The organism is Xenorhabdus koppenhoeferi, assembly GCF_900116635.1.
Classification (GTDB): domain Bacteria; phylum Pseudomonadota; class Gammaproteobacteria; order Enterobacterales; family Enterobacteriaceae; genus Xenorhabdus; species Xenorhabdus koppenhoeferi.
Map to the genome: position 1 here is coordinate 57672 of NZ_FPBJ01000003.1, position 57671 is coordinate 115342.

General features: G+C 43.2%; 44 protein-coding genes, 1 tRNA gene and 2 pseudogenes (2 of these 47 cut by a window edge). 20 read left to right on the forward strand and 27 right to left on the reverse strand.

Annotation, left to right across the window (positions count from 1 at the left end):
• Together prs and BM329_RS01640 are read left to right on the forward strand one after the other, a co-directional pair.
• A protein-coding gene (gene prs, locus BM329_RS01635) for a ribose-phosphate diphosphokinase (protein WP_143101199.1) crosses the window boundary here: on the forward strand, positions 1-395 show its final stretch. Its footprint begins 553 nt before the window's first position; 395 of the gene's 948 nt are visible here — the last part of the coding sequence; its start codon lies off the left edge, out of view; it ends in the stop codon at positions 393-395.
• A gap of 944 nt (positions 396-1339) precedes the next feature.
• On the forward strand, positions 1340-3343 hold the full coding sequence (locus BM329_RS01640; RefSeq protein WP_092547946.1) for an autotransporter outer membrane beta-barrel domain-containing protein: 2004 nt from the start codon (positions 1340-1342) through the stop codon (positions 3341-3343).
• 436 nt (positions 3344-3779) lie between these two features.
• On the opposite strand, the gene ychH is transcribed toward BM329_RS01640, so the two are convergent.
• Positions 3780-4055, reverse strand: a complete 276-nt coding sequence (gene ychH, locus BM329_RS01645) for a stress-induced protein YchH (protein ID WP_092547949.1) — start codon at positions 4053-4055, stop codon at positions 3780-3782.
• Between the two features lie 478 nt (positions 4056-4533).
• Here ychH and pth point away from each other — a divergent pair, with 478 nt between their 5' ends.
• The 3 genes from pth (at position 4534) to BM329_RS14320 (ending at position 7047) form a co-directional block, all read left to right on the forward strand.
• Positions 4534-5124 carry an aminoacyl-tRNA hydrolase gene (pth, locus tag BM329_RS01650; RefSeq protein WP_092547952.1) on the forward strand — a complete coding sequence of 197 codons (591 nt, stop codon included), beginning with the start codon at positions 4534-4536 and terminating at the stop codon, positions 5122-5124.
• 112 nt (positions 5125-5236) lie between these two features.
• Positions 5237-6328 (forward strand): redox-regulated ATPase YchF, encoded by a 1092-nt coding sequence (ychF, locus tag BM329_RS01655; protein ID WP_092547955.1) that lies wholly within the window; start codon positions 5237-5239, stop codon positions 6326-6328.
• Positions 6329-6867: 539 nt separating this feature from the next.
• Complete coding sequence (locus BM329_RS14320) at positions 6868-7047, forward strand: hypothetical protein (RefSeq protein WP_143101197.1); 180 nt, start codon at positions 6868-6870, stop codon at positions 7045-7047.
• A gap of 432 nt (positions 7048-7479) precedes the next feature.
• Here BM329_RS14320 and BM329_RS01660 read toward each other — a convergent pair whose 3' ends face one another.
• From BM329_RS01660 to BM329_RS01705, 10 genes and pseudogenes are all read right to left on the reverse strand, one after another.
• Positions 7480-14691 (reverse strand): TcdA/TcdB pore-forming domain-containing protein, encoded by a 7212-nt coding sequence (locus BM329_RS01660; protein WP_092547958.1) that lies wholly within the window; start codon positions 14689-14691, stop codon positions 7480-7482.
• Between the two features lie 247 nt (positions 14692-14938).
• A complete protein-coding gene (locus BM329_RS01665; RefSeq protein ID WP_092547962.1) occupies positions 14939-16360 on the reverse strand; it encodes an aminotransferase-like domain-containing protein in 1422 nt (473 codons plus the stop codon).
• A 192-nt stretch (positions 16361-16552) separates the two neighbouring features.
• Positions 16553-17575, reverse strand: coding sequence for an endonuclease (locus BM329_RS01670; RefSeq protein ID WP_092547965.1), 1023 nt, complete (start codon positions 17573-17575; stop codon positions 16553-16555).
• A gap of 272 nt (positions 17576-17847) precedes the next feature.
• A complete protein-coding gene (locus BM329_RS01675) occupies positions 17848-18285 on the reverse strand; it encodes a universal stress protein (protein ID WP_092547968.1) in 438 nt (145 codons plus the stop codon).
• 106 nt (positions 18286-18391) lie between these two features.
• Entirely contained in the window at positions 18392-18820 is a 429-nt protein-coding gene (locus BM329_RS01680; protein WP_092547971.1) for a universal stress protein, read from the reverse strand.
• A gap of 256 nt (positions 18821-19076) precedes the next feature.
• Positions 19077-19700 (reverse strand): annotated as a pseudogene (locus tag BM329_RS01685) (nucleoside recognition domain-containing protein); the annotation flags it as partial.
• A gap of 133 nt (positions 19701-19833) precedes the next feature.
• Entirely contained in the window at positions 19834-21162 is a 1329-nt protein-coding gene (gene adiC / locus BM329_RS01690; RefSeq protein WP_092547973.1) for an arginine/agmatine antiporter, read from the reverse strand.
• A gap of 17 nt (positions 21163-21179) precedes the next feature.
• The gene (gene adiA, locus BM329_RS01695) at positions 21180-23453 is read right to left on the reverse strand and encodes an arginine decarboxylase (RefSeq protein WP_092547976.1); all 2274 of its coding nucleotides are present in this window, start codon (positions 23451-23453) and stop codon (positions 21180-21182) included.
• Positions 23454-24183: 730 nt separating this feature from the next.
• Positions 24184-25497, reverse strand: coding sequence for a sodium-dependent transporter (locus BM329_RS01700; RefSeq protein ID WP_092547979.1), 1314 nt, complete (start codon positions 25495-25497; stop codon positions 24184-24186).
• Between the two features lie 679 nt (positions 25498-26176).
• A pseudogene (locus BM329_RS01705) lies at positions 26177-26469 on the reverse strand (IS982 family transposase); the annotation flags it as partial.
• 110 nt (positions 26470-26579) lie between these two features.
• On the opposite strand from BM329_RS01705, the gene BM329_RS01710 reads away from it, so the two are divergent.
• The 4 genes from BM329_RS01710 to fghA all read left to right on the forward strand — a co-directional run bounded on the left by BM329_RS01710 (position 26580) and on the right by fghA (position 29624).
• On the forward strand, positions 26580-26912 hold the full coding sequence (locus tag BM329_RS01710; RefSeq protein ID WP_092547982.1) for a phage holin, lambda family: 333 nt from the start codon (positions 26580-26582) through the stop codon (positions 26910-26912).
• Positions 26893-27288 (forward strand): structural protein, encoded by a 396-nt coding sequence (locus BM329_RS01715; RefSeq protein ID WP_092547985.1) that lies wholly within the window; start codon positions 26893-26895, stop codon positions 27286-27288. The genes BM329_RS01710 and BM329_RS01715 overlap by 20 nt, the downstream gene beginning before the upstream one ends.
• Positions 27289-27581: 293 nt before the next feature.
• Positions 27582-28691 (forward strand): S-(hydroxymethyl)glutathione dehydrogenase/class III alcohol dehydrogenase, encoded by a 1110-nt coding sequence (locus tag BM329_RS01720; protein WP_092547988.1) that lies wholly within the window; start codon positions 27582-27584, stop codon positions 28689-28691.
• Positions 28692-28793: 102 nt separating this feature from the next.
• Complete coding sequence (gene fghA / locus BM329_RS01725) at positions 28794-29624, forward strand: S-formylglutathione hydrolase (protein ID WP_092547991.1); 831 nt, start codon at positions 28794-28796, stop codon at positions 29622-29624.
• A gap of 119 nt (positions 29625-29743) precedes the next feature.
• Here the strand turns inward: fghA and BM329_RS01730 are convergent, their stop codons facing one another.
• From BM329_RS01730 to anmK, 10 genes are all read right to left on the reverse strand, one after another.
• Positions 29744-31285 carry an NAD(P)/FAD-dependent oxidoreductase gene (locus BM329_RS01730; protein WP_092547994.1) on the reverse strand — a complete coding sequence of 514 codons (1542 nt, stop codon included), beginning with the start codon at positions 31283-31285 and terminating at the stop codon, positions 29744-29746.
• 25 nt (positions 31286-31310) lie between these two features.
• Complete coding sequence (locus BM329_RS01735) at positions 31311-31709, reverse strand: DUF805 domain-containing protein (RefSeq protein WP_092547997.1); 399 nt, start codon at positions 31707-31709, stop codon at positions 31311-31313.
• 200 nt (positions 31710-31909) lie between these two features.
• Positions 31910-33196: a 4-aminobutyrate--2-oxoglutarate transaminase gene (locus BM329_RS01740; RefSeq protein ID WP_092548000.1), complete on the reverse strand. Its 1287-nt coding sequence runs from the start codon at positions 33194-33196 to the stop codon at positions 31910-31912.
• A 36-nt stretch (positions 33197-33232) separates the two neighbouring features.
• Positions 33233-33985 carry a cache domain-containing protein gene (locus tag BM329_RS01745; protein ID WP_092548003.1) on the reverse strand — a complete coding sequence of 251 codons (753 nt, stop codon included), beginning with the start codon at positions 33983-33985 and terminating at the stop codon, positions 33233-33235.
• A gap of 38 nt (positions 33986-34023) precedes the next feature.
• Positions 34024-34779 carry a FadR/GntR family transcriptional regulator gene (locus BM329_RS01750; RefSeq protein WP_092548006.1) on the reverse strand — a complete coding sequence of 252 codons (756 nt, stop codon included), beginning with the start codon at positions 34777-34779 and terminating at the stop codon, positions 34024-34026.
• Between the two features lie 52 nt (positions 34780-34831).
• Complete coding sequence (locus tag BM329_RS01755; protein WP_245758986.1) at positions 34832-35575, reverse strand: nuclear transport factor 2 family protein; 744 nt, start codon at positions 35573-35575, stop codon at positions 34832-34834.
• Between the two features lie 45 nt (positions 35576-35620).
• Complete coding sequence (locus BM329_RS01760; RefSeq protein WP_092548013.1) at positions 35621-37051, reverse strand: gamma-aminobutyraldehyde dehydrogenase; 1431 nt, start codon at positions 37049-37051, stop codon at positions 35621-35623.
• A 452-nt stretch (positions 37052-37503) separates the two neighbouring features.
• Entirely contained in the window at positions 37504-38775 is a 1272-nt protein-coding gene (tyrS, locus tag BM329_RS01765) for a tyrosine--tRNA ligase (RefSeq protein WP_092548016.1), read from the reverse strand.
• Positions 38776-39041: 266 nt separating this feature from the next.
• Positions 39042-39695, reverse strand: coding sequence for a pyridoxamine 5'-phosphate oxidase (gene pdxH / locus BM329_RS01770; RefSeq protein ID WP_092548019.1), 654 nt, complete (start codon positions 39693-39695; stop codon positions 39042-39044).
• Positions 39696-39768: 73 nt separating this feature from the next.
• Positions 39769-40878, reverse strand: coding sequence for an anhydro-N-acetylmuramic acid kinase (gene anmK / locus BM329_RS01775; protein WP_092548022.1), 1110 nt, complete (start codon positions 40876-40878; stop codon positions 39769-39771).
• Between the two features lie 479 nt (positions 40879-41357).
• Between anmK and BM329_RS01780 the strand changes: the two genes are divergently transcribed.
• Positions 41358-41831: an outer membrane lipoprotein gene (locus BM329_RS01780; protein ID WP_092548025.1), complete on the forward strand. Its 474-nt coding sequence runs from the start codon at positions 41358-41360 to the stop codon at positions 41829-41831.
• Between the two features lie 160 nt (positions 41832-41991).
• On the opposite strand, the gene slyA is transcribed toward BM329_RS01780, so the two are convergent.
• Together slyA and BM329_RS01790 are read right to left on the reverse strand one after the other, a co-directional pair.
• Positions 41992-42429, reverse strand: coding sequence for a transcriptional regulator SlyA (slyA, locus tag BM329_RS01785; protein ID WP_092548028.1), 438 nt, complete (start codon positions 42427-42429; stop codon positions 41992-41994).
• A 689-nt stretch (positions 42430-43118) separates the two neighbouring features.
• Positions 43119-43358, reverse strand: a complete 240-nt coding sequence (locus BM329_RS01790) for a DUF1289 domain-containing protein (RefSeq protein WP_092548031.1) — start codon at positions 43356-43358, stop codon at positions 43119-43121.
• Positions 43359-43597: 239 nt separating this feature from the next.
• Between BM329_RS01790 and gloA the strand changes: the two genes are divergently transcribed.
• Positions 43598-44005, forward strand: coding sequence for a lactoylglutathione lyase (gloA, locus tag BM329_RS01795; RefSeq protein WP_092548034.1), 408 nt, complete (start codon positions 43598-43600; stop codon positions 44003-44005).
• Between the two features lie 192 nt (positions 44006-44197).
• Positions 44198-44857, forward strand: a complete 660-nt coding sequence (gene rnt, locus BM329_RS01800; RefSeq protein ID WP_092548037.1) for a ribonuclease T — start codon at positions 44198-44200, stop codon at positions 44855-44857.
• Positions 44858-44930: 73 nt separating this feature from the next.
• Here rnt and BM329_RS01805 read toward each other — a convergent pair whose 3' ends face one another.
• Complete coding sequence (locus BM329_RS01805) at positions 44931-45296, reverse strand: Grx4 family monothiol glutaredoxin (protein ID WP_177216162.1); 366 nt, start codon at positions 45294-45296, stop codon at positions 44931-44933.
• A gap of 376 nt (positions 45297-45672) precedes the next feature.
• Here BM329_RS01805 and sodB point away from each other — a divergent pair, with 376 nt between their 5' ends.
• Both sodB and purR read left to right on the forward strand, forming a co-directional pair.
• Complete coding sequence (gene sodB, locus BM329_RS01810; RefSeq protein ID WP_092548043.1) at positions 45673-46251, forward strand: superoxide dismutase [Fe]; 579 nt, start codon at positions 45673-45675, stop codon at positions 46249-46251.
• 574 nt (positions 46252-46825) lie between these two features.
• On the forward strand, positions 46826-47851 hold the full coding sequence (gene purR, locus BM329_RS01815; RefSeq protein ID WP_092548046.1) for an HTH-type transcriptional repressor PurR: 1026 nt from the start codon (positions 46826-46828) through the stop codon (positions 47849-47851).
• 3 nt (positions 47852-47854) lie between these two features.
• On the opposite strand, the gene punR is transcribed toward purR, so the two are convergent.
• Entirely contained in the window at positions 47855-48763 is a 909-nt protein-coding gene (gene punR / locus BM329_RS01820; protein WP_092548049.1) for a DNA-binding transcriptional activator PunR, read from the reverse strand.
• 122 nt (positions 48764-48885) lie between these two features.
• On the opposite strand from punR, the gene punC reads away from it, so the two are divergent.
• The gene (punC, locus tag BM329_RS01825; RefSeq protein ID WP_092548052.1) at positions 48886-50067 is read left to right on the forward strand and encodes a purine nucleoside transporter PunC; all 1182 of its coding nucleotides are present in this window, start codon (positions 48886-48888) and stop codon (positions 50065-50067) included.
• A 542-nt stretch (positions 50068-50609) separates the two neighbouring features.
• Positions 50610-51761, forward strand: coding sequence for a cyclopropane fatty acyl phospholipid synthase (gene cfa, locus BM329_RS01830; RefSeq protein ID WP_092548056.1), 1152 nt, complete (start codon positions 50610-50612; stop codon positions 51759-51761).
• Positions 51762-51885: 124 nt separating this feature from the next.
• Here the strand turns inward: cfa and BM329_RS01835 are convergent, their stop codons facing one another.
• A complete protein-coding gene (locus BM329_RS01835; protein ID WP_092548059.1) occupies positions 51886-52530 on the reverse strand; it encodes a riboflavin synthase subunit alpha in 645 nt (214 codons plus the stop codon).
• Positions 52531-52793: 263 nt separating this feature from the next.
• On the opposite strand from BM329_RS01835, the gene BM329_RS01840 reads away from it, so the two are divergent.
• From BM329_RS01840 to BM329_RS01860, 4 genes are all read left to right on the forward strand, one after another.
• Complete coding sequence (locus BM329_RS01840) at positions 52794-54167, forward strand: MATE family efflux transporter (protein ID WP_092548062.1); 1374 nt, start codon at positions 52794-52796, stop codon at positions 54165-54167.
• A 158-nt stretch (positions 54168-54325) separates the two neighbouring features.
• Positions 54326-54402 (forward strand) — tRNA-Val (locus BM329_RS01845).
• Positions 54403-54914: 512 nt separating this feature from the next.
• Positions 54915-56324, forward strand: coding sequence for a pyruvate kinase PykF (pykF, locus tag BM329_RS01855; protein ID WP_092548068.1), 1410 nt, complete (start codon positions 54915-54917; stop codon positions 56322-56324).
• Positions 56325-56685: 361 nt separating this feature from the next.
• Positions 56686-56922, forward strand: coding sequence for a major outer membrane lipoprotein (locus tag BM329_RS01860; protein ID WP_092548071.1), 237 nt, complete (start codon positions 56686-56688; stop codon positions 56920-56922).
• Positions 56923-57026: 104 nt separating this feature from the next.
• Here the strand turns inward: BM329_RS01860 and BM329_RS01865 are convergent, their stop codons facing one another.
• On the reverse strand, positions 57027-57671 hold the 3' portion of the coding sequence (locus BM329_RS01865) for a L,D-transpeptidase family protein (RefSeq protein WP_092548074.1). It continues 420 nt past the right edge of the window; only the last 645 of its 1065 coding nucleotides appear in the window; the start codon falls outside the window, past its right edge; the stop codon is at positions 57027-57029.

Sequence of the window (57671 nt, forward strand, 5' to 3'; positions counted from 1 at the left end):
ACGATACAGATATGGCTATCATCGATAAACGTCGCCCACGCGCAAACGTTTCTCAGGTTATGCATATCATTGGTGACGTTGCTGGCCGTGATTGCGTTCTGGTTGATGACATGATCGACACTGGTGGTACTCTGTGCAAAGCCGCTGAAGCATTAAAAGAGCGTGGGGCTAAGCGAGTGTTTGCTTATGCAACTCACCCTATTTTCTCTGGTAACGCAGTAGAAAACATCAAGAATTCAGTGATCGATGAATTTATCGTCTGTGACACAATTCCTCTGTCTGACGAAATCAAGGCGCTGAACAAAGTTCGTACTCTGACACTATCTGGCATGCTTGCTGAAGCTATTCGCCGTATCAGCAATGAAGAGTCAATCTCTGCCATGTTTGAACACTAATGCTTGAGAGTCTTAGTGCAAATATTAAGCACAAACTTATTCAAGTGATTAAATAAATCATTGTCTGAAAAACCCCGTTGATACATCCGCACAGCGGGGTTTTTCAGTTTATTTAACAAACACCATTAATAATTTCGTAAAAAATAAATAACATTTTTTAATATTTTTCTTATATACACAATGGATTTCAAGTTGCATCGCGACGGCAAGAGAGCAAATCCCCGGGAGCATAGATAACTATGTGAACGGGGTGAGCGAGCGCAGCCAACAAAGAGGCAGTTTGAAAGACGAAGTGTATAAAATAATTATTAATATCAATTTGTTAAATCAGTTTATGTGAATTATTTCCACTCAGATACTCTGCTTTATTTATAAACAAATAAAAATTCATATTCTATAAGAATAATATTTCATTTGGTCCGTCCAGTATCACAATTCTCTGACAATACTGGTGTCAGTACTGGCATCATTGAAAGGTTGCTGCTAACCTGTGGTGCAATTAATGACGGTAGGTTTTTATTTTCTTATGTCATAGTGCAGCATAGTGCAGTATGGATAAATAAGTATTATTTCCAACCTGAAAAAATAAACTTTACTAATAAATAAGCTATCGCTACCTAAATTTAAGGCGGGCTTTTTCTGGCCTAAATTTAGCCAGGGCCGTATCTTATCAGATTATTTCAAGGGGAACTTTTAAAAATGAACATACTAACATCACATTGTATATAAAAAATTCAAATCAGTATGGAAGAACGCCGACAGGAAACCATACTTAATCGACAGCAGTAATTATTAATAAGTTAGCAGTCTGATATAAATTTATTTCGAATATTCAATACATCAGCACCACCCCATTTTATCAATGGAGGCACCGCCGGATGCTGTTTATGCAAAAGCAATATGCTGATCAAAATTAAGAAAAATTATTTTTAAGGAGATTGCCAATGAAAAAAGCATTTTTATTCACACCTGCACTATTAGCTCTGTCGATCAATGCCATTTCTACCGCTAACGCCTATGACAAAGTTTATGTCTTTGGAGATAGTTTGAGTGATGGCGGGAATAAAGGAAGATTTACCACAGATGGCGCGACAAGCCAGTTATATAACGAATACCTTGCGCAACGCATGACTCGCAGCGATTTAACACCTTCTGGTAAGGGTGGCACTAATTATGCTGAAGGTGGTGCAGCTGCATTAGCGCAATATAGTCAATTTGGCTTTAGTACACAAAAGCAGGTAAATGATTATCTGAGTTCCCGTAACAACCGTGCAAATTCTAATGGCGTGTATATTCATTGGGTCGGCGGTAACGACCTTGCCACAGCTTTAATGGCTGGCGCAAAAAAAACAGCAGAAACTAAAAATCCAGAAAAAGGTAAAGAAGTTGCCTATGGTATTGCTCAAGACAGCGCTACCGCAGCTTCTGATCAAATAAACTCACTTGTCAAAGCAGGTGCAGGATTAATTATTGCACCGACTGTTCCTGACGTGAGCACGACTCCCAGGTTGCTAGAAACACTACTCAAAACAGGATTGGAAGGTAAAAAAGTCCCTAAATCTACAATCGATAATATTTTAAAACAAGTCCACCAAGGACTAAACAAGAATGAAATTTCTAACACTCAAGCTCGCGATTTTGCTCTCAAAAAAGTTTTTCATGACTTAGCCATGAAAGCTGAAGCATTGCTCCCTGGAGTATCAGCTAAAGAAATTGAAAAAGAGCTTACAGAGAGCTATGAAAAAGAAAGTCAAAGTGCTTCAAACCTCACCGATCTCTATAACGACTTAGTCGATAAAAAAATCAGCGAAAGTGGTGGCAATATCTTGCGTGCTGATATTAATGGTCTGCTAAAAGAAGCTATGGAAGACTCAACCAGATATGGTATTGATAATACACTGGGTTATGCCTGCCCATATGGTATGAGCGCAGCTGAATGCACCGACAAAAAACCTGGATTCACCGGAGACAAAGAATTCTTATTCTCCGATAATTTTCACCCAACCCCATTGGAGCATAAAATTATCGGCCAATACATTGACTCTATCTATAATGCCCCATTACAGGTAATGGCACTGAACCAAGTCAACCGCGCACCCGTGAAAAGTGCTCTCTCCTCCCTTGATGGTCACTTGCAGCAACTGCGCAATGGCGGCAATGGACAAGGTAAATTTGGTGTTTTCGGTGGCTACACTGGCAGCCAGAATAAAACCTTCACATTGGGAGGGGATTATCAATTGATAGATAATTTGTTGTTGGGTGCAATGTACTCTAACTATAAAGACGAACGTACTCCAGTGGCTAACTTCTCTTATGAAGGACGCGGTCATGTGTTTACAGCGTATGCGCTGTGGAATTATTACAACAACGGCTGGCTGAGTGGCGATGTTCACTATTCACACACCAATTATGACAGTCTGACCCGTAGCATTCAGCTTGGTGAATACACTCGCAGAGAAACCGGCTCTACCACAGGTAAACAACGGGGAGCGCGTATTACCGCAGGTTGGGATATCCCTGTCACGAATTACCTGACCACCAGCCCAATCGTTCAATATGCCTGGGATAAAGGTGATGTCGATGGTTACCGTGAATCCGGTAATAACAGCTCCTCCATGCACTTTGGTAATCAAAATTACAGCTCCAAGGTTGGAACTCTGGGATGGCGGGTAGACACTAAACTGGGTCGCTTCAATCCTTACGCCTCTGTCCAGTTTAACCATCAATTTGATGACACACACTATAAATTGAGCGGCGCGATTAATAGCTCCAGAACCTCTTTTGTGCAGGAAAGTGGAAAACAGAACACCAATTGGCGCCAGTATACTGTTGGTGTGAACGCAAACCTGATCAATAACGTGCGAGGCTTTGCATCCGTGACCCGTAATGACGGCAATGCTCAAGATCCTAACTACAATTTCAGTTTAGGGATCAACGCCAGCTTTTAATTCTGTATAAATATACTACCTAAAAACAGAAATAGAACTATTAATCGAAATGTAAGGCATGACTATTAATGCCTTGCATTTTTTTGTCTCTTCTCTACTCAATATTCAAATGAGCACATTAACACCACGTTGAGTCCTCATATATATAGCCTAACGATTTCGCGCGTAACTATAATTTTAATTTCGGTTTGAATGTCAAATTTTGATAAGATCAATTCAAGATAAAAATTAGAAAATGTACAAAAAGAAAAGCAATTAAGGCGGTAATTTTTTTATCACCTTAATTAAATTAGTTGCTTTTTATACCCATTGGATTTCAAGATGCAGCGCGACGGCGAGGAACGAATCCCCTGGAGCATAGCTAACTATGTAACTGGGGTGAGTGAGCGCAGCCAACAAAGCTGCAACTTGAAAGACGACAGGTATAATATATTAATCATGGGAGTCTATGTTTTTTGCGACGATAACGTTCATCGTAATTTTTTAACCACCAATACTTATCAGCCACTTGTTCCCGTCCACCAATACTGGCTCCTGCCAACCAAATTAATGCCCCCACAAACAGCCCCATTAATGCAACGCCCGTCAATATTTCAGACAACTCCAAATTAAAGACATGACCGAGCAATACATAGGCCAAACTAATAAACATTGCAGCCATTCCCAACCCCATGAGAATGTTACCAAAGATAAAAGCCTTTTTACGTTTCATAAACAACCTCCAATACTTTTTGCGAACGCAATTTGCAAACCCAACGAACTAAAAAGCACGAAAGTAGATAGCTTTCTTTGTATTAATTATAGACTTAATTTTTCAAAGGTTATTGAGGTGACGATCACAATCCGTACAAACTTTAACCTAATTTTTTACATTATGTCGGAATAATATTTATTAATAGTTTGTATTTATCCAAGTAACGGTAGCATGATGAGTATACACTTCGTCTTTCAAACTGCCTCTTTGTTGGCGGCGCTCGCTCACCCTGGTCACATAGTTATCTATGCTCCCGGGGATTTGCTCTCTTGCCGTCGCGATGCAACTTGAAATCCATTGGGTATATATCCTTCAAATTATGCCTTTGTTTTCTGCCTCTAAAAAAATAAAACACATAATGAGTTTTGTACTCAGGCCTTGAGATAGGTAAACTAAGGCCCTTTTTTGTTTTATTGCCAATAAGCGAACCAAAACTGTGAGTAACATAAAATTAATCGTTGGCTTGGCAAACCCTGGAGCTGAATATGTACAGACCAGACATAACGCCGGGGCATGGTTTGTTGATTCATTAGCACAACGCTATAACCAATCTCTAAAAGAAGAAAGTAAATTTTTTGGCTATACCGCCCGTATCAATATAAATGGGCAAGACATCCGCCTGCTGATACCAGCCACTTTCATGAATCTCAGTGGTAAATCTGTCCTTGCCCTTGCCGGGTTCTATCGCATCCAACCGGACGAGATTCTGGTAGCACACGATGAATTGGATCTACCGCCTGGTGTGGCAAAAATGAAGTTAGGCGGCAGCAATGGCGGTCATAACGGCCTGAAAGACATTCAGAACAAATTCAGCAATAACCCTAACTTTCATCGCCTGCGCATTGGTATTGGCCATCCGGGTGATAAAAATAAAGTTGTGGGATTCGTACTCGGCAAGCCACCTGCCAGTGAGCAAAATCTGATTGACGATGCCATTGATGAAGCATTGCGCTGCACTGATATTCTGGTTAAAGATGGCATGAGCAAGGCAATTAATCGTTTACACGCATTTAAAGCCAGCGCCTGACTGGGAGTACGTGGCGCAGCGAGTTATTGCATGTATAATAGCGCCAATTTTGTGTAACTCACCAACAAGCCTATTGCTCGTTGGTTTATAAGTGATTTAAGGTGATAAATATATGGGATTCAAATGCGGTATCGTTGGCCTGCCTAACGTTGGGAAATCTACATTATTCAATGCGCTGACCAAAGCAGGTATCGAAGCAGCAAACTTCCCGTTCTGCACTATCGAGCCAAACACTGGTGTTGTGCCGATGCCAGACTCACGTCTTGACCAATTGGCTGAAATCGTCAAGCCACAACGTATACTGCCGACTACAATGGAGTTTGTGGATATTGCTGGTCTGGTAAAAGGCGCTTCAAAAGGTGAAGGCTTGGGTAACCAATTCCTGACCAACATCCGTGAAACAGAAGCAATCGGCCATGTTGTGCGTTGCTTTGAAAACGACAACATCATCCATGTTTCAGGTCAGGTTGACCCTGCTGCTGATATTGACATTATCAATACTGAGCTGGCTCTGTCGGATCTGGATACCTGCGAACGCGCTATTCAGCGTGTACAGAAAAAAGCCAAAGGTGGTGATAAAGATGCTAAAGCAGAACTGGAAGCTTTAGAAAAATGCCTTCCCCACCTCGAACAAGCGGGTATGCTGCGTGCTTTAAACCTGAGTGCAGAAGAAAAAGCAGTTATTCGCTACCTGAGTTTCCTGACGCTGAAACCAACCATGTACATTGCTAACGTCAATGAAGGTGGTTTCGAGAATAACCCATACCTTGACACTGTTCGTGCCATCGCAGAAAAAGAAGGTTCTGTCGTTGTTCCTGTTTGCGCTGCGATTGAAGCCGATATTGCAGAACTGGAAGATGCCGACCGCGAAGAATTCATGGCTGAACTGGGTCTGGAAGAACCGGGGTTGAATCGTGTTATTCGTGCGGGCTATGAGCTGCTGAACCTGCAAACTTACTTCACCGCCGGTGTAAAAGAAGTGCGTGCCTGGACAATCCCTGTAGGCGCTACGGCTCCGCAAGCAGCGGGTAAAATTCATACTGACTTTGAAAAAGGCTTTATCCGTGCCCAAACCATCGCGTTTGAAGATTTCATCACTTACAAAGGTGAACAAGGTGCGAAAGAAGCAGGTAAAATGCGTGCAGAAGGGAAAGATTATATCGTCAAAGATGGCGATGTGATGAACTTCTTATTTAACGTCTGACTTTTATACCCAATGGATTTCAAGATGCAGCGCGACGGCAAGGGAATGAATCCCCAAGAGCATAGCTAACTATGTAACTGGGGTGAGTGAGCGCAGCCAACAAAGCTGCAACTTGAAAGACGACGGGTATATGTCTCAGGCATCTAACGATGCCTTATAATTAGCAGAAAATTCATTAAAATCCACGTAATTCAACGTGGATTTTAACTTTCAGTAGCTTTTTTATATAAAAACCTCAGAGATACATCATTGTTATTTTATAAACAAATCATAAATGCATTGGACAAATAGATAGCCAAAATATAGAACACTTGCAAGAATAATCACGTTCAATTCTGATATTGAACATGTTGTAAACGTCGATATATTTATCCATTATGAATAAATGAAATATTGAAACATGAATAGAAAATCAGTTGCTTTTATATTGTCATGAATCTATCACTGTTAACATCACAGAGTGAATTTCATGAATGCAGCCAACAAGGCTGGAAAACGACAAGTACTTTTATTTACACACATAAAGAAGGTATGAAATTATGAACAAAAAATTAGTTGCTTGTATATTAACCTTTATTATCGGAACAACTGTTACTGCTAATGCCTCAGCTTTTGCTTGTAATATCTTTGGTCCCTCAGCCAAACAAATCTGCTTAGGGGGCTGCGATTTGCTATCAGATAAGGGTTTCTTAGGTTTCCTCAAAAAAGCCTGTATATAATCAACATCCAGTGTATTTAAAATATAAATTCTGTTTCATCAATGATTGTATAAAATAAATCTGCATATCAGGCACGTAACCATGAAAATCGCTTTTAATAGTCTTAATGTAACAATCATTGGTGAACTGTTTGTGTTTAATGCTTATTTATGATTATTGATTTATAATTTAAACTGGATTCTTAAAGTAAAGAGTTTTAAACTAAATTATGATTAATGGTTTAGTTTATTAAATTATAATAGCGGGAGTTTTTACTGCGTTACTGTCCAAGCATGTAATCAAAACTCCCACTATTATTTATTATTATCTGTTCGCATTTATTGTGTTTTTTTTACCAACTAAATTGAATACTTTATCCTTCCAAAGATTTGGATAAATTAACCCTTAAATCAAATTCGAGAGGCATTTAGCCTCTCCTGTCGTTTCCTATACTTAGCTTATGACAAATCTGGAATCAGGTAACAAAAGCGGCTGTTCAACCTTGGCAGATTGAAGACTTTGCAGCGGGTTCCCCTGAACACTACCAGAATCACGAAATGAAGCCATTGCTTCAATCAGATTTGCCGGGTTAAGGCCTTCCGTCTCTGAGACAGTAGTGACTGTATGAGCCTCAATGGCTGGTTGCCTGCTGGCCCAGGATAAATCCATCAGTACGCTATTAGTGTCCCCCTGTTTGCTAATGCTCTCGACTAGGCTCTCCACGTCAAGCATCGGAGAACCCTTCCCCAGATTGATATTCAGATGATTATGGACTTTGGCCTGACTACCAAATACCTGACGCACCACTAATGCCGTTCCGTTGCCAGAGTCGGTCAACATCAGATCATTATCGTGCCGGCTCACCAGAATGCTCTCCGGATTGGTTATCGGTAAGATCAGACGATCCAAAGCCCAATTCTGATCGTTATTATCGATAATCACCGTACGATAGTGGTCCCACATCTCCTTACTGAGTTGATAAGTGTCGTTATTGGCTCCACCATACAGTACCAGACTATCAACACCGTCAAGGATTGGTGGCGTAAGAATGTCATTGTCCTCTCCTCCCTGAAGCAACAAAGATGAATTAATTCGCTTCACCCCATTAATTTTATTGAGTATCTCACCTCTGTCATTATTGAGCTGGTACAGTTGCTGAGTTGCCTGGTCATACACATACGCCACCTTATTTTTTGCATTGATTCCGACAAAACTAAGATGGTCCGAGGCTGGAATTCCATTGCCTGCAAATATCTGACCGCTGTCAACATCAAACCAACTTGGTATACTGCTACTCTGCAAGGTCAGCACCCCTTCGACATGCCACTGATCGGCAAGTTTAGTGAGTGCCTGTTGCCGGCCGGTCACGTTGTTCTGCTGCCATTCTTTGTCAACACCCACTAACTGTAACTTGCCATTATTGGACCGCAACAAAATCTCGCCCTTGGTTGTGATCAGGCGCATGCCAACATCAACCAGCTGTACTTCTTTGAGAGACAACTCAGGGGTCAATTCACTGGCAACAGGAAGTTGTGCCGAGGTGTCAAGCACATGGTCGGAGCCAAAGGTGGCAACCAACGCATTCGCAGGAATCGCGGGCTGGAGATATAATTTACCGCTTTCAGGCTCAAAGAGCCGTGCGGAAGTGCCGCCCGTTTCGAACCCCAGAAACTGTAATGACTTACCCTGTAATGCCGCTGAAGCCACTACCACCTGTCCGTTGTGATACCATACCGGCAGTTGGCTATTGCCATCAGAGCCTTTAACTCCAAACACTGCCAAGGTAGCCCCGCTGCCAGTAACGCTGGCCAGATCCTGCCACCAGTGAGCACGTCCCTTGAGCCAATGCTCATTAACTGCTTCATAGTTAAGCTGTCCCAGAGCATTGAGTTGAGCCACACGCCCATCCTTAGTGATGGCAAGCAAGCTACCATTCAGGTTGACCACGTTGGCCAATGGTGGAGTACTGACGCACAATGCGGTGGGATGGCTGGCGTCAAGAACAGTCTGCCCGGGGCCTTCCTGACGGAAAAGAACCTTATGTTTATTACTGTAGAAGAAGAACACTTCTTTACCAGAGAGGTCGGAAATACTGCCCGCTAACACCAGATCGGCCGGCATCTGCCAGGCGGGGCCGGTTTCTTTATATGCTTCGGAGTACAAGGTATGATCTGCTGGCGGCTCCAGATTCGGCTTGATCAACGTCCCATCGTTGGTACGTATCCAGTAGCGGTGCGCCACACCAGCCGTATCCATACCAAACACCGTGATCAGGTCCGCACTAGTCGGTTGAATCTGTCGTGCATCCAAGGTATACATTGATGTCCCATTCTGGATGCTATTGTTCTCGTAGCCCTGGAGTATCGCCCCAAGCACATCACCCTGTCGGTCGGTGTTTGCCAAATGCTGGAGCAACTCATCATCACCCACCGCACTGACTAATTCCATTCGGTTATCAATGATCCGATAACCCAGCTCAGCTTCTCGCGCTTTCAGCCGATAATTGCGCGCCAGATAAACAGCATCCCCTTCTTGCCATAGTCGACTGATCTTGCCCGCATTATGGTTGAACCACGGCATAAACTGCGCATCAACCTGCCCGGTGGCGATGTCTACCCGCCACGCCGCCGCGTTATCGGCGTCGTAGAAATAGGCGTGGTCGTCCATCACTGCACCCAGTTGGGCGTGTTTAGCCTGTTCGAGGGGAGTATCGGTGAATATCATCCGCTCCCAGGCAACGTCGTAAAAGGCTTGACCAACATTGCGCCCGTTGTAGTTGTAGTTCTCCACCACCACATATTGCCCGTGCAACTGGTGCGCTTTGGCCAGATCTTTCAAATGTTGCTCGATTTGCTGACCGGATACTTGCCACTTGCTCGCATCCTCTTTCACCACATCAGCTGTCAGTTTGGAGAAGTTGATTTCGCGCATCTCGTTTTTGCTGTTGACCACCAGCACCTGTCCGTTCTGGGATGGGTCTAGTTCCACCACGACCCCACCGATTTCCACTACCATTACACCGCTTTTCGGTGGTTTTTTTGGGAAGTTGATAGTGCCGTTATCGAGTGAGCTGCTATCAATGATCCAGCGTGATGGTTTATTGCCACTGCCGTCCGGTTTGAGAACGTCGCTCATGAGCTTCACGCTGGTGCCTTCGTTCAACCCGATCAGATACTCGCCACCTGCGCCTTTGATCTCGTAATGCAGGTAGCCGTGCAGCTCCTTAGGTAGTTCTGGCACTATCAGTTTCCTGCTGCTCTGGTCAAGTATGACTTCAATAGGTGTTGCGACATACTCTTGATGAATCCTGCGGATCGTAACCTCGCCCGGAAAAATGTAAAAATCATAGTCGAAGCCCTTACTCTCTTCGAGCCTGCGGATTACATCGAAACCGGTATCATGGCGTGTAGTTGCGCCCGGTAACTGCATATATTCGTATTTAATAAAGGACTTGGGTGTGCCCGGCAAAATCAGCACGTTGCTGTCACTGTACTCGAGATCACGGGAAGCCTTTTCATAACCGATCCCGCTGCGTACCTCAATTGCCTGGCTGCGATCGTGCACCATCCTTGGAAAATCGCCGATCCAGAAGAAATAATTGATTTTCCCTGAGCCTGTAGAGCCAGAATGGGTACGATAGATGTACTGACTATCGAAGTCGATCTGATGATTACGCAGATCAAGAGTTTTGATCACCGCACCCGGCAGGGGCACCAGCACCTTATTCTCGTTGTCATACTTATAGCCATTACCCTTGTAGGCATTGTCGAGCATGTCAAAATAGAGGCCCACATTCTTGGCATTATTAGCGACCGCACTAAAGGCTTGAGCCAATGCGGTAAAGCCCACGGCCAATCCGCCGAGGAGTACCCCAGCACCACCGAGGACTGCCGCGGCCGTTGAGGCACCGACCAATCCGGCACCTGCCCCGGCAGCACCGGTAACAAAGCTGGCCGAATCAAACGCCAGTTGAGTCCCGAATACCGCTTTCTGTGTGTCAGTTTCGGCATGGGCGAGTTCATAGACGTCCAACCCAATAGAGGCTACACCAAAAAGCAAGCCTATGCCTTCGTTGGCGGTATGGGCCAGCGCTGAAGAAAACTCCTTGAGTGAAGTTTCGGCAGCCACCATTTCGCCGCGCAATGCTGTACGCACCAGCTCGGTAACTTTAACCACATCGTTTACGCTACTGTGTGCCATTTGAGCGTAGTTGAGGTAACTGTGGATCTTGAGTGCAGCGGCCAGGTCAGGTGAAGAAATCCCATGTGCCGCATCGTTGCGGTTTTTGTTGGCAAACCACTGGATCAGTGTCTGTACCGCAAACCCAGCGTTGAGCCCATCAACCGGCGCTGCTTCGCCGACACCACCATTGTGCCGTATCTGGCCACGTTCAAGGGTGAAGTGCTGATTCAGGGTGTGCATATGCTCATCAATAAAATGGCGAAATTTGACAAAGGTGTCATCCTTGCTACTTATCCACTTATCCTCAAGGGTATCGCGATTGATGAACTGGACGCGGTAGTCGCCTTCACTCTGTTCCTTAATATTGTCAAACACCGGTATCCAACGCTGGTCAAGCTTGTTTTCCCGGGCAAGATCTGTAATGGCTTTGTCAAATCTTGCTCCCCACTGCTCAGCATCAAGGGTAGCCAAGGCAGTGCGTGTCTGAGCATCCCCGGCAATCTTCTCTTGGGCATTGACTGTTTTCTTGACCCACTGCCGTTGTTCTATAACCGTGGCCAGTTCATCGGGACGGGTCAAGTCAGCCACATTCAAGCCATTGCCCACCGGTATTTTTGCCATCTTGACAGGGTCGATCTCCACCAGGTTGAAGGTGGGGGTCAACTTGCTGCCAAGTGAACCATAATGAACGGCCAGTTTGCGTCCCACTAAGTGTTTTTCCATGGCACTGGAGAAATTTTTCGTGCTATCAAACGCAAAAATTCCGAAATTTGGATCATAGAAATAGTATCGACGCCCTTCCGCTCCAACAATAACTCCCACCATCATTGAGTGATTCCGGGTATTGATAGCAAATGTCGAGGTGCCAGCCGATTCTCTCAGCAGGGAAACAGCCTCGGATAATGTAACCTGCCCTCGTACCGTTGATGCCTGTACAGCCTCAACATTGGAGTGCAATTTTACCAGACTGTTTTTTAGCAGTGTGGAACTGCCCGCCTGAGGGGAAGCGGCGGCAAAGAAGAGTTTTTCCACCAGACTGTTGATTCCCGCCTCACCATTGCTGGCGAGCGCCACCGCCATAGCCCTGACCAAGGGATAGCAACGGCCGCCTGAGACGTCTCCGACCAATGACAGATAGAAATCTTGTGGCACCAGGTGGCTGGAAATACTTCCGGTACGTTGAAAATCTTCGCTGAATACCGCTGACTGCTTCAGTACTTGATCAATGTATTCAGCTTGACTCGCTTCAGTGATGCGACTGATTAAAGCGCCTCGTTGCTGATGAGTTAGTTGGCCCCCCAAAAACAGACTTTTCATCTCCAGAGCCGACATCCTGTCGTTAAAACCTGGAATGCTGACATCCTGAAAGTTTCGCAAGCCATCAGTCAACTCAGTATTCGCTTCCCTTCTCTGATAAGCTTCAGCGATAGCATAACGTTCGCCCAAGCTGAGGTTGCGCTCCTGACCGCCGCCCTGAATAGCTGTATCATTAATCTGCAACACGGCATCTATACTGTTCTTGGATTTAATCTGCTGCCATAACCAGCTTTGTTCGACAGAGAACACTTCACACAAAATTGAATCGTATTGCTCCTTGTAGAACTCCAGCGTAATATCGAACTGTTTTATCTGTTGATCAATCAGGGCAAGTTGAGAGCTTTTTCTGGTGCTGTTTCGGATATTATACAGTTTGTTTCGTTTGTCCACCAATGGCTGAGTCTCTGCCGTGATCTTGGCTTGAACCTCGTCACGCAACTCAATCCACGCTGCAATAGCCGGGTGATGAGGAGAAAACTCCTCCCCTTTATATATACCATCAGAGACCCCTTCGACTGGTATTCCGAACTGGGTAGCGACTTTTTTGAGTTTTTGGTGAATTTTTTCACGGTAATCAGTGAATTGGGTCTGATTATTCTCAGTCACTTGGCTATTAGCGACCTGAACCGCTATGGGTTCCTCGCCACTGCGTAGCTTCGGCCAGAGCATATGACCGTCTCGCTGATACTCCTGACGCTGGAACACCAGTTGCCATTCACCATTGACGTATTGCATGTAAGCCGCAGCAAGACCTTCAGCAGTACCTGCTACTTGATAATCCTTATAGTCCACTGCCATGACCACATTGTCATACAGCAACGAACTGTTAACCCGACCATCATGGTAGACTCGATAAGTATTGTCATCAAGGTTGGTCACCACAATTGAACATCCCGACAATGACCCGGTGAACAGAAAACTTCCCGGAACCGCCTGCTTAGGAATATCCACATAGGCAGGCAACGCATTAGCTTGATTTGCACCGTTGTAACCGAGGAAATATGCCGGCACGGTCTTCGCGTCATCCTCAGAGAGATCACTCGTGCTTAGGTCAGTGTATTCGACTTCGTATAAACCTGTCTTAACCTTTACCAACTGAGCACGTCCCTCTGCCGGCAGTCTCCCCGCCCTGGTTAATGTTTCTACACTGATGGTGTTGGATTTAGCGAACGAAATTGGATCGATGGCAAGCTGTTGAATATCGGCACTGCCTTGGCGGGGTTCAGTTCCATCCCCCATAGGCACGAGCCTCCCCTTAAGCTCACGATCCCGTACCGCTTGTGCCAGCAATGCTGGGTTGGATACATCATATCCTCGCTTCTGCAAGATTCTCGTCAGGGTCTTCTCAATCGGAGTACCGGTGAGCAAGGACTCTGTACCTGCCACCGCGATCAGCTGTGCCCGGGATTGACCATGACTGCTCGATTCACCTTCAACTGTTTCAGAATAGGCAATACCTTTGCCTACGAGATACATGCCAGTCGGAATATGTTTGGTAAAGGCTGTCGCAGGCAGTAATTCATTGAGCTTACGACCAATATCATGAGCATGCTCGATCCCTGCACGGGAAAGATAAATCACAGCCTGGTCGGTACGGCGGCCCAGATTCTTTGGTCCCATAATTTTGGCCTGTTCCAGCCAACCGCGATTATCATCATTGAACAACTGAGTCAACGCACTGGCAAGCGAATTGAAATGAGCCTTGTCAACGTTGACAGTTAGCCTCGCACCAGTCCGGGATCGAGTACTATGGCGTTGTTTGAAATCTTTGGGAAGCACTCGGAAAGCATCGGCAGTGCCCAGGACAGTATCAGTTTGAGAAAACAGAGCTGTCTTCTCGCTGCCTTGTACCAAAATATCGACAGTCGGGGTACGTTCCGCCAGTGCTTTGATATAATTGACAAAGAGTTGTTGTTCGTCTTCATTTAGACCGCTGATACCAACTGGCTTGTCATTGCTATAGCGCATATAAGCGTCTTTCTCCAACATCTGCTCCAGCATTTTTTGCTTGCTGATCAGATTAGGGGTCCACTTGTTATCACTTTCTTTGAACCCTCGCTTAATAGCTTGGATCAACGCCTTGATATCCGGTTTCCGCTGCGCCTCTTTAAAAGTCTCCCGTGCTAACACAAGCAGAGATTGGTAGCTATTATTGGTATTGGGCATGATAATTCTCCTTAAAAAAATCCTACTGTCCAATTGATAAACTCTACGGGTTACAACACATTAAGTAGGATTATGACAAGTTCTTCAGCCCGTCTGGGCGAGAACTCAATCCTTCATCTGCAAAGCCCATAGCTGGGCTGCGAACCCACCTAAAGTGAATAGTTAGAAATAAGACGTACTAATAAAAGGGTAATGACCCATATTGAGATCAGAAGATTTAAGTCGGAAACTGCTCTCATATGATTGATTACCCGCATTCCCTTAAAATCATGTGACATAAATTACCCAAATCTTCCATTGCCAAAGCTTGCTCTTCATTCCATGCAAACGAAGTATTCAAGCGGAAAGCGTGATCAAATTGAGAACTGGTAGAAAACATGCTACCCGGCGCAATGCTAATATTTTTCGCTAACGCCAGCTGATGTAACCGATTAGCATTGAAAGGCGGCTCAAATTCCAGCCAAAGGAAATAACCTCCACGGGCACTATTCACTTTCACAGATTGAGGGAAATATTCACGGATTGCCCGTAGTATCTGACTTTGTCGCTGTTCCAATTGGCGTCGCAAGCGCCGCAGGTGATTGTCATATCCCCCCTGAGCCAGATAATCCGCAATTGCCAACTGTGTTGGCGTACTGGCAGACACCGTACTCATCATCTGTAATTGCTGAATTTTCTGCGCATGTTTTCCCGCTGCTACCCAACCGACCCGATACCCCGGCGCAAGGCATTTTGAAAATGATGAGCAATGCATGAAATTATTTGTTGTATCCCATGATTTTATCGGCGCAGGAGGCTCTTGTTCGAAATACAATTCACCATATACATCATCCTCAATCAAAGCAATTTGGTTCTGATTCAGAATCTCTACCAGCCGTTGTTTATTTTCAGAAGACATTGTGCAGCACAGTGGATTTTGATAGCGCGACATCAACCAACACGCTTTGATCGGGTATTTTTGTACAATCTCTTCCAATGTATCCAAATCAATGCCTGTCTGCGGATCAGTCTTGATGGCGATCGCTTTCAAACGTAACCGTTCTATCGCCTGCAATGCACCATAAAAAGCCGGTGATTCAATCACCGCCCAATCCCCAGGAGAAGTGACGGATTGCAGGCTGAAACTTAATGATTCCATAGCACCCGCAGTAATGACGATTTCATCCGGCGAAATATGGATGCCGTGGGAAGCATAGCGACGGGATATATTCCGCCGTAATTTTTCATTACCGGGCGGAAGATTTGCCAGCGAATTGTGTGGAACAAAACGACGGGCGACTGAAGCCAGTGTTTTTGACAATTTAGGGTCTGACAATAAAGAAGGATCGGGAAATGCCGAACCGAAAGGAATAATTTGCGGATCTTTACATGCCTGTAAAACATCAAAAATTGAAGCACTAATCTCTACACTCTCGCTTAAATTCAGCCCTTTCCCCCCTTTTGCCGCCGCAAAAGGTTTTAAGCGAGTGGCAACATAATACCCTGATTGAGGACGTGCTACGATCCACCCCTGACTTTCCAGTAGTTGATAAGCTTGCAGCACCGTCATCAGACTCAGACCTGACGATTTAACCGACTCTCTCAATGATGGCAACCTGTCACCAACTTGCCATATATCGTCTTCTATTTGTTGGCGGATCACTCCCGCTAATTGTTCATAACGCGTCATAAGCCCGGCCTTTGCTTAAATTGTTATAGTTATATTTCAATTAAGATTAAAAAACATAAAAAAAGCGGAACCGAAATTGAGATTCAGTCCCACTTTAATTAATAGTGTTAATTTTTACTGAAACATTTTTTAACTTTTCATTGATAATATAGTGAATAATAATCACAAAAAGCCAAGCATTCTCCCTTCTCATTACTTCTTGCAATTACCTGCCAAATGATATCCTGTTTTTCTGGCTTCGGCTTCAGAGCGAAAATAAACAGCATTCTTATCTGCCACTATTTTATAACCAGAGCAGTGTTCAAAATGATAAATCTGGCTATTCTTATTTCCTTTTATCGTCTCACCGTGCACTGTTTTTGATGCAATTTTTTTACTTGGTGTCGAATTGTTCTCAGCATGCAGATTATTCAGCTTTGAAGCACTCTTTTGAGACACCAAACTCTTTTGAGCCACCAAACCCTGAACTGAATTTTTGTGTCTCACTTCCCACTTCTTACTGCCAGTCACAAATGGGTTATGGTGCCCCATAGACCGGGCAATTCGGTTATCCCTCTTACGCTCCCAGGCATCCACAGGATACTGACTATCCCATGCCATCATCAATTGTTGTTGCCGACGTGACATTGTAAGGTTATAACGATCATGCATATAAAAGTTGATTCTGGCTACCATACCTTTCACTCTGTCGCGGGGCTCAAACAAGCGTGATTTAAAATCCACCTTACTGCTACATGCCCCATACATATTAGGTATATTTCTGGCAACCATTCCATAACCAAAATTACTGCGATCACTATTAACTTCACCAATGGATGGCGCTAAATTATGCATATCCGATTCAATCACGCGGAACCCCGGATCTGTATCAACACAGTTTTTCCGTCCGCCGTTTTGCCAACATTGACGTTGATGACCGAATACCCATGCCGGAACTATATGTTCCCATTCAATGCGCTCTGCTCTTGTTTGCTGTGACCTTACATGGTAGCCACAAGAAGCCAAATTAACACGCCCGCCGCTTTTACCAACCCATTGCCAATCACAACCACAATACAATGTACCTGAACCTGATTTCGTTTGATCACCATAGACATTTTTTCTTGATTCAACTTTGGCTTGCTCGAAGTTAACTGGAGCATTCCATGCATTGAAAGATACGGCTAATCCGAAGACCAAAAGATAACATGCCCAAAGGCTAATTTTACTATTCAAAATAATAATACCTATTTATTGTACATAACATCCTTCTATTATCCTGCAATGACAAATCCCCAGTCACATAGTTCACTGTACCCGTCGTCTTTCAAGTTGCAGCTTTGTTGGCTGCGCTCACTCACCCCAGTCACATATTAGCTATGCTCCTGGGACTCATTCCCTTGCCGTCGCGCTGCATCTTGAAATCCATTGGGTATATATGACTGGAGATTAATTCACTTTTTGTCACTCTACAACTCGAAATCCACTGAGTATTAAAACAAAATTAATTACCGAACAATTAATACTGAGGTATTGGCATATCCCACAATACTTGATGCATTTGAACCCAATAGATGCGTTGTAATATCCGGCCGACGTGATCCAACAATAATTAGATCAGCGCCAATTTCATGGGCAGTAGACAGCACTTTATCTCGCGGAGAACCAAAGGCAACAGAGAACGATATTCTATCTTTAGGTAAATCGATTTTTTCTACGACTTTTTTAAGTTCTTCTTCAGAATTTGCAATTGCTTTTTTAGCAAAAGAACTCAATAAATCATAATGATAACTGTAACTCACAGAAAATCTTGATATATCTGGCACTGAGTGAAACAGGTGAATCTTTGCATTAGATATTTTTGCCAAATATTCTGCATGTTTAATTGCATTATCAGTTAATTGATCTTCTGCAATATCAATCGGAACTAAAATCGTGTTATACATATACATTCCCCTGTAATCGGATATAACTGTAGTTATTGAACCCAACCAGTAAAGCCGTCACTAAAAATCTATATAACCATTAATTCACTATTCCTGATGACAATTATTATCGAACTACTAATACAGACGTTTTTGCGTATCTGACAACCCCGGAGGAGTTAGAACCCAGTAAGTGTGTAGTGATGTTAGGCCGTCTTGAACCAAGGACGATTAAATCAGCATCAATTTCACTTGCCGTAGCAGTGATTTCGTCTCTTGGTGAGCCAAATGCAATTGAATAAGAAATACGATCAATCGGTAAGTCAATGGAATCCACCAGCACTTTCAAGTCTTTCTCCGCCTTGATAGTCGCTTTGTCTTTAATTTCCATATAGCCTAATGCATAAGCATTGATAATCGCTGACGAAATAGGCAATACATGTAAAAAATGTAATTTAGCCCCTGTCTCTCTGGCGATTTTAAGCGCGCAGTCAACAGCCTTGTTAGTTAGATCTTCTTCTGAAATATCTACTGGTACTAAAATAATTTTGTACATATGCACGCTCCTATTACCTGAAATACCGAGTTATCCTGATTTCTTTAGTATATTGAAATTCAGGCAACTTACTGTGAGTTATCTAACACCTAAACATGTTAGCTCCTATGTCCTTCATTTTTCAAGTTACCGATTTATTGACCACGAGCTTAAATCAATGCCCTTGCAACTAAATGCCCTTACAACTAATAGGTATATCCAACTTCATTGCAAAGGACTAATTTTATAAACTCATAAATAGCCCTGCTATCGTTGCACTCATAAGGTTGGATAGAGTTGCTTCAATAATGCTGGCAGGGCGTTTTTCGCTAAATGAGATTTGACCAAATTGAACTTGTGAAGCCTCCGTCGCAGGGCTAAGCAAACGAGCAAATACAATCCCTCCTGGGATTGCCATCAATGATGCAGCCAAAAGGTATTCTATCGGCACTCCCAAACCTGCATACCCAACCAGCATGTGCAGCGCAATGGAGGCCATTCCGCTGCACATGACGGTAAAAAGCTCATTACGATTCATTTGATTGATAAAAAGTTTTAAAACCGCAGGAAGCTTATTTTCCCCTAAAAATATGGTTGTTACCGCGGCAAAGGACTCAACTTTGCTAATTTTCATTGATTTCTGAAATAAATACCCCAGGATATTAATGATCCATTTCATAATTCCAAGATAATAAAGAATCGATATTAAAGAGGTAATAAAAATAATGGCCGGCAACACTTGAAATGCAAAAATAAACCCAGCACCATCAAATAACTCATTCATCTTCGTACTAACCAAGCCACCGAAAATAAATGAACTTCCTGCTGAGCTATAAGAAATTATACTATTAACTCCACTGGCGATATTATTAATCAGCCATTTTCCCGCAGGAATATATACCCAATGGCTTTCAAGAAGTCTGCACAAGGAGTAAGGAGGTGCTCTACAATTTTGGAGTGCTATTTAATAAAAAAGGTGCTGATATTCCAGCACCCAATATGAATAACAAAATAAACAATATCCAAAATCCGATTTACTCTTTTTTATCCAGAGGAAAAGGTACTGGATGTTTCGTGTTGTAGTTAAACGTATACATAGCCGTGATTATCATCATCACAACCAGCGTCCATACCACCTCTTTCGCCCCTGTGCCCAAAACAGCCCAGATACAATACATAAAGGCAATGAAAGTGATGACAGTATATCGTCCCTTTTCTTGCCCAAGGTGACCATGCCCGATGAGCAACAAGGCCGCACAGGTATACAAATAAGGTATCAAGGTAAAAATAACCGAAACAGAAGAAACTAACCCAAACTCCTTAGCTGCATTTGGAGACACACTGCTGAGTTGGAAAATTGTCATCAGGACACCAAGGATCAACAGACCAGCCACCGGCGTTCCCGCTTTATTCACTTTGGCAAAAATCGCAGGAAACAGCCCATCATCTGCGGCCGCTTTAGCTGTCTGCCCGGCCAATAATGTCCAGCCTCCAAGTGAGCCTAAACATCCGGCCGCGGCACAAAAGGCAACAATCGCACCGGCAGTATCTCCCAGCGCCAATCTGGCCGCATCGCCAAAAGGAGATGATGAGATTTTCAACGCTGCGTTAGGGATCATCCCCATAATCACGCTACTGGACAGGACATAACAGACAGCAGCAATAAGCACACCGCCGATGGTGGCAATCGGTACATTGCGTTTAGGGTCCTTAACCACGCCGGCAGCAACCGAAGCACTTTCAACACCGATAAAAGACCATAATGTGACGTTCAGAATACTTTGGATTGCACCGAAGGTATTCAGTCCACTTACATTCCAGGCATCCATGTATGTTTTGCCATTAAACCAGAACCATCCTAATACCACTGTCGCTACAATTGGGATCAAGGCCAATGTAGTCGCTACAGCCTGAACGCGAGTAATAACATGTGGCCCAATAATGTTCAAAAAGACAAACATCCACAGTATTGCTATACATGTGATGGTCAGGACAATCGGATCTTTTAGGATTGGGAAAAAATAGCTAAGATAACCAACCCCGATCACGACCATCGCGATATTACCGATCCAGCACGCCAGCCAATACAGTACGTTGGTCTGGTACCCCAAAAAAGGCCCGAAGGCCCGCCGTGCATAGGCATAAGAACCCCCCGGACTATCATCCAGTGAAGATATCTTGGCATACACTATCGATAGCCCGACAGCACCAATGATAGTTACCAGCCAGCCGAGAATGGCAATACCTCCTGTTGCAGCCAAACTGGCGGGCAGCAAAAAAACGCCTGATCCCATGATGTTACCCGCAACCATCAGTGTAACGGGAACCAATCCGACTTTTTTCGCCTCTGAAACTGTAGCCATAATTTATCTTCCCGTTCTCACTTTTTTACACACAAAACATGATAAATACCGTTGATGATCTCCGTCCCTTCCGTTTCATGTTCAAAACCAGGGAATTCGTGATCCCATTTTTGTAATGCATGTAAATAGCCAATCTGTGGACAGGTTTTATCGCCAAATTTTTCCCCTGACATTAGCATTGGAATTCCGGGGGGGTATGGAATGATGGAGTTTGCTGCAATGCGATGAGTCAGATCATCAATTGCCACCATTTCCACCTTATCAGCCACGATTGCCTGATAAGCGGCTCGTGGTGTCATCACCATTTCAGGCAAGCTGGCATAAGCCCGATTCAGTTTTTCGCCCGGGTTATTCTGCCGCAAATAATCGAACATCTTGTCGCCCAAATCTTTCAAGCCTAATTGATTGTAAATATCAGGATGCTGTTCCACTAAATCCGGCAATATCTTATTCAAAGGTGTATTCGCATCATAATTGTGTTTAAAAGAAAGCAAGGTGTTGAGTAATGTTCCCCACTTTCCTTTGGTAATACCCATTGAGAACAGGAACATAATTTGGAAGTCGGTTGTACGGGTAGGTACGATCCCGTGCTGGCCCAGCCATGCTGTTACTAATGCTGCCGGTACGCCCTGTTTCAGCAATTTGCCATTCTTGCCCATGCCCGGAGCCAAGATGCTGACTTTAATCGGATCGAGCATACTCCAGTTATCAGGCAAGTCTTCAAATCCATGCCAGCTGTCCCCCGGGTGCATTACCCAGCAACTTTGCTCTTGCGCCAGTAAATCCCTGGAAGCATCTTCAAAGGCAACTTTCTTGCCAGTAGCCGGATCGATCACTTGCTCCTGATTCCACGGTTTAAAGAACCATCCTCCTTCTTCGCTGAATTCCCTGTTCAAACGTGCCAATGCCTGACGGAAATCTATCGCTTCTTCAATAACTTCCTGCGTCAGAGAATAACCACTATTACCCTCCATCATTGAAACGGCGATATCGTTTGAGGCACAAATCGCATACAGGGGAGATGTTGTTGTATGCATCATGTAGGCTTGATTGAATCTTGCAAAATCAACAGGATTACGTCCATCACGAATATGGATGAAAGAGGCTTGCGATAACGCATTCAGTAATTTGTGAGATGAATGAGTGGCAAAAATTGTCGGCCCAGAATGGTCTTTAGGCTCTCCACGCATTGCGTAATGATCATGATAAATCGGGTTAAAACGTGCATAACCATACCATGCTTCATCAAAATGTATCCGATCAACACTTTTATCCAGCAATTCCTGAACTTGTTTGGCGTTATAACAGACACCATCGTAAGTACAGTTTGTCACTACGCTATAAACAGGTTTGTGATTAGCTATCTCCTGAGTCAGTGGATTCTGCTTCAACTTTTTCTGTAGTGTTTTTATCTGCATTTCTTGCGGATAAATAGGGCCGATAATGCCATAGCGGTTACGGCTTGGCAGCATATAGACGGGTTTTGCCCCTGTCAGGATTAATCCTTGTTCAATGGATTTATGGCAATTGCGGTCAATGACGACAACATTATCTTCGGTCATGCAAGCCTGCATAATCGTACGGTTAGAACCCGACGTTCCGACTACCACCGAATAAGAATGATCAGCACCAAATACTCTGGCTGCATACCTTTCACTTTCACCAAATGCACCGGAATGGTCTAACAGCGATCCCAATGAGGCGCGCTCAATACCCATATCGGTGCGGAAGAGGTTTTCCCCATAATAATCATGATAAAAGCGCCCAGCCGGTGTTTTATTAAACCCCACCCCACCCTGATGCCCGGGGGCAGCCCAAGAGTATTCATAGGTTCGGCTGTATTTCATCAAGGCAGACATTAAAGGAGGTAATAATTGTTGGCGATAACGTTTCATGGCTGCAATGGCACGACCGGCAATAAAATCGGCTGAATCTTCCAATATCCATGCAAACTCAGTCAATTGTTCCAGTAAATCATGATTCAGCAGAAACACCGTTTTTTCTCTATTGCTTAATAAGAAAACCGGGACATTTTCCTGACGCTCAAATAGCTTATTCAATAATCGCTGTATACTCAGATATAAATCATCATCCATAAGTGCGCAACTGACCATTACGCAATCAAACGGTTCATTGGCTGAAATTATCGTATAGCTATCATCCAGTGAATCCGCAATAACAACTTCAACATCTTTCTCAATTAATTTATCTGCCAACCTTTGAACCGCATTTTCGATAATGTGACTGTGGTATCGTGTACCTATTTCATTTTTTGCTATCAATACTTTCATGACACTCTTCCTTACGCTATTTCTATTTGAATTGACAGGAAAATTAAGAATTGCCTGGCAATGGCATAAAATTTTTGGCGCAAATACTGAATCATGCAATTTCCATTTAAAATTATTCGTTAAAATATAATTTTTAAAATTAAAATCACATCAATCAATATAGTGTCTATTTTAGATAGTGCAATTCAGTAAATCCGTGGAGTTCGACCTCACTAAACAGAACAAATGTCATTGATATTAAAATAGCAGGTAAAAAAATTAATAACAATTAATTTTATAACGAATTGTTATTAATTTTTTAGTTATTTTTCGTTGGATCAATTTGTTTTTTGTATAACAAAATTTTTGTATGATGAGTTACCAGTCTTTTGGTTTACTTTAGAGTAAAACTATTTCTCAGGGATACACCATGCGCATAATTGCCATACGACATGCTGAAACTCAGTTGAATCTTGAGGGCGCTACTTTGCAAACCTTAATATGTAAATCCAAGAAAATTAAAAGGGGGCGAACTGCGCGAAGAGACAAGAAGATATGCTTATCAATTCAATGTATAACACTTCGTCTTTCAAACTGCCTCTTTGTTGGCTGCGCTCGCTCACCCCGGTCGCATAGTTATCTATGCTCCCAGGGATTTGCTCTCTTGCCGTCGCGATGCAACTTGAAATGCATTGGGTATATCAGCTTATCTGTTGATTCTTATAGAGAAGCTGATACATTTACAACAAAATCAGATCAATCCATGTACCAAAATAATACCGATACAAACCGGGCCAATATATCTCCATATAAGCAATAAACATTTGCGTTTTAATCGTGACATATTATCAGGCATTAATGAAATAGCTTTACTTGACCAACCAAAAATCAAACAAATTATAATTCCAAACAACGGCATCAGAATATTTGATGTAATGAAATCCAATATATCAAAAATATTTTTCCCACCTATCGATAAAAAACTTAACTTACCAAAGGATAAAGAGACAGGAATCCCCATTAACATAATAGATAATGTAACAATCAAGCCAGCTTTACGTCGAGACCAATGAAATCGAGACTGTATATAAGCAACAATATGCTCAAGCAATGAAATCGATGAAGTCAATGCGGCCATCAGTAATAATGTAAAAAAAGTAATTGCCCAAATAGTACCTCCAGGCAAATGAGCAAAATAAATGGGCATCGTCATGAATGTTAAACCCGGGCCTGCATTGGGTTCTAATCCAGCAGAAGTTAAAGCAGGAAAAATCATCAGACCGGCTAATATACATACAAGACATGATAATATCACTACCCAAATACTAGAGCGACCAATCCCTTTATTACTTGGTAAATAGGCACTATAAGTAACATGTATTCCCAGACCGATAGACAAGGAAAAAAATGCCAGCCCTAATGCGTCTAAAATTCCTTTACCTGTCAGACCAGAAAAGTCAGGATATAAAAACATTTTCAATCCTGCAGATGAACCAGGTAAACGAATCCCAATAATTATTAAAACTACCATGATCACAATAAGGAGTGGCATCATGATCTTCCCTGCTTTTTCAAGGCCTTTTTGCACTCCAGCTAAAACTACAATGCAAGTTAAACTTGCAAAGACTAAATGTGCAATTATCGGCCACCAGGGGTTACTGATGAAGTTATTAAAAATAACAGTCAGCTGATTACTGTCCGTTATATTCAATTTCCCAATTGCTGCCATTGAGACATAACCAATCGTCCATCCACCAACTACACTATAAAAACTGTAAATACACCATGAACTGAAAATTCCGATAAAACCAATAAATCCCCAATTCTTACCTAATAACTTCTTAAACGCATTTACAGCACTTTCGCCGGTACTACTTCCCAGTAAATTTTCAGCCATCAATACAGCTAATCCAATGATGAAACTGAACAATAAAAAGACTAAAAGGAATGCACCACCGCCATTTGTTGCAGTAACATAAGAGAATTTCCATATAGCCCCAATACCAACAGCTGAACCTGCTGCCGCTAATACGTGACCAAAACGAGAAGTCCATTGTTGACTCACACTAACCTCCTTATCGCTAAGGCGTTAACATGTGTATTTGGATGCACAGAACAACCAATTTCTTGACTGAGGATATAAGATAATAGAATGCTGGATATAATAAAAAATGTCACAAGGAACTCCGGTTAAAAAACAGTTCCACCAGCAAGATAGATAAGCCACCTAACTGGTGGCTTCATAAGAAAAACAGATAAACGCAGCCACCTATTCGGATAGGGATAGTAGGCTTAGTAGAAGATTTACAATTGCGTTCATAGCTCTACTCTAGATGTTCATCATTTAATCGTAACTTTCAATGGCGTTAATCAAATCGCCGAACGCTTAACAAGCTGCCATTGTATACCATAGAAGATAGTGATTTTAAATAATAACCTATAAAAAAATTAACTGGTTATTCATAAAGACCCGCAATGATCATTGCGGGTCTTGCTATCAATTAATCGATCAATGCCAATTGGCAACCAATATCGGTTGCAGCTGCTGTTTCTCTACGTCACCGAGCATTGCAGTAGCAGGCTCTGGTGGCGCAAACGCGGCCAATAATGATTTAACACCCGTGGAATATGAAATGGCCTTCGTAAAAGTGTCCGATTTTCCTTGAGCAGAACAGTAAGAGCCAGTGCACAACAGCATCACAATGTGGATTTTCTTTACTGACGTTACTATGGAGAAGTACTTGAGGTTTTCCTTTTAATTGAGTCAAATAACTACATAGCGGAGCCAAAACGGAAGGGGCGACACTGACGAAGCGGGTATAACTGAGTAAAGTGGGGAAATCCTGATGGTGATATTCCCAGAGGAACTCCAGATAGAAGGCTTTAAAATGACGGTAATGTGACAGATGAAAGAGGATCAAAATAGTCATAATTTCACTGGGATACATATGACTTTGCCTGCGGCGCAGACGTTGTCCGTTATCAAGACAAAATTGCGTCCATTTTGGGATGAAAAATGGCAAAAATCATCGACATCATGGCCTGTTCCTCCCTGGAATTATTTCGGCGAGCACCAAAACATTGCTTCTGGAACAGGCTTCTCGTCAACTTCTTATACAGAATTCGGGTTCAATTATGGAGTTAATGATGAAAGGACATCTTGACTTGTGGGTCGATGTACTGAACAGTCTGAGAAACGCATGGCCACAGATATCCGGTTCTATTCTGGCCATAATGATTTGTTATGGCCGATTGATTTATGACGGTGTAGAGCGGAAAAATCGCTGGGTAGAACCGCTACTGTGTGGCGCACTGTCGTGGGGATTTTCCAGCGCACTGGAACTCTTTGGTATTCCAGGCAGTGTTTCACCTGCGCTTGGCGGTGCCGTCGGTTTTATTGGTGTGGAAAAGATTCGAGAATTTGCGAGCCGCGCAATCAATAAACGTTTAGGAGAATGTAATGACAAGAGGGATTCGTAATCACAATCCGGGCAATATCCGCCACGGTGATAAATGGCAGGGTTTGCGTGATACGCAGACAGACAAATCATTTTGTCAGTTTGTGACTCCAGAATACGGCATACGGGCAATGCTGAAAATTCTGCGTAATTATGAACTCAAATACGGGGATAACACGATTTACCAGTTTATTTCCCGTTGGGCACCACCCAATGAAAATGATACTCAGGGTTATATTGCTTATGTTTGTAAAGCGGTCGGCGTCGCCAGCAACACTGTAATCGATATGGAAAATGTTGCCACAATGAACCTTTTAGTTAAAGCCATCATTAAAATGGAAAACGGTCAGCAACCTTATTCCGATGAAATCTTTAAGCAGGCATTTGAATTGTTATAAAGCCCGGTTTGAATATAACCACCGCCAGAAAAATGACGGTGGTTTTTAAATGAATTATTACAATCCATTCCAATCAATTATTCAGCAATAACAATCTTATCCCGGAAGGGAATAACCCCAGTATGTTTCCCACTCTCTCCTGCCAAAATGGTACTTAGATCACAGTTACCACCATATATCAGCCACCAATTGTCAAATTTGCGGTACAACGACTCCCGATGCCACTATTTGGCATTGGGTTTTGAACAGGCAATTTAACATTCACTTTTTACATCAAGGAAAAGAGGAATTCTATGAAATCACGCGCTGCCGTTGCCTTTGGGCCAAACAGACCTCTTGAAATTGTCGAAATTGACGTCGCGCCACCGAAAGCGGGTGAAGTGATGATAAAAATCAGCCATACGGGTGTCTGCCATACAGATGCCTTTACCCTTTCTGGTGATGATCCCGAAGGCCTATTCCCTGTTGTTTTAGGACACGAAGGAGCCGGAGTGGTGGTCAGCGTTGGTGCAGGCGTAACCAGTGTAAAACCCGGCGACCATGTTATTCCATTATATACAGCAGAATGCGGTAAATGTGAGTTCTGCCAGTCCGGTAAAACTAACCTTTGTATCGCAGTACGTGATACTCAGGGAAAGGGCCTCATGCCAGATGGTACAACCCGTTTCTCTTATCATGGCAAGCCTATTTATCATTACATGGGATGCTCCACATTCAGCGAGTATACGGTGGTCGCGGAGGTCTCACTCGCCAAAATCAACCCAGAGGCAAATCATGAACATGTCTGCCTGCTGGGCTGCGGTGTAACCACCGGTATCGGTGCCGTACATAATACTGCCAAAGTGCAACCGGGGGATTCTGTGGCCGTTTTCGGCCTTGGTGGAATAGGCCTTGCCGTTATTCAGGGCGCTCGTCAGGCAAAGGCAGGCCAAATTATTGCCATCGACACAAATCCCGCTAAATTTGAATTAGCCAAACAATTTGGTGCAACTGAGTGCATCAATCCAAATGATCATGAGAAACCTATCCAGCAACTCATTATTGATATGACCAAATGGGGGGTTGATCATACTTTCGAATGCATCGGTAACGTCAACGTTATGCGTGCCGCCCTCGAAAGTGCGCATCGCGGCTGGGGTCAATCAGTGATAATCGGTGTGGCTGGAGCCGGACAGGAAATTTCTACCCGACCATTCCAGCTTGTTACAGGCCGTACATGGAAAGGCACGGCCTTCGGTGGTGTGAAAGGCCGCAGTCAATTGCCCGGAATGGTAGAAGATGCCATGAAAGGTGACATTGAACTTGCACCTTTTGTCACCCACACTATGCCTCTGGAAGAGATTAATGATGCCTTCGGCCTGATGCATGAAGGCAAATCCATCCGTACTGTCATTCACTATTGATCCAATCTCTATTGAAGAGAGCAAACCATGTTGCAAGCCAACACGGTATATGTGACAAATCATCGAACATCCATTACAGAAAATCACGTAAGGACGAAAATAATGGAAAGAATCGAACACTACGCTAGTTTTGGTGGATGGCAGGATGTTTATCAACACACTTCAAAGATTTTGAACTGCCAAATGCGCTTTTCAATTTTCCTGCCTCCCCAAATAACAGAAAGAAAATTACCCGTACTATATTGGCTCTCGGGATTGACCTGCACAGAACAGAATTTCACGACAAAAGCAGGTGCTCAACGTTACGCTGCTGAACATGGCATCGTTATTGTTGCTCCAGATACCAGCCCACGCGGTGATGATGTCGCTGATGACCCTGCGTTTGATCTTGGAAAAGGTGCCAGTTTTTACCTCAACGCCTCGGAGCAACCCTGGGCTACCCATTATCGTATGTACGATTATATTGTTTCGGAATTGCCTGAATTAATAGAAGCACATTTTGCAGTGACTGATATCCGTTCGATCAGCGGGCACTCAATGGGAGGCCATGGTGCAATGATTATCGCATTAAAAAATCCGGGACGTTATTGCAGCGTATCCGCATTTTCTCCCATTGTTGCCCCCTCTCAGGTTCCGTGGGGAACAAAAGCATTTTCCACTTATCTTGGCGAAGACATTAATAAATGGAAGCAATATGACACAGTGGAGTTGATCAAACATGCGCAAGAACAGCTCCCCATTCTGATTGATCAGGGACTCAGTGATAACTTTCTGGATAGCCAGTTACGCCCTGACTTATTGCTGGAAGTCTGTAATGCAATCAATTACCCAGTGACTATAAATTTTCGTCAGGAGTATGATCACAGCTATTACTTTATCTCCAGTTTCATCAAAGATCACATTGCCTATCATGCACAGGCAATGCAAAGCTGAGTTGAAATGCCGCAAATACCCATGCATGCGCACTTCTTTCTTTAACTTACACCTGCTTGGCCGCCGGGGATTGTAGTGCTCAATGAATCGCGGCCTCTCGGTTAACGGAAGCGAACCACTCAGAATGAAATCATATCTGCCGGGTTAAGTGTGCTTATCACTCCCAGAGCACCTTTAATCAATGGAAGAGCTACCGGTGAGAGATAGGAACCCAGAGGAATACTTGCATGATCGATGTGAGTAAGCATAGTAAAGTCGTGGTTGCGTCCGGTGAGATCGTCGCTGATGGCTTTGCCAATACGCACCGTTTGTGCCACTCCATGACCACTCCAGCCATGCACCATATACACAGGGACGTTGCCATCGCTTTTGCGGACATCAGTGGCTCCGTTCAGAGTCAGGTCGCTGATCCCGCTCCAGGAATATTCCAGTTCGGGTTTTGCCAGATTCGGGAATACTGTTTTGATACGATCAAGCAAATAATTGTTCACATCACGCGGTGACCAGGAATTGCCAGTACCCTGTCCACCAAACAACAGGCGATTGTCGCGCACCGCGCGATAATAGTCTATTTGTAACTGTGTATCGTAGACTGGCAGATCTGACGGGATCAGTTCTTTGATATCCACCGTCAACGGCGAAGTTACCGCCACATAGGAGAAAAAAGGCACTGTAGTAGAAAAACCGAAAATAAACTTATCGGTGGAGCCATGCACCCCCAGTACCACGGCTTTACTCGCCCTGATAACTCCCCGCTCAGTTTCTATGATCGTACTGCTGGCATCCTGCCTGATACTCTTCACTTTCGTATTGTCATAAACTCGTCCATCCAGTCTGGCAAAACCATAAACCAGACCTCGCAGCAGTGCCAGAGGCTGAACCTGTCCGCCGATGCTGTCGATATTGGCCCCATGATAAATACTCGAATGCACATACTGTTCCTGCAATTCGTGTGGCCCAATGACCTTCACCGCCGTATCTCCCAGATGACGCCGGGCATCAGCATCAGCCACCAATGATCCCATATGACCCGGGTGTATCGCTGCAGTAATATGACCATATTTGCGGTCACATTCAAAACCATAACGCTCCTGGAGTTCATCCACAAGACTCATCGCTTCAACCGATGCAAAACGCCACAAACGTTTGGCTTCATCCGATGAAAATTTTTCCAGTATAGTTTCAGCGCCCCAGCGGGCAATTCCGGGGGTCATCTGCCCTCCATTACGGCCAGAGGCTCCCGAACCAATGTTATCTTTTTCAACCAGAATCACATCCACGCCCGCTTCTGCAAGATGCAGCGCAGTGGAAGCACCCAGCAATCCACCGCCAATGACGACAACCTCACAAGTCTGGTCTCCAGAAAAGCGTCTAAAAGCCGGCCAATCGGCCAGAGAGGCCTCATAGTAGTTTGCTGGCATGGCGTTGACAGCCGCGTCTCGATGCCAGTTCCAGATGCGCGGATCCAATCCCAATCGGCTGGTTCTGTACTGTGAATCCTGCAATAGCGTCGGTCGGAGTGAGTCAATATTGACGACCGGAGCATCGACCGCAGTTAAGGCCCGGGCAAGCAAAGATGTGGTGGGAAGGATAGATGAAAGTACTCCCGCCCCAGCGAGGGTCGCGGCAGTTGAGATAAAATCTCTTCTGTTCATTGCCATTTCAGCACTCCTTTATGACCGGAAATTACCCGTTAGTCTGGTCTGAGGTATTTCCCTGTGAGTTAATCCTGTTATCTGAATTGTATTTATTGCTACCCGCCTGCCCTTTAAGGGCGGCGAAAATCAGTAAGATAACAGTGCCGATAAATGGGATAAGGTGTAACAATAGCCACCAAGCTCTACAGTTAATATCGTGCAGGCGGCGGGCATTTACCGCCAGTGCTGGTAAAAATGTGAGCAGCAGATAGGTAGCACTGAACCACCCCATATAAATTTCGGGATTAGCAACAGCAAATAGCCTTTCCAGGAAAGAAATGATGAGAACAACCAGAATCTGAAACAGAACGAAATACCAGAACTCCTTACGCTCGGCTCTCCCTCTGAAACAGGTATAATTCTTTAATACATTTAAATACCAGTGCATTGTTGGCCTCTCTTGTGAACCAGCAGGTTCCTCCTTGCCGCCACGCTCATTTTCGGTTAATCCCTTTTACACTGGCGCAGCATGCCTGCTAATGAAGCGATAACTTCGCCGTTGGCGGAGGATAACAATCTCAAAATACCAACAGTGACGGCTCCCTGAGTTTTATCGTCCGCCAGTAACCAGTAAAGAGCTTCCAGCCATTACTTTTCCTCTCTACGGTTCAGATCGAGCAGCACAGATTCCAGAATGTTGAGCGCCTCGTCAAAAATTTCATCTTGTATCGTCAGCGGAGGAAGGAAACGGATCACATTACCGTGTATACCGCACGTCAACAGAATAAGACCACGCTCTAACGATTTCTGACGCACCGTGTTGGTAAAGCCGGCATCATGTTCCTGACTGTCCTCACGGTTAAACTCCACCGCAATCATCAGCCCAAGCCCTCGCACGTCGGCGATCTGCGGGACACGCGGCCGCAGTTCACGCAGACATTGTTTTAGTCGCTCCCCTAGCTGAATCGCACGTATAGCCAGCTTCTCTTCTTCGATCACATCAAGCACTGCATGACCAGCCGCAATCGCTACCGGATTACCGCCATAAGTTCCCCCCAAGCCACCCGGTACCACAGCATCCATCAGATCTGCCCGTCCCGTTACCGCCGCCAGCGGGAAGCCTCCCGCCAGACCTTTTGCCATCGTGGTCAGATCAGCCGCAACTTTATGGTGTTCCATGGCAAACAGTTTGCCTGTACGCGCGAAACCAGTCTGGATTTCATCGGCAATGAGTACAATACCGTGGCGATCGGTAATTTCACGCAGGGATTTAAGCAGTTCAGGAGGTGCAGGATAGAAACCGCCTTCTCCCTGTACCGGTTCGATGATTATGGCAGCGACGCGCGTAGGCTCAATATCGGTTTTGAAGAGATTCTCCAGTGCATTCAGCGTCTGTTCTACACTGATGCCGTGCAGCCCTACCGGAAACGGGACATGATAAACATCGCTGACCAGCAGGCCGAATCCCATTTTATATGGTGCCACTTTGCCGGTTAATGACATACCAAGGAAAGTACGGCCATGAAAAGCGCCGCTGAAAGCCACCACGCCGCTACGTCCGGTAGCGGCGCGCGCGATCTTAACTGCATTTTCTACTGCCTCAGCCCCGGTGGTAACAAAAACGGTCTTCTTCACAAAATTACCCGGTACCAGGCGGTTCAGTCGTTCGGCCAGCGCTACATAGTTTTCATAAGGCACTACCTGATGACAGGTATGGGTAAACTGTTCCAGCTGTTCTCTGGCCGCCGCAATGACCCGTGGGTGGCGGTGTCCGGTGTTTACCACGGCAATACCGGCGGCAAAATCAATATAGCGTTGCCCCTGAGCATCCCAGATTTCAGCATTTTCCGCGCGTTCAACATAGATTTGAGTGGTCACGCCAACGCCTTTCGCGATAGCCGCGCTGCGCCTTTTAGCTAACATAGATTCAATCATAAGTAGAATTCCCTGATCAATCTGAATAAGTGGGCTTCAACAGACAAACGCCCTGTGTGATTCAGTGTGTGATGACGGTAGGATCACCAGACGCAATGAAGGTATTTCACCATCGGGTGACCGATTAACGTTTTGGCTTTTCAATAGCGAACCGGAACGCACTCCCGGCACCGTCGAAGTCACGACACGTGCATCGTTATTAATAATCAATGCTGGCTTACCGATGGCACTCAGAGATGGCAGAAGTAGCTTATCCAACGTCGAGACCAGCATATCCACTGCCGCAACACCGAGAAACTCTTCACCGATAAGTACCGGATGGGCTATCGTAATCGTGTAGGCGCCGTTGCAAACATAATCTACATAAGGACCGTCAATGACAGGAAGATGACGGCTGGCCGGCTGCCGGAACCATTCAAAAAATCGGAAATCCAGACGTCTGCGCTGCGCCTGATTGTGTTCCAGCTGTGCATGCTGAATATTATTCCCTTCCTGACGCCACCACTCCAGCGTCCAGTAGCCATCCTCCTCTCCAACCGTCTTCGTTACCGCATAGCTGGCAAATCCTGCCCCGTTACACCATGCGTTGTTACGCAGTACATCGTGAATATGCGTTTGCAATGCACCGCGTTGTTCCTGTGCCAGGCGGACACCTTCTGTATGATATAACGGCAGATCCAATAAAATCCGCGCTGTCTTATCCGCCAGAGCCGCGGTGGCCTGCTTCGCTGCAATCAGGATATCGCTCAGGATGCTCCTGGTCCGTTCTACGTGTATATCGTTGTACATATGCCTCCCTCTCTCCTGATGAAATGAATGCAGATATGTTACTCACGATCAGATCTCGGCAAAAATGGCACATCAGTATCCATACGCAATTTGCGTTCAAGCAGGTGGTCGGTAATTTGGATAATCATCTTTTGCGCGAGTTGGTAACAGGTAAGGTCATCACCTTCATACAAAGCGGCCAGAAGTGTACGCCAGACAGCAACAACCTCGTTATGAACGGTGGCTTCTCGGTATAAAAGCGCCATCAAAGGTGTCCATTCAGCCTGAATCTCCAGCTCCTGATTGGCAAGCCTGGCCGACTGTGACTGGGATGCTAGGGTTAATAGACAGCGCATATCTGTTTGTATACGGGTATCCGGTTGCGTCGCGACCGCAAAGCTGTCGATCAATTGCTCAAGCTTTCTCAGTTCATCCGGCGTCGAACGTTGCGCCGCAAGCCTCGCGCTGTGGCCGATCACTGCACAGTGAAACTCGCTGAAATCTGCCAGTTCACCTGAAGCCATCCGCCGCAACGGGTGATATTTCCGCATAGCCTCAACAGAGACCTGACACACAAAACTACCGCCATGACGTCCGCGCCGAGTATCGATCAACTGCCTGGCGCGCAGCGTATTCAGGGCGTCACGTACAGTCACTGGTGACACACCCAACAACCGCGACAACTCGTTTTCGTTAGGCAGCTGCTCATCAGCCTGTAATATTCCGGAGATGATCGCGTTACTTAATCGTTCCACAACCTGTTCGGTCCGGGTAGCCTGATCGAGCGGGGCATAGACGATAGAATATGCCGTCATTCTCTAATTCCTGATTGAAATGACATGGGATTTCAGCATGTCTGCAAAAACGCTAAAAAATACCGTGGCGATGCAGCGCTTGCGCATCCTCTGGTACCGGGGTGATAGCATCCCAAAGCTCAGCCACTTTGCCGTTCTCGATGCGCCATAGCTCAAAGTAGCTATGACGTGCTCCGGCAATGCTTCCCTCCGAATGGCTCAGAACAAACTGCCCGTCGGCTACTGTACGGTGGATTTTTGCATAATGCAGGCCCTGTCCTTCATCCTTGAGTTGCTTGAGAAACGCAATGACCGCAGCCGTACCATCGGGAATATCGGGGCTGTGTTGGCGAAACTCTTCACCATTGGTGTAGTTCCCAAACTCATCATAGTGTCCTTCTATCAGAGTACGAGTGAAAAAATTAACCACCAGTTCACGGTTCTTCTCCCTGTCATGGCTGTGGCCCGTTTCAGTCGGGCCGTCTAACTGAGTTCGGCCACTGGCGTTGGGAGCGGACTGCGGCACTAAGCCGTCCCAGTGCTCCACCATTAAGCCATCAACAACCCGGTACAGATCGAAACCGACCAACGGCTGATCATCTAACCCGGTAAAACGACCGTGGATAGCAACCAGGTCACCGTCCTGTAATACGCGGTACGTTTCATGGTGTAGTTCAGGATGAACCTCAACCAGCTCACGCAATCCGGCAAGACCATCTTTGACCAACGGGGAATGTTCGATGAAATTAGGCGAAAAATAACGCTCAAGCGCTTCCACATCACGGCGAGTAAACAGCTCGTGGTGTGCGTGCGACACCAAGTCGCGCGGAGATCTATTTTGATTCATTATGGGTGTCCTGCATCAGTCATTGGAGCTCATCACGTGTTTGATACGCGTATATTCCTCGAAGCCATAAGCCGACAGATCTTTACCGTATCCCGAATTCTTGAAGCCGCCATGCGGTGCTTCTGCCGTAAGAGGAATATGGGTGTTAATCCAGACGGTTCCAAAATCAAGCTCACGAGACAGGCGTAATGCGCGGCCATGATCGCGGGTCCAGACACTGGAGGCCAACCCGTATTTCACATCATTAGCTTTTCCGATAGCATCCTGCTCTGTCAGGAACTTCTGCACTGTGATAACAGGGCCAAAAATCTCGGTCTGAATCACTTCATCGTACTGATCCAGACCGGTAATCACCGTAGGTTCAAAGTAATATCCCGAACGATTGGCCTGACGGCCCCCTGTTTCGATGCGGGCATGAGCGGGCAAACGCGCAATAAATCCCTTGACCTGTTCCAGCTGGCGAACATTATTAAGCGGCCCATACAGCGCCTCTTTATCTTCTGGATCGCCAAAACGGATGGCTTTGGCAGCCGCCACCAGTTTAGTAACGAAGATATCGTGAACAGACTCATGCACAAGCACTCGTGAAGCTGCCGTACAGTCCTGACCAGCGTTGAAGTACCCCGCGATAGCAATGGTCTCCACCGCTTTGTCCATATCCGCATCGGCAAAAATAACCACCGGTGCTTTACCGCCCAACTCTAAATGCGCTCTGGTAAGATTAGCCGCCGCCGAAGAGGCAACCTGCAAACCTGCGCGTACGGAACCCGTGATGGAAACCATCGCGGGTGTTTTGTGCGAAACTACCAGAGCACCTGCGCTGGCATTACCCAGCACCACGTTGAAGGAACCGGTGGGGAAGAATGGTGCGGCCAGTTCAGCCAGCAACAGAGTACTCTCCGGCGTGGTATCGCTCGGTTTAAGTACCACAGTATTACCTGCTGCCAGCGCAGGCGCTATCTTCCATACTGCCATCATCAACGGATAGTTCCATGGGGTAACCTGCCCAACCACTCCCAGCGGTTCACGCCGGATACTGGTGGTCATATCAGGAAGATATTCAGCTGTAGCCTTGCCTTCGAGAAAACGGGCAGCCCCGGCGAAGAAGCGAATATGATCCACCGATGTCGCAACCTCCTCGGAAGCAATCAGATGCTTGAGCTGCCCTGTATTGCGGCTCTGTGACTCAATCAGACGTTCAGCGTTTTTTTCTATCGTATCAGCCAGCGCTAACAACGCCTGCTGACGCGCCGAGGGCGTACTGCGTCCCCATATTTTAAACGCCTCTTTAGCTGCTGCATAAGCATCATCAACATCTGCTGTGGTCGCGTTAGGAGAACGTGCATAAGATTCACCAGTGACTGGACTTATCAAATCAAAATATTCAGAACCTTTGGATTGAATATACCGACCATTAATAAAATGCCTGAGCGTTGGCACCGACATGGTTACCTCCTGATGGATTGAATATATAAAATATAACCTATGATTTAATATATTTAATGGTTGCATCATTGTCAAATTTGTATGAAAAATGTAAAAAAACAAAGATAATTAGATACATAAATGCAACCTGCAGAGGTTCCATCAAGGAAAATATGCAAATCTGTGAGCAGGATCGAGGATTTCGGGATTGGGCACTGTTGCAAAAAAGCAGACGGCATCACAACTTAAATAAAACGCACTTAGTGGCCTGAAAATGTATTTACATCTGTAAGGTTAGCAGTGAAATTCCACAATTTTAACGCTTCTATTGGGTTAAGCGCGTATTCTTGTCACCGAAAATTTCAACTAATTTATTCATGGCCTGTTCCTCCCCGGAGCTGTTTTCAGCAATTGCCAAAATATTGCTCCTGGAACAGGCACTTCGGCAATTCCCTATCCAGAATCCGGGTTAATTATTTCCAGTTGATAAGGCAATAATGTTTTTTGCCACGGCGTAACAAAGTATAACGCCCAAATAAACGATCGTCGTCTGCAAACACGTACATGGGTTCAGATTGTTTTTCACCATTAATGGAAACTGCATTAGAGCTGATCATAGTACGCGCTTGTCCACGGGAAGGAACGAATTCAGCTGTAACCAGCGCTTGTTGCAAATCAGCTCCCTTTTCAAGTTCAGTCGCAGGCATACCATCTTGCGCCAATTGAGCAAAATCATCTTCGGTCAGATCAGCAATAGCCCCAGAGAATAAACTCTCAGTGATGCGTTTCGCCGCAGCAAGACCTTCCTCACCATGTACCATACCTGTAACTTGTTCTGCCAATACATATTGGGCGCGTGGAGCTTTGCCGCTACTCTTATCTTCTTCTTTCAGTGCGTTGATATCTTCGATGTCCATGAAAGTGAAGAATTTTAAGAAACGATAAACATCGGCATCTGCTGTGTTAATCCAGAACTGGTAGAATTTGTATGGGCTGGTTTTCTTCGGATCGAGCCAAACAGCGCCGCCTTCTGTCTTACCGAATTTAGTTCCATCTGATTTGGTGATCAGCGGTACTGTCATACCAAACACTTGTTTCTGGTGTAAGCGACGAGTCAAATCGATACCTGAAGTAATGTTACCCCATTGGTCTGAACCGCCAATCTGCAATTCAACACCATATTTTTCATTTAAGTTTGCAAAATCATATGACTGCAACAGATTATAAGAAAATTCAGTATACGAAATCCCAACATCATCACGGTTGAGACGCTGTTTTACCGCTTCTTTGTTGATCATTTGGTTAACAGAAAAGTGCTTGCCAATATCACGAAGGAAAGCCAGCACATCCATTTCACCAAACCAATCATAGTTATTGGCTAGTTCCGCGCCATTTTCATCATCAAAACTGAGGAATGGTGAAACTTGCTTACGAATTTTTTCAACCCACTCTTTGACAGTTTCTTGCGTGTTCAATTTGCGCTCAGTTGCCTTAAAGCTGGGATCGCCAATCAAACCTGTCGCACCGCCGACCAACGCAATAGGCTTATGCCCAGCCAGTTGGAATCGTTTTAAACACAGCAAGGGAACCAGATGGCCCAAATGCAAGCTGTCAGCGGTAGGATCGAAGCCACAATAGAGAGAAACCGGACCTTGCGTCAGTCTCTCAGCTAACGCCTCTTCATCCGTTACCTGGGCAACAAGGCCCCGCTCTTGCAATTGTTTAATCAGGTTATTGCTAGACATCAATGACTCCATCGGTTTGTATACTTTACCTATATAACTATACCCGTCGCTTTTCAAATCGTAGCTTTGTCGGCTGCATCTCGAAATCCATTGGATGTATATAAGTATCTCGTTATAAATCACGTGCTATAGAATAAAACGGCAGGAATATAAGTGCCAGTATAAAAATGGTAATTATCCCTTTCATCTTTCAAACTACTACTTTATTGACTGTAATTTGAAAGCTGTCAGATACCATTGGATATAAAATTGGGTATAAAATAGTGTTAAGGTGCCAGACGATCAACTTGCCAACCATCACCTTGACGCTGATACAGAAAACGGTCATGCAGGCGATAAGCACCTCCCTGCCAGAATTCTACTGAATCAAATTCAACTCGAAATCCGCCCCAGAAGCTGGGTAAAGGAACCTCACCATTCTGGAATTTCTGTTTTAATTCCAAAAACTTTCCTTCCAAAATTCCTCTGGCAGAGATCCGAGAAGATTGCTGGGAAGCCCAAGCTGCAATCTGGCTATCTTTTGGGCGACTATGGAAGTATTTAACAACTTCTATGGGAGACAGTTTTTCTGCTTTACCGAGAAAACTAACCTGCCGTTCCAATTGATACCATGGAAAATGAAGGCTAATCCGGTTATTTTGTGCCAGATGTTTCGCCTTACGACTGCCAAGGTTGGTATAGAAAACCAGACTATGAGCATCAAAATGTTTTAATAAAACGATGCGCTGATAGGGTTGACCATGCTCATCCACTGTAGCAATGCACATTGCTGTCGGATCACTGAGTTTAACTGCACAAGCCTGCTTTAGCCAACGCTCAAAAAGCTCAATGGGTTCTTTAGTAAGATCTTTTCGCCTTAATCCGCCACATATATATTCGCGACGCAGTTCTGCGATAGCCGTTTCATTATGTTCTGACATTTCTAACTCTCGGTTTATTACATGAGTATTAGCATATCATTGTTATCTGCTAGCTAACTGTATTGACACCTTATTATTTAACTACAGGGTAAATAGCCCCTAAAATTGTCTCTCTATCCGCACCTGTCACTGACGGCAAGTTGCCAGACAATCCAGACATAGTTCGGAATGTCAGCCAAGCAAATGCCAGAGCTTCCATATCATCACCACTTAGACCGTACTTATCTGTCGTTGCAACTTCAGTACCCGGTAATAAAGTTGATAATCGGTCCATCACGCGGGGATTGCGTGCTCCACCTCCACAAACCAGAAGACGTACACATCCGCCACTTAATGTCACTTGCTGAGCAATACTTACAGCCGTTAATTCAGATAGTGTTGCCTGAACATCCACTGGTGCAATATCTGGAAAATCGGCTAACTGTTTTTCCAGCCATGCCATATTAAAATATTCACGCCCTGTACTTTTTGGTGCAGTACGTGAGAAATAAAAGTCTGAAAGCATTTTTTGCAGTAAAGGCTCATTGACTGTTCCTTCACTGGCCCATAATGCATCTTTATCATACTGTAACTGCTTATGCCGCCATGTCCAAGCATCCATCAACATGTTGCCCGGCCCTGTATCATATCCTTTAACAGCTGAATTAGGCAGAAGTGCAGAGATATTTGCAATTCCACCAATATTCAAAATAATACGTCTTTCTGTTGGATGCCCCAATACAGCCATATGAAACGCAGGAACCAGCGGTGCACCTTGACCACCATAGGCCATATCACGCCGTCTGAAATCACCGACAGTTGTAATATTAGTGAGTGCCGCAACGCGGTTATTGTCACCAATTTGCATGGTAAAAGGCTTTTCACCATCCGGCTCGTGCCATACTGTTTGCCCATGGCAACCGATGGCAGTAATATCACTTGCAGTCAATCCCGCTTTATTCAATAACCCTTGAACGGCTTCCGCAAAAAGAGTACCTAGCTCATAATCAAATTTCCCTACCATTGATAATGTCGTTTGCTGTCCCTGACAAATAGAAAGCAGTTTTTGCTTAAGTTCCTGTGGGAAAGGATGACTATAACTCTGTTGTTGAGTAACACCGTTATCACTAATCTCCGCCAGAATTACATCAACTCCATCCATGCTGGTGCCAGACATAACACCAATATAACGTCCTGACTTCATAAATATTCCCCTATTTAAAGAATAGATTACATTTAGCGATGTATACCTATACCCAATGGATTTCAAGTTGCATCACGACGGCAAGAGAGCAAATCCCTGGGAGCATAGATAACTATGTGACCGGGGTGAGCGAGCGCAGCCAACAAAGAGGCAGTTTGAAAGACGAAGTGTATAGATTACATTTAATCTTGGGTAAACTATAAAACACATTTATTTGGACTAGATATATTTACTGATTAATATCAGGGATAAAATCTGAGTTTTGGAGAGTCCTTCACAAAACGTGCTAAACTTTTGGTCAGGAATTATTCTTTTCAGAGTTTGTTGTAAGAATTTGTAGTCATTTATTATATATACAGATATAAGTCATTAACGGCTAGCTGATTTATTATTTCTCTGCTAACAATAGCAGTAGCCGAATGCTTGATTATCAGTTTATTATCAAGCGTCTCTATCGGACATTAAAATTAGGAGTAACTATGTTCAAACGTTTCCTGGTTGGTGCAGTCGTAGTAACCACATTGTCTGGTTGTGCAAACATGGGAGCACTTTCTAGTGATACTTATTCTATTGGTCAAGCTAAACAGGCTCAGGCTGTGACCTATGGTACTATCTTGTCTGTACGTCCCGTCACGATTAAAGGCAATGACGCTGGTGATCCTAATGTGTTAGGGCTCATTGGCGGAGCTGTTTTGGGGGGGCTATTAGGTAATACTGTCGGTGGAGGCTCTGGTCAAAAACTTGCTACGGCCACAGGTGCTATTGCAGGTGGTATTGCTGGTCAAGGCATTGAGGGGGCGGTAAACCAAACAAAAGGTGTTGAGCTAGAAATTCACACAGATAGCGGAAAAAATATCATCGTGGTACAAAAGTTGGATCAAATTGTATTCAACAAAGGTCAACGTGTCAGGATTGCTGACAGCGGAGATTCTTTAACAGTATCACCGCTCTGAAATACCCAAATAAACAAGACTAAAAAATCGCGGCTGACCAATATCTAGACCGCGATTTTATTACTGTATATCCTTCATTTTTCTAATTGCGGCTTCGTCAGCTGCACCCATTCATCTCCGTCACATTGCAACTTGAAATCGATTAGATATGGATTAATTTTTATATTACCTGTTTATGTAATTGGTTAATGTTTTTTTCGATTTTTTTTATTACAGAAGCAAGCAGAATTAACTCATCATGAGTAATTCCCTCCAAGATCTCTTTCCTTGTAGAACCAATAACACTATCTACTTTTCTGATAAAGGTTTCCGATTCTCCGGTTAGTTTGATTCTTTTTGCGCGTCGATCATTGGCACATGTATGACGTGTAATCAGTTTCTTTTCTTCTAATTGATCAAGAGTTCTCACCAGAGACGGTTGCTCAATACCAATAGCTTTCGCAAGCTGTATCTGTGATTGTTCTGGTGGCAGCTGACTAATATTGCATAAAGTAACCCAATGTGTCTGAGTTAATTTCAACGGTTTCAAACGATGATCAATTAAAGCGCGCCAAACACGAACTAAACGTGCCAGGTCTGATCCCAATGTCAATTCCAATTACCCCCTCCTTATAATTAGAGACTCATATAATCTCAATGAATTATCCAATCAGTTTATTCATATGAATAATGGATACGCACCTATATCATGCTTACATTAGCAGAATCAGATATTTTGCTAATTACCTAATTAGTGTCGCGTTGGCTTGTTACTCAAAGTTGACATCTTCGTCTTCGTCGCCCTAAAGAGCGAAGTTCTACGGCGCACCGAATAAAATCGCGCATTAATCCACCAACGATATAAATATAAACTGTATAAAATAATCTTCTAACTAAACTATTATGATTTTAAATATCAACAAAAAAAATACAATCCCCCAAAATATATACATTTCCACTCGGTTAAAGTTCTATAAGAATAACCGCCATCCAAATACTAATCTATATATTTTTACATTAATATCATTTTTCTCTTACAAAAAACACTAATTTAATAAAAAATAAATAAAAAACAATGGGATGGAAAAATCGCATCTTTATTGTTCAATAAATAATGCTTTAATAAGAAATTTTTATCGAAATATAAAAATCAGTCAACAAGAGTGATATTTTTTAAAAACTTAAGTCAAATTAAAGAGATGTAATATGAATATCATATCATTTATTATCAGTAATATTTCTTATTCCTGAAGCCATCTTAATCCATTGATCATATAAGAGATATTTTTTGATCTATTTAGAATAAAACTAAAATAAACCAAGTTGTTCCGGAATAATATTTTCATTCTCTCCTTTTATTTTTAATGCTCTTAGATATCTGTGACGACATAAGCTAAATATTTTTCTTTTTTCACTATCTGATAATTTCATCCACATAAATCGTTCTTCCCTGCTCCGATAACATCCTCGGCAAAAACCACGGGAATCAGATTCACAAATCCCTCGGCAAGGGTTTTGAATAGCAAAAAGTTCTAATTGTTCAGCCATTTGATCCTCCTGTACTCAGATTCATCAACCTGCTTTTCATGAGGAAACTGTCATTTATATCCTTCATCCATGATAGTTAAAAGCTAAAATAGTAACATAATTAGATCAAGTAAATGGAAGGACAAATTGAATTATTTTACCTATACAAGTTATAGTTTAGCCAGACATGTGCAGTCAGTGGGCAAAGTTACACAATAAAGCTATGTTTCATAATAACATTATAATATCAAGAGGTAATTATGCGTTTACTCCATACTATGATCCGTGTTGGCAACATGCAACGCTCGATTAATTTCTACACTCAGGTAATGGGCATGCGTTTACTTCGCACTAGCGAAAATCCAGAGTATAAGTATTCCCTCGCTTTTGTTGGCTATAGCGATGAAAGTCAAGGCGCAGTCATTGAGCTGACATACAACTGGGGTGTCGAAAACTATGAAATGGGAACCGCGTTTGGGCATATAGCCTTGGGTGTTGATGATGTCGCAGCAACTTGTGAGCGCATCAAACTTTCAGGTGGAAATGTAACCCGCGAAGCCGGGCCAGTCAAAGGAGGAACAACTGTCATTGCATTTGTTGAAGATCCTGATGGCTATAAGATCGAACTCATCGAAAACAAAAGCGCCAGTAATGCATTAAGAAACTAATTACTTAGTACACCTATAGATTTCAAGATAATGCCTGGAAAATAAAATAGAGATTAAAAGGGCATATTTTATTGCCCTTTCTTATCTTCACCGGGTAAGCGTATTATTTCTGCAAGACATCCTAAATTTTGTCATAATGTCCGCTATTCCAGAGTTAAAAACAAAATCCTGAAGTTAAGAATTGAAAATCAGATGTCTAATAAAAATGATCAAAATATGCTAAGTGGACGCTTTCGTGGCTACTATCCCGTCGTCATTGATGTCGAAACTGCTGGTTTTAATGCACGAACAGACGCTTTACTTGAACTTGCTGCAATCACGCTAAAAATGGATGAAGATGGTTGGCTAATGCCCGCTGATACTCTACATTTCCATGTTGACCCTTTTGAAGGGGCTAATCTTGATCCGGCAGCTCTGGCATTCACTGGTATTGATCCCACAAATCCTTTGCGAGGCGCGGTCAGTGAATACACAGCATTACATGCTATTTTCAAAATGATCCGCAAAGGTATAAAAGATACTAACTGCAATCGTGCAATTATGGTCGCCCATAATGCCAATTTTGATCATAATTTTATTATGGCAGCAGCAGAACGCTCTGGTTTAAAACGCAATCCTTTCCATCCATTTGCGACTTTTGATACCGCAGCACTTAGTGGACTGGTTCTTGGGCAGACAATCCTTGCCAGAGCTTGCATCACTGCGGAAATACCGTTTGATAGTGATCAAGCCCACAGCGCACTTTATGATACCGACCGAACTGCCCTACTTTTCTGTGAACTGGTTAATCGCTGGAAACGGCTCGGTGGCTGGCCATTAGCTTCTACTGACTTTGCTGACGAAGCTCCCTAGAATATAAGCCCCATACCTTATCATATAGCTATGGGGCTTAACATTCGCTCATCGTTCTGATGAATGATGATGCTTATTCCTGCTCACGGTATTTATCAGCAGTTTCTTTAATCAGCGTTTGTAATTCACCACGCTGATACATCTCAACAAGAATGTCACAGCCGCCTACCAACTCACCATCAATCCAAAGCTGAGGAAAAGTCGGCCAATGAGCATATTTAGGTAACTCGGCACGAATATCCGGATTTTGCAGAATATCCACGTAAGCAAAACGCTCACCACAAGCAGATAGAGCCTGAACTGCCTGAGCAGAGAAACCACAGTTTGGTAATTTAGGAGAACCTTTCATATACAACAGAATTGGGTTTTCGCTAATTTGGCGTTTGATTTTTTCAATAATTTCCTGAGTCGTTGTATCAAAAACTGTGTTAGTGTTCATATTAGTATTCACCATTATTGCTTCCTTAAAACTGCGAGCGCTATTCTCAGTATCAGAAAAGATTGATTCAGAATACCACTTTCTGCTCTGATTTTTCTACCGCGAACTTTTTACGTTAAATTTTTTGCCACAATATGAAACAAGTGAGCGTTCGATATTTTCCCTCACTGGGTCTATTCAGCCCGTATAACGGCTCAGTTATACGCCAGATTGCCGCTAAGCAGCATCTTTTATTCTGTTCTTTAGCAGAAAAATTGTTAAGATAATTACCAAAATAGCAACATGATAATAAGCTTAAATTTGCTCTGGCCATGATTAGTATCTTTTAAGTTATGGTTTGTTGAGCCAAAAACCCGATATTAAAAAGGAGCATGCAATGTCTTTTGAATTACCAGCATTACCTTATGCCAAAAATGCCTTAGAACCGCACATTTCCGCAGAAACCCTAGAATACCATTATGGTAAACACCACAACGCTTACGTTGTAAACCTGAATAACTTGGTTAAAGATACTGAATTTGCTGGAAAATCTTTGGAAGAAATCATCAAAACATCTGAAGGTGGCATCTTCAATAATGCAGCGCAAGTCTGGAACCATACTTTCTACTGGCATAGCCTGTCACCAAATGGTGGTGGCGAACCAACTGGAAAAGTAGCAGATACCATTAATCATGCTTTCGGTTCTTTTGCTGAATTTAAACAGCAGTTTACTGATGCAGCCCTGAAAAACTTTGGTTCAGGTTGGACATGGTTAGTTAAGAAAACTGACGGCAGTCTGGCGATCGTTAACACTTCTAATGCTGCCACTCCACTGACCGGCGAAGATAAACCAGTTCTGACTGTTGATGTTTGGGAGCACGCGTATTACATCGATTACCGTAATGCACGCCCTCAATATTTGGAACATTTCTGGTCTTTGGTCAACTGGAAATTTGTCGAGGAAAACTTGGTTTAATAAGCTTAATTTATAAGCTTAATTTTCACACCAAATTGCAATAACAAGGGCAGGCTTTCTTCCATTCACTGAATAATGAATACCGGAAAACCGGCCCTTCAGGCAAGAGATGTTACACGTCAATTCTTTTTCTTGATCCTGATTAGATAATACAAAGGCTTCCCCAAAAAACAATCATGATTAATGCACTACCAGCAACCATTAATCCCAACTTCAGCTCTGTATCCATAGAACATCCTCAATGTGAAAAATAAAACTACCCAACACCATAAATTTTGTATAATCAGTCACCGTATTATCTAAAAACACATACAGCAATCTTGAATCTATACTCCTTATAGCATTGATTATTACTTTCACTTTTGAGCTAGATCAGACAAAATTCAGGGTTCATCGCTAAATTATTGCCAACCATCACTCTATATATAAATATGGTGGCAAACGCTTAACAAAGATCCATATCCAATAGATTTCAAGTTGAAGCATATCGGTAAGTAGATGCTATCAACCAAAGCAGCAGCTTGAAAGATAAGGTATATAAATTTAGACCATAAGGTCAGGAGTCCTTTTTATCATGGCAACGATTAAAGATGTGGCCAAACGCGCTGGTGTTTCGACCACTACCGTATCCCATGTTATCAATAAAACCCGTTTCGTCGCCGAAGATACAAAGGCTACCGTTTGGGCTGCTATTAAAGAACTAAATTATTCTCCCAGCGCCGTTGCCCGTAGCTTGAAAGTTAACCACACAAAATCCATCGGATTGTTAGCAACGTCGAGTGAAGCTCCATATTTTGCTGAAATCATAGAATCTGTTGAAAATAGTTGCTATAGAAAAGGCTATACCCTGATTTTATGCAACTCTCATAACAATATTGATAAGCAGAAAGCTTATCTCGCCATGTTGGCACAAAAACGCGTAGATGGCCTGCTGGTAATGTGCTCCGAATATCCTGAGCAGCTTTTGGGCATGCTAGAAGATTACCGTAATATTCCAATGGTCGTTATGGATTGGGGCGAATCTCGTGGAGATTTTACCGATGCAATCATTGATAACGCTTTTCATGGTGGTTACTTGGCTGGCCGTTATCTTATTGAACGTGGTCACAGGGATATTGCGTCTATTCCTGGCTCTCTGGCAAGAAATACTGGCGGCGGACGTCACCAAGGATTTCTCAAGGCGCTCAAAGAAGCCAATGTCGCTATTCGGGATGAGTGGATTGTGCAAGGTGACTTTGAGCCTGAATCCGGCTATCAAGCCATGTGTAAGATCCTGAATCAAAAACATCGCCCAACGGCTGTTTTTTGCGGTGGGGACGTTATGGCAATGGGGGCAATCTGTGCCGCTGATGAGCTGGGGCTACGTGTTCCACAAGATATTTCTATCATCGGTTATGACAATATCCGCAATGCCCGTTATTTTACTCCCGCATTGACCACGATTCACCAACCTAAAGAACGTCTGGGACAAATGGCCTTTTCAACGTTATTGGATAGGATAGTCAACAAGCGTGAAGAGGCACAAACGATTGAAGTCCATCCACGCCTCGTTGAACGGCGCTCTGTCGCGGATGGACCTTTTATCGATTATCGTCGTTGATAGTTAGTTTTCTTGCAACCATTCAGCATTAAGTGTTTCACTATCTCCAAGATAATCAAACAACCAACTTAATGCTGGTGAATAACTTTTTTGCGACCATGCTAAGCAGCATGGGCTATCAGGCAATGGTTGCTCTAGTTCGAGCGCTATCAGTTTTTCCTTGCGAATTAACGGTAATGCATGATGCTCGGGTACCATTCCCATACATAGTCCATCCATCAGGCAATTTAGGCCAACATTCCAATCTGGAACCACCAACCGTCGTTGATTATCTAAAGCCCACGTATCACGTTTGGGTAAGCTACGTGAAGTATCTTCTAAACATAGGCTAGGATAAGGTCGCATTTGGTCATCATTTAATTTTCCTGATATATCTGACAACTCATGCTCAGGGCTGGCTACGCATACCCAAGGCATGAATCCCATATCCTTAAAACTATACCGTTCACCAACAGGAGACGCCCGTGTCGCGCCAATAGCGACATCCACTCGCTCATTGATTAATGCATCCCATACACCATTAAAGACTTCAGGGTAGATGAATAGCTCAATATCAGGAAAATGTCGGTAAAAATCCAAAATTAATTGGTGAGTTCTCTCAGGTTTTACAACTTGATCAACGGCGATACTTAACTGCCCCCGCCAACCATTAGCCACTTGTTGGCACTGATGTCGGGTGTGATTCATTTTTTTGATAACAGAGCGGGCTTCCTTGACAAAAATAGCGCCTGCTTCAGTCAAATCAACGTCACGGTGACGGCGCTCAAATAAAGGCACAGCCAACCACTCTTCAAGTTGTTTTACTGTATAGCTTATAGCAGAAGGTACTCGATGAAGCTCAGATGCAGCTGCACTGAAACTTCCTGTTCTGGCAACAGAATCGACAACTTCCAGAGAGTATTCAGACCACATATATCTTCCTTTCAATTTTTTTCACAGCATATTGCAAATATTACCGTTTCACAAGTAAAAATCATGCCATATAGAATAAGTCGGGTATTCTCTTATCAACTACAAATCAAATTATTAACACAATGGAAACAAATAAAAATTCAATTCTATTCATGTTCTATCTCTCCGGTCTGAGCATGCTCGGTTACTTGGCTATCGACATGTATCTGCCTGCTTTTGACATAATGAAAGCAGAATTAGGTACTTCAGCAAATTCTATCAGTGCGAGTCTCAGTATTTTTCTCGCTGGCTTTGCCTTTGCCCAGCTGTTATGGGGGCAATTGTCTGACCGTTTAGGAAGAAAGCCTGTTCTTATTATCGGATTATCTCTGTTTTCCATTAGCTGTTTAGGTATGCTCTGGATAACTGATTCCACACAATTGCTTGTACTGAGATTTATTCAAGCGGTAGGAGTCTGTTCTGCGGCGGTTTCCTGGCAAGCTCTGGTCGTTGACAGATATGATACAGAACAAGCCAAACGCGTTTTTGCCATGATCATGCCTTTAGTTGCGCTTTCCCCTGCCCTTGCACCTTTATTGGGGGCATGGTTATTGATGCATGGTGGCTGGAGAATTATTTTCCTTGTATTATTGGCAGTAACACTCTTGCTGCTGGCTCCAACATTTTTGTTAACCAATAAATATGGTAATACCGAAACCAATACCGACGGTAAGACGACAATTTCTTTCTTTAAATTACTAAGCTCCCCTGTTTTTAGTGGGAATGTACTGATTTATGCTTCTTGCAGCGCTGGCTTTTTTGCCTGGCTGACTGGTTCACCAACAATTTTGAATAATATGGGCTATGACCCTACCGATATTGGCCTAAGTTATATTCCGCAAACTTTAGCGTTTATGTTTGGTGGATATGGTTGTCGTATCTTATTGGAAAAAGTAAAAAGTGAAACAGTATTTCCAATTTTGCTGATTGGTTATGCTGTCAGTATGGTTATTATTTATTTGATTTCCATCTCCAATGAGCCTTCATTTATAGCAATTCTTATTCCTTTCTGTGTCATGGCTGCAATGAATGGTGCCTCTTATCCAATTGCGGTGGCAAATACTCTCTCTGTTTACCCTAAGAACAGTGGTAAAGCTGCCGCATTACAAAATGCATTGCAATTAGGGCTTTGTTTTGTCGCAAGTATGATTGTCTCGCTATTTATGAAATATCCTCTTCTATCGACAGCAACAGTTATGGTTTCTACTGTTGTTCCCATGGCAGCAGGTTATTGGCTACAAAAAAAAATTCCAAAAAACAATTAAACATAAATCGAACAATTTCCGAACACAATAATAAATAAGAATATTATCATCTAAAGGTTATATCATAATGTAGCCTTAGATGATTGTTAAAATACTATTTCACTCATATACTCATACCACTTCACTATTCTAAAAAATCCGGAGTTCAAGGTTTTTCAGAGCACAGAAGTTCTCTTTAGTTTTAGGATGAATAAGCAATTTGTGCTTTCTTGATAATTTCATATTATTTCTAAATAATTCTTCTTGGTTTTAACATAATAAGAAATAACTATAAATAGGCTTTCATCATAGTGTTACACTCAAATTACAAGATTCCTTACCCTCGTTGCACGACGAGTCAGGAAGTGAACTACCATTTTGGAGTGCTATTTATATAAAGTGATACCTATACCCATTGGATTTCAAGATGCAGCGCGACGGCAAGGAGCGAATCCCCTGGAGCATAGATAACTATGTGACCGGGGTGAGTGAGCGCAGCCAACAAAGCTGCAACTTGAAAGACGACAGGTATAAAATTCCATCACACAAATGTTGGAGAGCATATGAGTTCATCTTTCATTGAAGGTAAAAATACAATAATTGATTCTTGGCATAAGATCATCCATGAATTGCTTCAGGAAGCTGATATTGAAATCAACGGCAAACGACCTTTCGATATACATATAAAAAATCCAAACTTCTATAAACGAGTGTTGAAAGAAGGCTCTCTGGGGTTGGGTGAAAGTTATATGGATGGCTGGTGGGAATGTGATCGCCTTGATATTTTCTTTCATAAAATATTGCGGGCTGGTTTAGAACACCGCATACCAAAACGTATTAAAGATATTTTGCAGGTAATTGCCACCCGGATATTTAATCTACAATCGCCCAAAAGAGCCTGGATTGTAGGTCAAGAACATTATGATTTAGGCAACGACCTTTTTACCCGAATGCTTGATCCTTATATGCAGTATTCTTGTGGTTACTGGAAAAATGCCAATACACTGGAAGAAGCTCAATCCCACAAGCTCCGTCTGATTTGTGAAAAACTACAACTATCCCCGGGGATGACATTATTAGATATTGGCTGTGGATGGGGTGGGTTATCTGCTTATGCTGCAAAAAACTACGGTGTATCTGTTACTGGAGTCACAATCTCAGCTGAACAACAGAAATATGCACAAGAACGCTGTCAGGATCTAAGTGTAAAAATTATCCTTGAAGACTATCGAAATCTAAATCTTCAGTTTGATCGCATTGCTTCCGTTGGTATGTTTGAGCACGTTGGCCCTAAAAATTATGCCACTTATTTTGATATTGTGAAAAAAAATCTAAAATCTGATGGCATATTTCTTCTCCATACTATCGGCTCTAATCGTGACAAATCGAGTGCCGATGCGTGGATCACCAAATATATTTTTCCAAATGGCTGTTTACCATCGATTCCAAGAATTGCCAAAGCCATTAATGGGAAATTTGTCATGGAAGATTGGCACAATTTTGGTGCCGATTACGATCGGACACTTATGGCATGGTATGAACACTTTATTTCAAGCTGGCCCGAAATAGAACATAACTACAGCCCACGCTTCAAACGGATGTTCAGCTATTATTTAAATGCTTGCGCTGGTGCATTTCGAGCCAGAGATATTCAACTATGGCAGATTGTATTCAGCCCACAAGGCTTTGAAAAAGGACTGAGAGTACCTAGGTAAAGCATAATTCCACCGATAACATTCCAAAAGCTACAGAAACCGCATTCCTGTAGCTTTCATATTTGGTTGAATTTGGTTTAATGCCGTTGTCAAAAAGCCTATATCACAACTCAATAATATTTTTTTATTGTTCTTCGATTTGAGACAATGACCTTTCCTGTTCTTTTTGTGCCATGACTCGCTCAACAGTATCAACAATCGCCTGAGTCTGTGGATCAATCTCGATATTGACCTTTTGCCCCAGACGCCTCTTGCCGAGAGTAGTACGTTCTAATGTTTCCGGTATCAAGTGGACACAGAAGCGATTATTCACTACATCCCCAATCGTCAGACTGATGCCGTCAATGCCAATAAACCCTTTATGCAAGATATACTTCATCAATTGCTTATCGTGAATTCGAAACCAGATTTCATGATTATTTTCAGAAGTGAAAATCTTGGCAATTTCAGCAGTCGTAATAATATGACCAGACATCAGATGCCCGCCAATTTCGTCACCAAACTTAGCCGCCCTTTCCAGATTAACCAAGTCACCTGCCTTAAGTTCGCCAAGATTAGTCAAGCGAAGTGTTTCTTTCATCAAATCGAAGCTAATTAAATCGCCATCAATCTTCGTTACAGTCAAACAACAACCATTGTGGGAAACAGAAGCCCCCGCCTCAATTCCGGGTAATAATTCAGCCGGAAATTTAACAACATGAGTCCGAAAGTGCATTTTTTCATCAACAGCCACTATCGGCGCTTTTCCCTGAACAATACCTGTAAACATGGGAACCTCTTTAATAATTTTACCTAGCAAGTTAGTTTAACCCACTCATTGCTTTTAAACACTATGCAGGGTGTACGTAAATGTGGATACGATTCAATGAATAGTCTCAATTATTAAGTATAAACCCCGTATAATAATTGGATTAATAAAATGAGTCCTATACAATTAGTCGCTTATAAGCAATATATTTTCCGCTAACATCGTTTGCTCGCAGAAATATTCCTTGTTTTTTCAGTCAATTTTCAATCAAAAAGGTGTAGTACGTGCAGAAATATTTAAATGAAGCGCGTAGTTTGCTCGCTCTGGGAATCCCCGTCATCATCGCACAATTTTCACAAACTGCGATGGGTGTCATCGATACAGTTATGGCCGGTAAAGCCGGTGCTATTGAGATGTCAGCCGTTGCCGTAGGCACGTCTATCTGGCTACCCACTATTCTATTTGGTCAGGGAGTATTGCTTGCCTTAACGCCAATCGTGGCACACATGAATGGCTCCGGCCAGAGAAAAGGTGTCGCAAGTCAGATCCAGCAAGGGTTTTGGCTGGCTACTTTCCTTTCTATTTTTGTCATCGTGATATTGTATAACAGCCGCTTTATTATAGAAGCACAACATAATATCGATCCTGTTATGGCCCAAAAAGCGACGGATTTTATCCACGCGATTATGTGGGGGGCTCCTGGCTACTTGTTCTATCAGGTTCTGCGAGGTCAATGCGAAGGATTGTCGAAAACCAAACCAGCAATGATAATCGGTATTCTCGGGTTACTGGTTAATATCCCTGTCAACTATATTTTCATTTACGGCAAATTTGGTGCTCCAGAATTGGGCGGTGTTGGCTGTGGTGTTGCAACAGCAACAGTTTACTGGGTTATGTTCCTTTTGCTACTTGCCTATGTTAAACATTTTCCTACCCAAAAGGACATCCAGACATTTAGCAATTTTGCAGCCCCTAAATGGTATACCCAAAAAAGAATTATCCTGCTTGGCTTACCTATCGCCCTGGCAATGTTCTTTGAAGTTACACTTTTTGCGGTTGTCTCATTGCTGATTTCTCCTCTTGGCGTTGTTTCCGTGGCTGGTCATCAGATATCACTCAATTTCAGTTCATTGATGTTTATGTTCCCTTTGTCATTGGGGATCGCGGCAACTATCCGTGTTGGCTATAACCTTGGTAAACAATCAACCGAAGGTGCTAAGATATCTGCATATACCAGTCTTATTGTTGGCTTGATCATTGCTTGTATGACCGCCACTTTCAGCGTGCTGTTCCGCAAACATATCGCATTTATGTATAACGATAATCCTGAGGTTGTCATTCTTGCCTCTCATCTGATGTTATTTGCAGCTATTTATCAGCTTTCTGATGCTGTTCAAGTTATCGGTTCAGGTATATTGCGTGGGTATAAAGATACGCGCTCGATCTTCTTTATCACCTTAATCTCTTATTGGTTTTTAGGACTATCGAGCGGTTATATTCTGGGATTGACTAATTATATTACTGAACCCATGGGACCAAAGGGCTTCTGGATAGGCTTTATTATAGGTTTAACCGCAGCAGCGTTCATGATGGGTTACCGGATTTGGTGGACACAAAAACAGTCGGTTAGTTTTATCCTGAAACGTTCTACCCGTTAATTTAGTATATTAAGCTATCAATCTAGGGGAAAAGCTTCAAATTCATTCTAAAAGATGTAAATACGAGCAGTTGAACAAGAATTTGCACTTTTCCCCTTGCCAGAAAGCTCAATGATCGTTAATATTCGTCCCCGTTGTCAGTCACGTAAATTTAAATTGCGTCCGTAGCTCAGTTGGTTAGAGCACCACCTTGACATGGTGGGGGTCGGTGGTTCAAGTCCACTCGGACGCACCATTTCTTATTTCTTGTAAGAAATTATCAATTCGCATAAAATAATCCTTGCTTTTTCCTCGTTATTTTCTTTGATTACATTTCTATAAATTAATAGTCTTCTAATCATTGCCTCACTAGAAACTCATTTACATCTTTTTTGCGCAACAACTCCCTGATTTCTTTAACATGAACAGGATTATTTCCCTCTTCTCCTTGTATAAATCTTTTCAAGAACCGTTTTTTTGATTCATTTCACAGAAATTAGTCTCTATAATACGTTCCCATCATAAGTTGAATGGTTTCAGCCAATTGATTTACCGAATTCAGAAAAAATTACAGATGAATAATCGTTCCCAGTCAGCATATCTGTATATAACTGACCTTACGCTAAAAAACTATTTAACGCGTTCTACTATCCATTTTTATCCGTTTTCCGTTATGTTGCGCAACTTACAACATCAGATGATGTTGGCATCAATGTCAATGGTTGACGAGTCACTATTTTATCCATTAAAACCAGTAGATAAATTGTCATGAAAAAAACAAAAATTGTTTGTACTATAGGGCCGAAAACAGAATCTGAAGAGAAATTGACTGAACTGCTCAATGCAGGCGTGAACGTAATGCGTCTGAATTTTTCTCACGGTGACTACGAAGAACATGGTCAACGTATTAAAAATATTCGCGCAGTCACAGCAAAAACTGGCAAAAAAGCAGCAATCCTACTGGATACTAAAGGCCCTGAAATCCGCACCATAAAACTGGAAAATGGTAATGATGTTTCCCTCACTGCGGGCCAGACTTTCACCTTTACAACAGACAAAACCGTCATTGGTAATCAAGAGCGTGTAGCCGTAACTTATGCGGGATTACCGGCAGATCTGGCACCAGGTAATACTGTATTGGTTGATGATGGTTTGATCGCCATGACAGTTAAAGAAATCACGGCAACTGAAGTCATCTGTGAAGTATTGAACAACGGTGATTTGGGCGAGAACAAAGGTGTTAACCTGCCAAATGTTTCCATCAACCTGCCTGCTTTGTCAGAAAAAGACAAACAAGATCTGGTGTTTGGTTGTGAACAAAGTGTAGATTTTATCGCTGCTTCCTTCATCCGTAAACGCGCCGATGTACTGGAAATTCGTGAACATCTGAAAGCTCACGGCGGCGAGCATATCCAAATTATCTCGAAAATCGAAAATCAGGAAGGTCTGAATAATTTCGATGAAATTCTCGCAGCTTCCGATGGCATCATGGTTGCTCGTGGTGATTTGGGTGTCGAAATCCCTGTAGAAGAAGTTATCTTCGCACAGAAAATGATGATTGAAAAATGTAATGCGGCTCGTAAAGTTGTTATTACTGCAACACAAATGCTGGATTCCATGATCAAAAATCCACGTCCTACCCGTGCTGAAGCTGGCGACGTTGCCAACGCTATTCTAGATGGTACTGATGCGGTGATGCTTTCCGGTGAAAGTGCCAAGGGAAAATACCCCATCGAAGCGGTTTCTATCATGGCAACTATCTGTGAACGCACAGATCGCGTTATGAATAGTCGAATTGAAAATACCCAAACCCACAAACTGCGTGTTACCGAAGCAGTCAGCCGTGGTGCTGTTGAAATCGCTGAAAAGCTGGAAGCACCACTGATCGTTGTAGCGACCTACGGCGGTAAATCTGCAAGATCTATCCGCAAATATTTCCCTAATGCACAAATTCTTGCTTTGACTACAAATGAAATCACTGCTCGTCAATTACTGTTGGTGAAAGGCGTTTTTACACAGATTGTAAAAGAAATCGCTTCTACCGATGATTTTTATCGAATTGGTAAAGAAGCTGCTCTGGCAAGTGGCATGGCACATAAAGATGATATCGTTGTTATGGTATCTGGTGCTCTGGTACCAAGTGGTACAACGAACACGTCTTCTGTTCACGTGCTTTAATTCTTTGTAATTTTAAATTGCAGATACAGTGCCGCCTAATTTCAGGCAGCACTGCCAATCATAAAGCAACATTAATATGTTAAATTTATTGAACATATAACAAATCGTTTTTTTATATCTCACTATCGCTCATCATTATCATGGTGAACTTTATAACCTATACACTGTTACATTAGACAGATTTCCCAATTTGAAATAAAACAAAATTTCCGTTTTATTACCTATATCCAAAATTTATTGGTTTATTTTGAGATAAAGAACAGTAGATTTTTTTGTAGCAAAAATTTATTCTCTTTCTAAAATAGTTTGTGTAATACTTAGATGGCTACTTGGAGACTAACTTAATCTAGAGGGTAATGTGATGAATCGTACTAAAGTTGTATTTGGTGCAGTAATTCTGGCTTCTACTCTGTTAGCAGGTTGTTCAAGCGCAACTAAAGTTGAACAGCTAGCTTCTCAGGTTCAAACTCTGGGTTCTAAAGTTGACCAGCTGAGCAATGACCTCGGTTCTATTCGTTCTGATGTGCAATCAGCCAAAGACGAAGCAGCTCGCGCCAATCAACGCCTTAATAACCAAGTTCATTCTTACAAGAAATAAACTTGTAGCAAATAACAAAAAATGGCGTGCTACTGTACGCCATTTTTAACTGCTCTAATTCCCTTTTATTTCTCCAGCGGAGATCATCATCTATCAACTCTATTTCAAGTTTCTGGTTGGTAAATTGGCCCAGGTTGATACAACCGAGGCACTTTGACAGGTTTGATCTCGGTGATGTCTTTTTCACTAGTTTCAATCGATCTTGAAATTTCCAATCCTTGCTGATTGTTTGAGGGCTGCCCTTTATTCACCAACATAGGCATTCCAGAACGACGGGTAATCGTTTGCTCGACAATAACTCCATCTGTCTCACGATTATCAAGGAATTTCACCAACCCCTCCGAGCGCAGAATTGGAATCATCTGAGGATCATCATTCTCCGTCTTGGAAAGTGGCTGATGAACTTCTATATAACGCTTACCATCCGGTTCCACCGTATATTTTATAGGTTCATTAATAACCTGAACACGGGTTCCCCGTGGAACAGTTCTGAATAAATCTTCAATATCATCAGGACGCAAGCGAATACATCCGGAGCTGACACGCATACCGATGCCAAAATTCACATTTGTACCGTGGATAAGATATTCACCACGTCCGGCTGCTAAGCGTAAAGCAAAATCTCCCATTGGGTTATCTGGGCCAGATGGCATTACAGCAGGTAAAGTAATCCCCCTACTCGCATAATCCCTGCGAATGTTGGCAGTTGGTGTCCATGTTGGATTTTCAATCAACTGACTAACTGAAGT

Bases quoted from the DNA above. Each gene is read 5' to 3' on its own strand.
- BM329_RS01780 (WP_092548025.1), top strand. From the start codon at position 41,358: ATGTTCAAACGTTTCCTGGTTGGTGCAGTCGTAGTAACCACATTGTCT.
- BM329_RS01715 (WP_092547985.1), top strand. From the start codon at position 26,893: ATGACAAGAGGGATTCGTAATCACAATCCGGGCAATATCCGCCACGGT.
- sodB (WP_092548043.1), top strand. From the start codon at position 45,673: ATGTCTTTTGAATTACCAGCATTACCTTATGCCAAAAATGCCTTAGAA.
- BM329_RS01730 (WP_092547994.1), bottom strand. From the start codon at position 31,285: ATGGCAATGAACAGAAGAGATTTTATCTCAACTGCCGCGACCCTCGCT.
- BM329_RS01790 (WP_092548031.1), bottom strand. From the start codon at position 43,358: ATGGCTGAACAATTAGAACTTTTTGCTATTCAAAACCCTTGCCGAGGG.
- BM329_RS01735 (WP_092547997.1), bottom strand. From the start codon at position 31,709: ATGCACTGGTATTTAAATGTATTAAAGAATTATACCTGTTTCAGAGGG.
- BM329_RS01680 (WP_092547971.1), bottom strand. From the start codon at position 18,820: ATGTACAAAATTATTTTAGTACCAGTAGATATTTCAGAAGAAGATCTA.
- BM329_RS01760 (WP_092548013.1), bottom strand. From the start codon at position 37,051: ATGTCGGTGCCAACGCTCAGGCATTTTATTAATGGTCGGTATATTCAA.
- BM329_RS01740 (WP_092548000.1), bottom strand. From the start codon at position 33,196: ATGATTGAATCTATGTTAGCTAAAAGGCGCAGCGCGGCTATCGCGAAA.
- BM329_RS01835 (WP_092548059.1), bottom strand. From the start codon at position 52,530: ATGTTTACAGGTATTGTTCAGGGAAAAGCGCCGATAGTGGCTGTTGAT.
- adiC (WP_092547973.1), bottom strand. From the start codon at position 21,162: ATGGCTACAGTTTCAGAGGCGAAAAAAGTCGGATTGGTTCCCGTTACA.
- rnt (WP_092548037.1), top strand. From the start codon at position 44,198: ATGTCTAATAAAAATGATCAAAATATGCTAAGTGGACGCTTTCGTGGC.
- punC (WP_092548052.1), top strand. From the start codon at position 48,886: ATGGAAACAAATAAAAATTCAATTCTATTCATGTTCTATCTCTCCGGT.
- pykF (WP_092548068.1), top strand. From the start codon at position 54,915: ATGAAAAAAACAAAAATTGTTTGTACTATAGGGCCGAAAACAGAATCT.
- BM329_RS01665 (WP_092547962.1), bottom strand. From the start codon at position 16,360: ATGACGCGTTATGAACAATTAGCGGGAGTGATCCGCCAACAAATAGAA.
- BM329_RS01750 (WP_092548006.1), bottom strand. From the start codon at position 34,779: ATGACGGCATATTCTATCGTCTATGCCCCGCTCGATCAGGCTACCCGG.
- purR (WP_092548046.1), top strand. From the start codon at position 46,826: ATGGCAACGATTAAAGATGTGGCCAAACGCGCTGGTGTTTCGACCACT.
- anmK (WP_092548022.1), bottom strand. From the start codon at position 40,878: ATGAAGTCAGGACGTTATATTGGTGTTATGTCTGGCACCAGCATGGAT.
- BM329_RS01660 (WP_092547958.1), bottom strand. From the start codon at position 14,691: ATGCCCAATACCAATAATAGCTACCAATCTCTGCTTGTGTTAGCACGG.
- BM329_RS01710 (WP_092547982.1), top strand. From the start codon at position 26,580: ATGAAAGGACATCTTGACTTGTGGGTCGATGTACTGAACAGTCTGAGA.
- gloA (WP_092548034.1), top strand. From the start codon at position 43,598: ATGCGTTTACTCCATACTATGATCCGTGTTGGCAACATGCAACGCTCG.
- tyrS (WP_092548016.1), bottom strand. From the start codon at position 38,775: ATGTCTAGCAATAACCTGATTAAACAATTGCAAGAGCGGGGCCTTGTT.
- BM329_RS01720 (WP_092547988.1), top strand. From the start codon at position 27,582: ATGAAATCACGCGCTGCCGTTGCCTTTGGGCCAAACAGACCTCTTGAA.
- pdxH (WP_092548019.1), bottom strand. From the start codon at position 39,695: ATGTCAGAACATAATGAAACGGCTATCGCAGAACTGCGTCGCGAATAT.
- fghA (WP_092547991.1), top strand. From the start codon at position 28,794: ATGGAAAGAATCGAACACTACGCTAGTTTTGGTGGATGGCAGGATGTT.
- BM329_RS01805 (WP_177216162.1), bottom strand. From the start codon at position 45,296: ATGAACACTAACACAGTTTTTGATACAACGACTCAGGAAATTATTGAA.
- ychH (WP_092547949.1), bottom strand. From the start codon at position 4,055: ATGAAACGTAAAAAGGCTTTTATCTTTGGTAACATTCTCATGGGGTTG.
- BM329_RS01675 (WP_092547968.1), bottom strand. From the start codon at position 18,285: ATGTATAACACGATTTTAGTTCCGATTGATATTGCAGAAGATCAATTA.
- ychF (WP_092547955.1), top strand. From the start codon at position 5,237: ATGGGATTCAAATGCGGTATCGTTGGCCTGCCTAACGTTGGGAAATCT.
- adiA (WP_092547976.1), bottom strand. From the start codon at position 23,453: ATGAAAGTATTGATAGCAAAAAATGAAATAGGTACACGATACCACAGT.
- BM329_RS01860 (WP_092548071.1), top strand. From the start codon at position 56,686: ATGAATCGTACTAAAGTTGTATTTGGTGCAGTAATTCTGGCTTCTACT.
- BM329_RS01745 (WP_092548003.1), bottom strand. From the start codon at position 33,985: ATGTACAACGATATACACGTAGAACGGACCAGGAGCATCCTGAGCGAT.
- punR (WP_092548049.1), bottom strand. From the start codon at position 48,763: ATGTGGTCTGAATACTCTCTGGAAGTTGTCGATTCTGTTGCCAGAACA.
- BM329_RS01640 (WP_092547946.1), top strand. From the start codon at position 1,340: ATGAAAAAAGCATTTTTATTCACACCTGCACTATTAGCTCTGTCGATC.
- cfa (WP_092548056.1), top strand. From the start codon at position 50,610: ATGAGTTCATCTTTCATTGAAGGTAAAAATACAATAATTGATTCTTGG.
- BM329_RS14320 (WP_143101197.1), top strand. From the start codon at position 6,868: ATGAACAAAAAATTAGTTGCTTGTATATTAACCTTTATTATCGGAACA.